This is a genomic window from Nocardioides sp. REDSEA-S30_B4 (assembly GCF_001627265.1).
Lineage (GTDB): Bacteria > Actinomycetota > Actinomycetes > Propionibacteriales > Nocardioidaceae > Nocardioides.
In genome coordinates this window covers 56862-113038 of sequence record NZ_LUPI01000001.1, presented here as the reverse complement: position 1 = coordinate 113038, position 56177 = coordinate 56862, and the positions used below count along the sequence as shown (strand labels likewise).

The 56177-nt window shown below is 72.5% G+C and carries 54 protein-coding genes (2 of these 54 cut by a window edge); 22 read left to right on the top strand and 32 right to left on the bottom strand.

The features are described from left to right. A protein-coding gene (locus A6R01_RS00540) for an SDR family oxidoreductase (RefSeq protein WP_292602284.1) crosses the window boundary here: on the bottom strand, window positions 1-197 show its 5' end (the start). The gene continues 547 nt to the left of window position 1, outside the view; 197 of the gene's 744 nt are visible here — the first part of the coding sequence; it begins with the start codon at window positions 195-197; its stop codon lies off the left edge, out of view. A gap of 2 nt (window positions 198-199) precedes the next feature. Further along, on the bottom strand, window positions 200-1771 hold the full coding sequence (locus A6R01_RS00535) for a molybdopterin-dependent oxidoreductase (protein ID WP_292602281.1): 1572 nt from the start codon (window positions 1769-1771) through the stop codon (window positions 200-202). An 89-nt stretch (window positions 1772-1860) separates the two neighbouring features. Here A6R01_RS00535 and ispF point away from each other — a divergent pair, with 89 nt between their 5' ends. Next, window positions 1861-2379: a 2-C-methyl-D-erythritol 2,4-cyclodiphosphate synthase gene (gene ispF, locus A6R01_RS00530; RefSeq protein WP_292602296.1), complete on the top strand. Its 519-nt coding sequence runs from the start codon at window positions 1861-1863 to the stop codon at window positions 2377-2379. Then, window positions 2376-3269: an alpha/beta fold hydrolase gene (locus tag A6R01_RS00525; RefSeq protein ID WP_292602278.1), complete on the top strand. Its 894-nt coding sequence runs from the start codon at window positions 2376-2378 to the stop codon at window positions 3267-3269. Before ispF ends, A6R01_RS00525 begins: the two co-directional genes overlap by 4 nt. 40 nt (window positions 3270-3309) lie before the next feature. On the opposite strand, the gene nirD is transcribed toward A6R01_RS00525, so the two are convergent. Beyond that, window positions 3310-3684 carry a nitrite reductase small subunit NirD gene (nirD, locus tag A6R01_RS00520; protein ID WP_292602276.1) on the bottom strand — a complete coding sequence of 125 codons (375 nt, stop codon included), beginning with the start codon at window positions 3682-3684 and terminating at the stop codon, window positions 3310-3312. A 153-nt stretch (window positions 3685-3837) separates the two neighbouring features. On the opposite strand from nirD, the gene A6R01_RS00515 reads away from it, so the two are divergent. Then, window positions 3838-4578 carry a 2-C-methyl-D-erythritol 4-phosphate cytidylyltransferase gene (locus tag A6R01_RS00515; RefSeq protein ID WP_292602272.1) on the top strand — a complete coding sequence of 247 codons (741 nt, stop codon included), beginning with the start codon at window positions 3838-3840 and terminating at the stop codon, window positions 4576-4578. Here A6R01_RS00515 and A6R01_RS00510 read toward each other — a convergent pair. Together A6R01_RS00510 and A6R01_RS00505 are read right to left on the bottom strand one after the other, a co-directional pair. Continuing rightward, window positions 4565-5128, bottom strand: a complete 564-nt coding sequence (locus A6R01_RS00510; protein WP_292602270.1) for a 2-C-methyl-D-erythritol 4-phosphate cytidylyltransferase — start codon at window positions 5126-5128, stop codon at window positions 4565-4567. The two genes, A6R01_RS00515 and A6R01_RS00510, sit on opposite strands and share 14 nt — an antisense overlap. A 209-nt stretch (window positions 5129-5337) precedes the next feature. Further along, window positions 5338-5823 carry a CarD family transcriptional regulator gene (locus A6R01_RS00505; RefSeq protein WP_179532102.1) on the bottom strand — a complete coding sequence of 162 codons (486 nt, stop codon included), beginning with the start codon at window positions 5821-5823 and terminating at the stop codon, window positions 5338-5340. Window positions 5824-6070: 247 nt separating this feature from the next. Between A6R01_RS00505 and A6R01_RS00500 the strand changes: the two genes are divergently transcribed. Genes A6R01_RS00500 through A6R01_RS00490 form a run of 3 tightly spaced genes read left to right on the top strand, consistent with a single transcriptional unit; the run spans window position 6071 to window position 8356 of the window. Beyond that, complete coding sequence (locus A6R01_RS00500; RefSeq protein ID WP_292602268.1) at window positions 6071-6955, top strand: UbiA family prenyltransferase; 885 nt, start codon at window positions 6071-6073, stop codon at window positions 6953-6955. A 52-nt stretch (window positions 6956-7007) separates the two neighbouring features. Next, window positions 7008-7610, top strand: a complete 603-nt coding sequence (locus A6R01_RS00495; protein WP_292602266.1) for a hypothetical protein — start codon at window positions 7008-7010, stop codon at window positions 7608-7610. A gap of 2 nt (window positions 7611-7612) precedes the next feature. Next, the gene (locus A6R01_RS00490) at window positions 7613-8356 is read left to right on the top strand and encodes a phosphoglyceromutase (protein ID WP_292602265.1); all 744 of its coding nucleotides are present in this window, start codon (window positions 7613-7615) and stop codon (window positions 8354-8356) included. 180 nt (window positions 8357-8536) lie between these two features. Here A6R01_RS00490 and phoU read toward each other — a convergent pair whose 3' ends face one another. Then, complete coding sequence (phoU, locus tag A6R01_RS00485) at window positions 8537-9199, bottom strand: phosphate signaling complex protein PhoU (RefSeq protein WP_292602263.1); 663 nt, start codon at window positions 9197-9199, stop codon at window positions 8537-8539. 121 nt (window positions 9200-9320) lie between these two features. Here phoU and A6R01_RS00480 point away from each other — a divergent pair, with 121 nt between their 5' ends. The 3 genes from A6R01_RS00480 (at window position 9321) to A6R01_RS00470 (ending at window position 12236) form a co-directional block, all read left to right on the top strand. Then, entirely contained in the window at window positions 9321-10469 is a 1149-nt protein-coding gene (locus A6R01_RS00480; RefSeq protein ID WP_292602260.1) for an ATP-binding protein, read from the top strand. Beyond that, window positions 10466-11143 carry a response regulator transcription factor gene (locus A6R01_RS00475; RefSeq protein ID WP_292602257.1) on the top strand — a complete coding sequence of 226 codons (678 nt, stop codon included), beginning with the start codon at window positions 10466-10468 and terminating at the stop codon, window positions 11141-11143. Before A6R01_RS00480 ends, A6R01_RS00475 begins: the two co-directional genes overlap by 4 nt. Window positions 11144-11288: 145 nt before the next feature. After that, a complete protein-coding gene (locus A6R01_RS00470; protein WP_292602254.1) occupies window positions 11289-12236 on the top strand; it encodes a DMT family transporter in 948 nt (315 codons plus the stop codon). 12 nt (window positions 12237-12248) lie between these two features. Here A6R01_RS00470 and A6R01_RS00465 read toward each other — a convergent pair whose 3' ends face one another. From A6R01_RS00465 to A6R01_RS00450, 4 genes are all read right to left on the bottom strand, one after another. Next, on the bottom strand, window positions 12249-12461 hold the full coding sequence (locus A6R01_RS00465; protein WP_292602251.1) for a hypothetical protein: 213 nt from the start codon (window positions 12459-12461) through the stop codon (window positions 12249-12251). A gap of 289 nt (window positions 12462-12750) precedes the next feature. Beyond that, window positions 12751-13302 (bottom strand): YbjN domain-containing protein, encoded by a 552-nt coding sequence (locus A6R01_RS00460; RefSeq protein ID WP_292602247.1) that lies wholly within the window; start codon window positions 13300-13302, stop codon window positions 12751-12753. Then, window positions 13299-14537 (bottom strand): D-inositol-3-phosphate glycosyltransferase, encoded by a 1239-nt coding sequence (gene mshA, locus A6R01_RS00455; protein WP_292602244.1) that lies wholly within the window; start codon window positions 14535-14537, stop codon window positions 13299-13301. The genes A6R01_RS00460 and mshA overlap by 4 nt, the downstream gene beginning before the upstream one ends. Before the next feature lie 187 nt (window positions 14538-14724). Next, window positions 14725-15150 (bottom strand): hypothetical protein, encoded by a 426-nt coding sequence (locus tag A6R01_RS00450; protein WP_292602241.1) that lies wholly within the window; start codon window positions 15148-15150, stop codon window positions 14725-14727. 180 nt (window positions 15151-15330) lie between these two features. Between A6R01_RS00450 and A6R01_RS00445 the strand changes: the two genes are divergently transcribed. After that, window positions 15331-16095, top strand: coding sequence for an SDR family NAD(P)-dependent oxidoreductase (locus tag A6R01_RS00445; protein WP_292602238.1), 765 nt, complete (start codon window positions 15331-15333; stop codon window positions 16093-16095). Between the two features lie 79 nt (window positions 16096-16174). Then, window positions 16175-16864 carry an aspartate/glutamate racemase family protein gene (locus A6R01_RS00440; RefSeq protein ID WP_292602235.1) on the top strand — a complete coding sequence of 230 codons (690 nt, stop codon included), beginning with the start codon at window positions 16175-16177 and terminating at the stop codon, window positions 16862-16864. A 132-nt stretch (window positions 16865-16996) separates the two neighbouring features. Here the strand turns inward: A6R01_RS00440 and A6R01_RS00435 are convergent, their stop codons facing one another. Continuing rightward, the gene (locus A6R01_RS00435; protein WP_292602232.1) at window positions 16997-17470 is read right to left on the bottom strand and encodes a PPOX class F420-dependent oxidoreductase; all 474 of its coding nucleotides are present in this window, start codon (window positions 17468-17470) and stop codon (window positions 16997-16999) included. A gap of 116 nt (window positions 17471-17586) precedes the next feature. Continuing rightward, entirely contained in the window at window positions 17587-19311 is a 1725-nt protein-coding gene (locus A6R01_RS00430) for a hypothetical protein (protein WP_292602229.1), read from the bottom strand. Between the two features lie 183 nt (window positions 19312-19494). Here A6R01_RS00430 and heR point away from each other — a divergent pair, with 183 nt between their 5' ends. Then, complete coding sequence (gene heR, locus A6R01_RS00425) at window positions 19495-20280, top strand: heliorhodopsin HeR (protein WP_292602226.1); 786 nt, start codon at window positions 19495-19497, stop codon at window positions 20278-20280. Window positions 20281-20362: 82 nt separating this feature from the next. Beyond that, window positions 20363-22258 (top strand): translational GTPase TypA, encoded by a 1896-nt coding sequence (typA, locus tag A6R01_RS00420; protein WP_292602223.1) that lies wholly within the window; start codon window positions 20363-20365, stop codon window positions 22256-22258. A 120-nt stretch (window positions 22259-22378) separates the two neighbouring features. Here typA and A6R01_RS00415 read toward each other — a convergent pair whose 3' ends face one another. Next, window positions 22379-23740: a TIGR00366 family protein gene (locus A6R01_RS00415; RefSeq protein ID WP_292602221.1), complete on the bottom strand. Its 1362-nt coding sequence runs from the start codon at window positions 23738-23740 to the stop codon at window positions 22379-22381. 88 nt (window positions 23741-23828) lie between these two features. Continuing rightward, on the bottom strand, window positions 23829-25412 hold the full coding sequence (locus tag A6R01_RS00410) for an AMP-binding protein (protein ID WP_292602217.1): 1584 nt from the start codon (window positions 25410-25412) through the stop codon (window positions 23829-23831). A 116-nt stretch (window positions 25413-25528) separates the two neighbouring features. On the opposite strand from A6R01_RS00410, the gene A6R01_RS00405 reads away from it, so the two are divergent. Beyond that, a complete protein-coding gene (locus tag A6R01_RS00405; protein WP_292602213.1) occupies window positions 25529-25888 on the top strand; it encodes a hypothetical protein in 360 nt (119 codons plus the stop codon). Between the two features lie 3 nt (window positions 25889-25891). Here the strand turns inward: A6R01_RS00405 and manA are convergent, their stop codons facing one another. Then, the gene (gene manA / locus A6R01_RS00400; RefSeq protein WP_292602210.1) at window positions 25892-27076 is read right to left on the bottom strand and encodes a mannose-6-phosphate isomerase, class I; all 1185 of its coding nucleotides are present in this window, start codon (window positions 27074-27076) and stop codon (window positions 25892-25894) included. Window positions 27077-27222: 146 nt separating this feature from the next. On the opposite strand from manA, the gene A6R01_RS00395 reads away from it, so the two are divergent. Beyond that, window positions 27223-28308: a sensor histidine kinase KdpD gene (locus A6R01_RS00395; RefSeq protein ID WP_292602207.1), complete on the top strand. Its 1086-nt coding sequence runs from the start codon at window positions 27223-27225 to the stop codon at window positions 28306-28308. 119 nt (window positions 28309-28427) lie between these two features. On the opposite strand, the gene A6R01_RS00390 is transcribed toward A6R01_RS00395, so the two are convergent. Then, window positions 28428-29915, bottom strand: coding sequence for an acetoacetate--CoA ligase (locus A6R01_RS00390; RefSeq protein ID WP_292602204.1), 1488 nt, complete (start codon window positions 29913-29915; stop codon window positions 28428-28430). Then, window positions 29905-30309 carry an acetyl-coenzyme A synthetase N-terminal domain-containing protein gene (locus A6R01_RS00385; RefSeq protein WP_292602202.1) on the bottom strand — a complete coding sequence of 135 codons (405 nt, stop codon included), beginning with the start codon at window positions 30307-30309 and terminating at the stop codon, window positions 29905-29907. Before A6R01_RS00385 ends, A6R01_RS00390 begins: the two co-directional genes overlap by 11 nt. A 64-nt stretch (window positions 30310-30373) precedes the next feature. Between A6R01_RS00385 and A6R01_RS00380 the strand changes: the two genes are divergently transcribed. Both A6R01_RS00380 and A6R01_RS00375 read left to right on the top strand, forming a co-directional pair. After that, window positions 30374-31855 carry an MFS transporter gene (locus tag A6R01_RS00380; protein ID WP_292602199.1) on the top strand — a complete coding sequence of 494 codons (1482 nt, stop codon included), beginning with the start codon at window positions 30374-30376 and terminating at the stop codon, window positions 31853-31855. 141 nt (window positions 31856-31996) lie between these two features. Beyond that, a complete protein-coding gene (locus tag A6R01_RS00375; protein ID WP_292602196.1) occupies window positions 31997-33136 on the top strand; it encodes a hypothetical protein in 1140 nt (379 codons plus the stop codon). A 58-nt stretch (window positions 33137-33194) separates the two neighbouring features. Here A6R01_RS00375 and A6R01_RS00370 read toward each other — a convergent pair whose 3' ends face one another. The 6 genes from A6R01_RS00370 to A6R01_RS00345 all read right to left on the bottom strand — a co-directional run bounded on the left by A6R01_RS00370 (window position 33195) and on the right by A6R01_RS00345 (window position 40363). After that, on the bottom strand, window positions 33195-34346 hold the full coding sequence (locus A6R01_RS00370) for a DUF3322 and DUF2220 domain-containing protein (RefSeq protein ID WP_292602193.1): 1152 nt from the start codon (window positions 34344-34346) through the stop codon (window positions 33195-33197). Further along, window positions 34339-37704 carry an ATP-binding protein gene (locus A6R01_RS00365; protein ID WP_292602190.1) on the bottom strand — a complete coding sequence of 1122 codons (3366 nt, stop codon included), beginning with the start codon at window positions 37702-37704 and terminating at the stop codon, window positions 34339-34341. The genes A6R01_RS00370 and A6R01_RS00365 overlap by 8 nt, the downstream gene beginning before the upstream one ends. Continuing rightward, window positions 37697-38278, bottom strand: coding sequence for a DUF4194 domain-containing protein (locus A6R01_RS00360; RefSeq protein WP_292602187.1), 582 nt, complete (start codon window positions 38276-38278; stop codon window positions 37697-37699). Before A6R01_RS00360 ends, A6R01_RS00365 begins: the two co-directional genes overlap by 8 nt. Before the next feature lie 7 nt (window positions 38279-38285). Continuing rightward, the gene (locus tag A6R01_RS00355) at window positions 38286-39716 is read right to left on the bottom strand and encodes a DUF3375 domain-containing protein (RefSeq protein WP_292602184.1); all 1431 of its coding nucleotides are present in this window, start codon (window positions 39714-39716) and stop codon (window positions 38286-38288) included. 93 nt (window positions 39717-39809) lie between these two features. Further along, window positions 39810-40217 carry a Fic family protein gene (locus A6R01_RS00350; RefSeq protein ID WP_292602181.1) on the bottom strand — a complete coding sequence of 136 codons (408 nt, stop codon included), beginning with the start codon at window positions 40215-40217 and terminating at the stop codon, window positions 39810-39812. Beyond that, window positions 40214-40363, bottom strand: coding sequence for a hypothetical protein (locus A6R01_RS00345; RefSeq protein ID WP_292602178.1), 150 nt, complete (start codon window positions 40361-40363; stop codon window positions 40214-40216). Before A6R01_RS00345 ends, A6R01_RS00350 begins: the two co-directional genes overlap by 4 nt. Window positions 40364-40521: 158 nt before the next feature. Between A6R01_RS00345 and A6R01_RS00340 the strand changes: the two genes are divergently transcribed. Next, window positions 40522-41925 (top strand): ethanolamine ammonia-lyase subunit EutB, encoded by a 1404-nt coding sequence (locus A6R01_RS00340; protein ID WP_292602175.1) that lies wholly within the window; start codon window positions 40522-40524, stop codon window positions 41923-41925. Further along, on the top strand, window positions 41922-42725 hold the full coding sequence (eutC, locus tag A6R01_RS00335; protein ID WP_292602172.1) for an ethanolamine ammonia-lyase subunit EutC: 804 nt from the start codon (window positions 41922-41924) through the stop codon (window positions 42723-42725). The genes A6R01_RS00340 and eutC overlap by 4 nt, the downstream gene beginning before the upstream one ends. An 87-nt stretch (window positions 42726-42812) precedes the next feature. Here eutC and A6R01_RS00330 read toward each other — a convergent pair whose 3' ends face one another. The 9 genes from A6R01_RS00330 to A6R01_RS00290 all read right to left on the bottom strand — a co-directional run bounded on the left by A6R01_RS00330 (window position 42813) and on the right by A6R01_RS00290 (window position 54175). Then, entirely contained in the window at window positions 42813-44621 is a 1809-nt protein-coding gene (locus tag A6R01_RS00330) for an ABC transporter substrate-binding protein (RefSeq protein ID WP_292602169.1), read from the bottom strand. A 113-nt stretch (window positions 44622-44734) separates the two neighbouring features. After that, window positions 44735-45742, bottom strand: coding sequence for an ABC transporter permease (locus tag A6R01_RS00325; protein ID WP_292602166.1), 1008 nt, complete (start codon window positions 45740-45742; stop codon window positions 44735-44737). Next, on the bottom strand, window positions 45726-47273 hold the full coding sequence (locus tag A6R01_RS00320) for a sugar ABC transporter ATP-binding protein (protein WP_292602163.1): 1548 nt from the start codon (window positions 47271-47273) through the stop codon (window positions 45726-45728). Before A6R01_RS00320 ends, A6R01_RS00325 begins: the two co-directional genes overlap by 17 nt. Before the next feature lie 130 nt (window positions 47274-47403). Continuing rightward, entirely contained in the window at window positions 47404-48444 is a 1041-nt protein-coding gene (locus tag A6R01_RS00315) for a sugar ABC transporter substrate-binding protein (protein WP_292602160.1), read from the bottom strand. Between the two features lie 142 nt (window positions 48445-48586). Continuing rightward, a complete protein-coding gene (locus A6R01_RS00310; protein WP_292602157.1) occupies window positions 48587-49426 on the bottom strand; it encodes a polysaccharide deacetylase in 840 nt (279 codons plus the stop codon). A gap of 62 nt (window positions 49427-49488) precedes the next feature. Further along, a complete protein-coding gene (locus A6R01_RS00305; protein WP_292602154.1) occupies window positions 49489-50361 on the bottom strand; it encodes a carbon-nitrogen hydrolase family protein in 873 nt (290 codons plus the stop codon). A 60-nt stretch (window positions 50362-50421) separates the two neighbouring features. Next, a complete protein-coding gene (locus A6R01_RS00300) occupies window positions 50422-51171 on the bottom strand; it encodes an SDR family oxidoreductase (protein ID WP_292602151.1) in 750 nt (249 codons plus the stop codon). Between the two features lie 58 nt (window positions 51172-51229). Next, entirely contained in the window at window positions 51230-51949 is a 720-nt protein-coding gene (locus A6R01_RS00295) for an SDR family NAD(P)-dependent oxidoreductase (protein WP_292602147.1), read from the bottom strand. A 249-nt stretch (window positions 51950-52198) separates the two neighbouring features. Beyond that, complete coding sequence (locus A6R01_RS00290) at window positions 52199-54175, bottom strand: M12 family metallo-peptidase (RefSeq protein ID WP_292602144.1); 1977 nt, start codon at window positions 54173-54175, stop codon at window positions 52199-52201. 118 nt (window positions 54176-54293) lie between these two features. Between A6R01_RS00290 and A6R01_RS00285 the strand changes: the two genes are divergently transcribed. The 3 genes in view from A6R01_RS00285 to A6R01_RS00275 are tightly spaced (at most 56 nt apart) and all read left to right on the top strand, a layout consistent with a single transcriptional unit that may run on beyond the window. Continuing rightward, window positions 54294-55055: a pyrimidine reductase family protein gene (locus tag A6R01_RS00285; RefSeq protein WP_292602293.1), complete on the top strand. Its 762-nt coding sequence runs from the start codon at window positions 54294-54296 to the stop codon at window positions 55053-55055. Next, entirely contained in the window at window positions 55052-55954 is a 903-nt protein-coding gene (locus A6R01_RS00280) for a dihydropteroate synthase (protein WP_292602142.1), read from the top strand. Before A6R01_RS00285 ends, A6R01_RS00280 begins: the two co-directional genes overlap by 4 nt. Before the next feature lie 56 nt (window positions 55955-56010). Then, on the top strand, window positions 56011-56177 hold the 5' end (the start) of the coding sequence (locus tag A6R01_RS00275; protein ID WP_292602139.1) for a hypothetical protein. It continues 352 nt past the right edge of the window; only the first 167 of its 519 coding nucleotides appear in the window; it begins with the start codon at window positions 56011-56013; the stop codon falls past the right edge of the window.

Below are 56177 nucleotides of genomic sequence, written 5' to 3'. Positions count from 1 at the left end.
CGCTCGGCCTGCGCGGCCGCGTCGGGCGAGCCGAGGTCGAGCCGGTGCGAGGACACGCCCCCGGCCGGCGTACGACGGTGGGTGACCGCGACCGTGGCGCCGCGCTCCGCGAGCATCGACGCGACCCGCGCGCCGATGCCGCCGTTGCCGCCGACGACCAGCGCCGCGCCCCGGCGTCCGGCGAAGTCCTGCTCCACGCTCAGGCCTCCTCGGCCGAGAAGTCGACCACGTCGTGGCCGGTGGCGCCGTCGGGGAGCACGTCGCGCTCGACCGGTGTCTGCACGACCCCGTCGGCGTCGGTGGCCCGGACCCGCATCAGGTGGTCACCGGGACCGACGTCGACGGTGCCGCCCCACTGCACCCAGGTGTCGGTGTTGGGCACCCGGCCCAGCTCCATCGGCTGCCACGGCCCGCCGTCGACGGACACCTCGACCGCGGAGATCCCGGTGTGCTGGTGCCAGGCGACGCCGCCGACCCGGACGGGACCGGCGGCGACCGTCGAGCCGGACCGCGGGACGTCGATGCGCGAGGCGGTCTTCACCGGCCCGCGCTCGCCCCAGCCGCGCTGGGTCCAGTAGGCGTCGACGTCGGCGAACCGGGTGACCTCCATGTCCACGACCCACTTGGTCGCCGACACGTAGCCGTAGAGACCGGGCACCACGGTGCGCACGGGGAACCCGTGCTCGATGGGCAGCGGGCTGCCGTTCATCGCCAGCGCGAGCATCGCGTCACGGTCGTCGGTGAGGGCCTCGATCGGCGTGGCGCAGTTCCAGCCGTCCTGCGAGGTCTGCAGCACCGCGTCGGCCCCGTCGAGCACCCCGGCCTCGGCGAGCAGGTCGGCGGTCCGCACGCCGCTCCACCAGGCGTTGCCGACCAGCGGGCCGCCGATCGGGTTGCTGACGCAGCACAGCGTCACCCAGGCGTCAGTCAGGCCGCGGTCGAGGAGGTCCTGGTAGCCCAGCACCACCTCCCGCTCGACCATCCCGTGGATGCGCAGCGACCAGTCGGCAGGCTCGATCGCGGGCACCACGATCGCGGTGTGGATCTTGTAGAACTCCTCGGTCGGCGTCTGCCAGGGGGCCAGCCCCGGCACGTCGGGGTGCGCGCCCGCGGGCACCCGCGGCGCGCGGACGTCGAGCCGCAGCAGTCGCCGGACCTCCTCGACCTGGCGGCGCCCGCTGCCGACGACGCGCCCGGCCACGCCGGCCGCCACCGCGGCCGCGCCGAGCAGGCCGGCGCGCACGAGGAACTGCCGCCTCCCCCGTGAGTACGCCGCCGCGCCGGTCGACCCGGGCTCGGGTCCCTCCCCGGCGACCGCGTCGGCCCGCCGCAGCGGCTCGGTGAGCAGCGAGAGCACGACCAGCCAGGTGACGTAGCCGACCGCCACGGGCAGCAGGTCGACCCCGGACCAGTCGGCCGAGAGCAGCACCGCGACGGCCGCGAGCGTGGCCATCAGTGAGTAGACGAGGACCGGCACCCACCACCGACGACGGGCCCAGGCACCGACGTACCAGAACAGGACGACGGTGAGCACCGCCATCACCGAGAGCAGCAGCGTCTTGTTCCACGCGCCGAGGAACTTCAGCGCGAAGGAGACGATCGGTCCCGGCGCCGAGCGCACCACGAGCTCGGCGATCGCCACGACGGGCGCCTCGCGGACGGTGAGCACCATCGCGGCGGCGTAGCTGGTGAGCATGCCTGCGGCGCCCGCCACGAGCCCGGCGAGCGGCCACACGAGGGCGCGCTGCTCGAGCGTGGGTCGGGGAGCCATGTGGCCATCATGACGCAGCGGTCTCCAGCGATCGGGACGGCAGGTGTGACGGTCCGGTGACGACTACCCTCCCCCGGGTGAGCGACCCCATCACCGGACTCCCCCGCGTCGGGGTCGGCACCGACGTGCACCGCCTCGTCGCCGGCGTCCCCCTCCACCTGGCCGGACTGGCCTGGCCCGAGGAGACCCACGGCCTGGAGGGCCACTCCGACGCCGACGTGGCCGCCCACGCCGCCTGCGACGCGCTGCTGTCCGCGGCGGGCCTGGGCGACCTGGGCTCGAACTTCGGCACCAGCGAGCCCGAGTGGGCCGGTGCCGCCGGCGCCGCGCTGCTCGCCGAGACCGCTCGCCGCGTCCGCGCGGCCGGGTTCGCGATCGGCAACGTCGCCGTGCAGGTGATCGGCAACCGCCCCAAGGTCGGGCCGCGTCGCGCGGAGGCCGAGGCGGCGCTGTCGGCCGCGGTCGACGCCCCGGTCACCGTCTCGGCGACCACCACCGACGGCCTCGGGCTGACCGGCCGCGGCGAGGGCGTCGCCGCGATCGCCACGGCCCTCGTCGTCCCGACCACCCCCGCACCCTCCGGACAGCCCGCAAGAGGAGCCCGATGACCGCGACCACCCACAGCCTGCTCGCCGACGACGGCGCCCGCCTGCACGTCACGACCTACGGCCGTGAGGACGCGCCCGTCACGCTGCTGCTCGCGCACTGCTGGACCGCCGACGAGCAGGACTGGCACTACCAGGTGCGGCACCTGCTCGCGACCTACGGGCCCGACCTGCGCCTGGTCACCTGGGACGCCCGCGGGCACGGCCGCTCGGAGGTCGCGCCGGAGCGCGACTGCACGGTCTCGCGGCTGGGCCGCGACCTCGGCCACGTCATCGACGCGTACGCCGGCGAGGCACCGATCGTCCTGGCCGGCCACTCGATCGGCGGCATGACGATCATGTCGCTGCCCGAGGAGCGGCCCGACCTGGTCGACCGGGTGGCGGGGCTGGTGTTCGTGGCGACCTCGTCGGGGGGCCTGGACACCGTGACGCTGGGGCTGCCGGAGATGGGGCCGTTCCTGCGGGCGCGACTGCCGCGGGTCCTCGCGACCCGGGCCCGGCTGCTCAGCCGCGCCGAGCGCCGGCGTACCCCCTCCATCGAGCGGTGGGTCGTCAACCGGTTCCTCATGGGCTCGCCGCTGCGACTGCGCGACGCCGGCCTGGTCGTCGACCAGATGGTCAGCTGCTCGCCGGCGACGATGTCGGGCTACTACAGCGACCTGATGCGCCACGAGCGCACCGCCGGCCTCAAGGCGTTCGACGGCGTCCCGACCACGGTCATGGTGGGCAGTGCCGACGTGCTGACCCCGCCCTCGCACGCGCGGCGGCTGGCGTCGGCCATCGAGGGGGCGCGGATGTTCGTGCTGCCCGGCGCCGGGCACTACCTGCCGCTGGAGCGCGACGAGGCCGTCTCGGCCGAGCTGGTGGCCGCCGTGGAGCGGGCCCGCCCCTGAGCGGACCGGGGCTCCGGCGGGGCTCCGGCTGGGCCACGGATCAGGCGGCGTCGCCCCGGCGCCGCCCGATGTGGACGACCCCGCCCTCGACCTTGACCTCGTAGGCCGGGACGGAGACGGCGAGATCCTCCAGGCAGCGGCCGGTGCGCAGGTCGAAGCCGTGCCGGTGCAGCGGCGAGGCCACGAACGGCACGTCGCCACGACGGCCCACGATGCCCTTGGCGAGCACCGACGCCTTGGCGAACGGGTCGTGGTTGCCCAGCGCGTAGACGGTCTCGTCGGACATCTTGAAGATCGCCACCGCCTGACCGTGCACGAGGGCCGTGGCGCCACGCTCGACCTCGAGCTGCTCGAGCCGGCACACGGCGTGCCACTCCCCGCTCTCCCGCTGCCGGTCGCGCTGCCTGGGGGTCATGCCCGGCCGCCCGGACTCCTCACGCCGACCACGCTGCTCTCGCGCATCGGACCTCCTTCGGCCTCCGAACGTAGGAGGCGCCGGGTACCACCGAGGTTTCTCCATGTAACAGCCGTGAAAACTCATCCCGGTCCGGCCCGCTAGCCTGCGCCGGTGACCTCCGCCCCCTCCTCCCCCGCGCCTGCTCCGCCGCGTCCCGGCGTGACGGTCGTGGTGCTCGGCGCCGGCGCGGGCAACCGGGTCGGCGCCGGGGTCAACAAGGTCCTCATCGAACTGGCCGGGAGGCCGCTGCTGGCCTGGTCGCTCACCCACGCGCTGGCCACGACCGGGGTCGACCGGGTGGTCGTGGTGGCCGCGCCCACCGAGCACGCCGAGGTCGCCGACGCGCTGTCGGCGTACCTGCCCCAGGACGGCCCGAGCGACGGCCCGGAGGTGGCGCTGGTGCCCGGCGGCACCTCCCGCCACGGGTCGGAGTGGGCGGCGCTCCAGGCCGTCGCGGGGCACGTCGAGGCCGGCCGCACCGACGTCGTCGCGATCCACGACGGGGCGCGCCCCCTGGCCTCGCCCGCGCTCTTCGACGCCGTGGTCGCCGCGGCCCGGCGCCACGGCGGCGCACTGCCGGCCGCGGCCACCCACGGGCTGGTGACCGCCGACCTGACGCCGGCACCGAGGTGGCTCGTGGGGGTCCAGACCCCGCAGGCCTTCCGCGCCCGCCCCCTGCTGGAGGCCTACCGCGCCGCCGCGCGCGACGGCTTCGAGGGCACCGACACCGCCGCCACCTTCGAGCGGTACGCCGGCCTGCCGGTCGTCGCGGTGCCGTCCACGCCGGCCAACCTCAAGGTCACCTGGCCCGAGGACCTCGCCCTGGCCGAGGAGCTGCTCAGCGCGCGGTGAGCGCCTCCAGGACGCGCACGTCGTCCTCGTCGCCGACCCGTCGGCCCTCGGCGGGCGCCTCGAGCGTCACGACCGGGAACCTCGCGGCCAGGTCGGCGGCGAGCTCGGCGAAGTCGGTGCTCGCCAGGCCCTCCAGGCCTGCCACCACCGACGCGGGCAGCACGATCGGCGAGGTCACCTGGCGCATCGCCTCGCGGTCCACGGTGTCCTGGACGACCCCGTCGGCGTCGACGGCCTTGAGCGTGTCGGTCACGGGGCGTACGCCGACGACGACCGCCTGGGTCGCCGCGCACCGCTCCACGCACGCGGCGATGAAGTCCGCGGGCGTCATCGGGCACAGCGGGTCGTGCAGCACCAGCGGCTCCCCGGCCTCGACCAGCGCCTCCCACGGAGTGCCCAGGTCGACCTGGGTGACCCCCGCCTCCCCGAGCGCCCACGCCGCGCAGGCGACCAGCGCCTCCCCGTGGCAGAGCGCGAAGGGCAGCGACCCGCGCCCGGACTCGACCACGACCCCCAGCGACCCGTCCTCGTCGTACAGCACGTCCCTCACGCTAGTCGCCCTCCGCCGGGAGCGGTGAGTCCTCAACCCCCCGCCAGTGCCAGACGGTTGACCATCCACCGCTCGCCGCGGGAGCGGTGGGTGGTCAACCGTTCCTGGCGCTTACACGGTTCAGGACTCACCGCTCGTCTGCCCCGGAACAGCACGAAGCCCCCGGGACGGTCCCGGGGGCCTCGAGTGCAGCTGAGTGAGTCAGTGACTCAGGAGGCGAGCACCTCGTCGAGGATGGCCTCGGCCTTGTCCTCGTTGGTGTGCTCGGCCAGGGCCAGCTCGGAGACGAGGATCTGGCGCGCCTTGGCCAGCATCCGCTTCTCGCCGGCCGACAGGCCACGGTCACGCTCGCGGCGCCACAGGTCGCGCACGACCTCGGCGACCTTCATGACGTCGCCGCTGTGCAGCTTCTCCAGGTTGGCCTTGTAGCGACGCGACCAGTTGGTCGGCTCCTCCACGTGCGCGGCACGCAGCACGTCGAAGACGCGGTCCAGACCCTCCTTGTCGACGACGTCGCGGACCCCCACGAGGTCCAGGTTGCAGGCGGGCACACGGACCACCAGGTCCTGCTGTGCGACGATCCTCAGAACGAGGTACTGCCGGTCCTCTCCCTTGATCTTCCGCATCTCGATGTCCTCGATGATCGCGGCCCCGTGATTCGGGTAGACAACCGTTTCGCCGACGGTGAAAGTCATATGTCAGGTTCCCCTTCCTAGGCCGCCATCTTAACACGGCTTCCCGGCGTGTCGGACAGCGTTTCTGCAGGTCAGAGCGCTAACAAGGGCTTGACAGATCCCGCGACGCCGTGCTGGCAGGGGGCTGTCACGAGCCGTCGCGCCCACCCATCACCACCCCCACGGGGGAGCCCGTCGACACCCCGGAACCCGCCCTGTGCTGGGGAAACGCACGATCCGGGCCCCATCTACGGACATACTGCGGGGCATGGCTCGACCACGGCTGCGACGACGCGACCGCCAGGCGGATCCCACGGGCTCCGCCGCCCGATCGACCCCCGAGGGCGGCGCCGAGGACGCCCGGGACGCCGACACCCCACCGGGTACGACGCTGACCGAGGTGGCCGACGACGTACCCCCTCCGCCGCCGGCCGTGCCCCGCCGTCGCGTGCTCGACGCCACCCCGCTGCTGCTCCTGCGCGCGGCGCACCCCCGCCAGGCCGTCGCCACGGCCGTGCTGATGGCCGTCGCCGCGGCCCTGGCCGACCGGCCCACCCGCGACCTCGGGCTGGTGCTCGGGACCGTGCTCGTGGGCCAGGCGCTGCTGGGCTGGCACAACGACCTGGTCGACCGGCGCCGCGACGCCCGGCACGGGCGCACCGACAAGCCGGTCGCCGACGGGCGCCTGGACCCGAGCACCGCGTGGTTCGCGCTGTCGTGCGCCGTGCTGCTGGTGATCCCGCTGGCCCTGTCCAACGGCATCACCGCCGGCCTGCTCTACCTCGTCTCGCTCGCCATCGGCGTGCTCGGCAACTACACGCTGCGCACCGGGTTCCTCAGCTGGGTGCCGTGGGCCGCGGCGTTCGCGCTCTACCCGGCCTTCCTGTCCTTCGGCGGCTGGGGCAACCACGACGGCGGCGCCGCACCGCAGCCGGCGATGACGGTGCTGGCGGCCCTGCTCGGCATCGGGGTGCACCTGCTGACCTCGCTGTGGGGCCTGGTCGCCGACCACGAGGACGGCTGGACCTACCTCCCGCTGCGGCTGGGCATGAAGGTCGGAGCGGCGCGGCTGCTGGCGCTGACCGCCACCTACCTCGCCCTCGTCACCGCGGGGATGATCATCACCGGAACCCTGGTCGGCCTGCACGCCTAGGCACCGCTAGGCTGTCGCCGCCGGATCCAGATCGACCCGAAGGCTTTCCGACATGCACCTGCGCCGCTCGCTCGTGGCCGCTGCCAGCGCCCTCGCCCTGGCCTCGACCCTGTCCTCCTGCGGGTTCGACTACGCCACCGACCGGGTCTACACCCCGGCCGCAGGCCCCATCGACCGTGACGCCACCGTCGACGTGCTCTCCGCCGTCATCGTGTCCAAGGCGCCCGGCTCCGGCACGTTCATCGCCGGCCTGTCGAACAACTCCGGCACCGAGGCGATCACCTTCGAGGCGATCCGCCCCGTCGGCGACACCAGCATCTCCTTCGAGGACTTCGAGGACCGCCGCATCCCGCGCCTGGGCTTCGAGAACCTCTCCGCCGAGGGCGACGGCATCGTCGTGACCGGCGACTTCGAGGCCGGCAACTTCGTCGGCGTCCAGCTCGCCTTCGACAACGGCGAGATCGTCGACATGCAGATCCCGGTCGTCACCGACTGCGACGAGTTCGACGGCTTCGACGTCAGCGAGTCCGAGGGCGAGGAGTACGACTGCGAGCCGCTCGAGCCCGTGGCCGACGGTCGCTACGAGAACTACCACCCCGAGGGCGAGCACTCCGACGAGGAGCACGCCGAGGGCTCTGAGGACGGGGAGCACTGAGCGTGACGTACACCCTGGTCCTGCTGCGGCACGGCGAGTCCGACTGGAACGCCAAGAACCTCTTCACGGGCTGGGTCGACGTACCCCTCACCGAGAAGGGTGAGGGCGAGGCCCGACGCGGCGGCGAGCAGCTGGTCGAGGCCGGCATCCTCCCCGACGTCGTGCACACCTCGCTGCTGCGCCGCGCGATCACGACCGCGGGCCTCGCGCTCGACGCCGCCGACCGGCACTGGATCCCGGTCAAGCGCTCCTGGCGCCTCAACGAGCGCCACTACGGCGCGCTGCAGGGCAAGGACAAGAAGCAGACGCTGGAGCAGTACGGCGAGGAGCAGTTCATGCTCTGGCGCCGCTCCTTCGACACTCCCCCGCCGCCGATCGAGACCGACGACGAGTTCTCCCAGGCCTCCGACGTCCGGTACGCCGACCTCGGCTCGGACCTGCCGGCCACCGAGTGCCTCAAGGACGTCATCGCCCGGATGGTCCCCTACTGGGAGTCCGACATCATCCCCGACCTGGCCGCCGGCAAGACCGTGCTCGTCGCCGCCCACGGCAACAGCCTGCGCGCGATCGTCAAGCACCTCGACGGCATCTCCGACGAGGACATCGCCGGCCTCAACATCCCCACTGGCATGCCGCTGGTCTACGAGCTCGACGAGTCCTTCTCGCCGGTCGAGAAGGGTGGCCGCTACCTCGACCCCGACGCCGCGGCCGCTGCTGCCGCCGCCGTGGCCAACCAGGGCAAGTAGGGCCTGCGCGCGGGAAGGTCGGACTGACGTCAGTCGAACCTTCCGACTCCCGCCCGCAAGGTTTGTCGGCCAGCCGAAGGACCCGGAAGCTGGACGACGTACCTTTGTCGTCCCACTTCCGGGTTTGTCGGCCAGCCGACAAACCCGGCCGACCCGCCGCCCCCCGCTGGACCCCCCGGCTCAGGCCTCGCTGGCCGCAGCCCGCGGGTCCTCACCGGTGACCACGAAGACCACGCGGTTGGCGATCGAGACCGCGTGGTCGGCGATGCGCTCGTAGTAGCGACCGAGCAGCGCGATGTCGACGGCCGCCTCGACGCCGTGGGTCCAGTCGTCGCCGAGCACCTGGGTGAAGCTGGCGCGGCGCAGCTGGTCCATGATCTCGTCGTCGCGGCCCAGCTCGATGGCGGCGGACACGTCGCGGTCGACGATGATCTGCTTCACGCGGGCCACCATGTCGCGGGCCACGTCGGCCATCCGGGAGACGGTCGGCTGGATCTCGGCCGGCACGGCGACGTCGGGGACGCGCATCCGGGCGATCTTGGCGACGTGGACCGAGAGGTCGCCCATCCGCTCGAGCTCGGTGACCATCCGCAGCGCGGCGACGACCACGCGCAGGTCGCCGGCGACGGGCTGCTGCAGGGAGAGCAGCTCGAAGCACTGCTCCTCGACCTCGACGCGGGCCCGGTCGATGTCGACGTCGGCGGAGATGACCTGCTCGGCGATCTCGACGTCGGCCTCGAGGAGGGACTTGGTCGCCTGGCACACCGCGGTCTCGACCTGACCGCAGATGGTGGCGAGGTCGCCGAAGACGGCGTCGAGCTGCTCGTGGAAGACGTCACGCATGGGCTCCACCTTAGGAGAGCCGGGTGACCATACGGGGTGTGGCCATGAACGCGGGGTGAACGTTCCCTACGTCGGCGTCCGGGGCTGAACCCCCGGTGAAACTCGTGCGTACGCTTCCCCCGTGGACCCGACGCTCCAGGCTGCCCTCGCAGCCCTCATCGGCGCCGTCGTCGCCGGCGGCGCGGTCCTGGCGTGGCACATCAGCGACCGCCAGCAGCGCACGATCCCGCCGTACGCCCAGCCGGTCGTCCCGGACGGGGTGGGCACCGTGCTGTCGGTGCTGCGGTCCAGCGCCGTGGTCGTGGACGACAACGACGAGGTCCTCAAGGCGTCTGCTCCGGCGTACGCGCTGGGGCTGGTGCGGGGCAGCAAGCTCGTCTCGGCCGACCTCGCCGACGTGGTCCGCAAGGTACGCCGGGACGGGCAGATCCGGGAGACCGAGCTGCTGATGGCGCGACCGGGGGTGCCCTCGCGCTACGTCACCGCCCGCGTCGCGCCGCTGGGCTCCCGGCTGGTGCTCGCGCTGGTCGAGGACCGCACCCGGGAGAAGCGCGTGGAGGAGGTCCGCCGCGACTTCGTCGCCAACGTCTCCCACGAGCTGAAGACCCCGGTGGGGGCGATCCGCCTGCTCTCGGACGCGATGCAGGACGCCGCCGACGATCCCGAGGCCGTGCGCCGCTTCGCGGACCGGATGTTCACCGAGTCCGAGCGGCTGGGCAAGCTGGTCCAGCAGATCATCGAGCTCTCTCGCCTGCAGGCCGACGACCCCCTCGACGCGCCGGTCGCGGTCCACCTCGACGACGTGATCGCCACCGCCGTGGACACCAGCCGGATGGACGCGGAGAACAAGAACATCCAGGTGATGGTCGGCGGCACCTCCGACCTGCAGGTCTTCGGCAACGAGCAGCAGGTGCTGGCCGCGGTCTCCAACCTCGTGAGCAACGCGGTGTCCTACTCCGAGAACGACTCGACCGTCCTGGTCACCACGCGCGTGGACGAGGGCTCGGTCGACATCTCCGTGGTCGACCAGGGCATCGGCATCCCCGCCGAGGAGCTCGACCGCATCTTCGAACGTTTCTACCGGGTCGACCCGGCCCGCCACCGCTCCACCGGCGGCACCGGGCTCGGCCTGTCCATCGTCAAGCACGTCGCCGCCACCCACGGCGGCGAGGTCCGGGTCTGGTCAGCAGAGGGTCAGGGCTCTACGTTCACCCTCACGCTGCCCCAGCACTTCGGAGCAGAGAGAAAGACACAGGAGGACAGCCCGTGACACGGGTACTGGTCGTCGAGGACGAGGAGAGCTACAGCGACGCCCTCGCGTACATGCTGCGCAAGGAGGGCTTCGAGGTGGCCATCGCCGCGGACGGGAACACCGCGCTGACGGAGTTCGACCGCAACGGGGCAGACATCGTGCTGCTGGACCTGATGCTGCCCGGCATCCCCGGCACCGAGGTGTGCCGGCAGATCCGGGCGACCTCCAGCGTCCCGGTCATCATGGTGAGCGCGAAGGACGACGAGGTCGACAAGGTGGTGGGCCTCGAGCTCGGCGCCGACGACTACGTCACCAAGCCGTACTCCCCCCGTGAGCTGGTCGCCCGCATCCGTGCGGTCCTGCGCCGCGGCACCGAGCCGGAGCTCTCGCCCTCCACGCTGGAGGCCGGGCCGGTCCGGATGGACGTCGAGCGGCACGTGGTGACCGTGGACGGCAACGAGCAGAAGCTGCCGCTCAAGGAGTTCGAGCTGCTCGAGATGTTCCTGCGCAACCCCGGTCGCGTGCTCACGCGCGGGCAGCTGATCGACCGCGTGTGGGGCTCGGACTACGTCGGCGACACCAAGACCCTCGACGTGCACGTCAAGCGGCTGCGCGCCAAGCTCGAGCCGGACCCGTCCGAGCCGAAGTACCTCGTGACGGTCCGCGGCCTGGGGTACAAACTCGACCTCTGAGGTCACCGACCACGACGTTCTGCAGGTTCTCGGGCCGATTTTCCTGCAGTACGTCGTGATCCGGCTGCCCCACGTCGCCGCGGGTCGCGCATCCGTGACCGAAACCCGCGCGACGGACGTCCATGGGCGTCCCTAGGCTTCACCCATGACATCGACCGCGACCCCGGCGTCCGCGCAGCCCGCCTCCTCCGGCGCCGGCGACGTCCCCAGCTGGCTGCCGCTGGCGGCCGTCGGGACGACTCTGCTGCTGTGGGCCAGCGCGTTCGTGGCGATCCGGCACCTGGGGCAGGACTTCTCGGCCGGCCCGCTCTCGTTGGGTCGCCTGCTGGTGGGGGCGGCGGTCCTGGGCGTGGTGGCGCTGAGCCGGGGGGTGCCGCACCCGACCCGGCGCGAGTGGGTCTCGCTCGTCAGCATCGGGGTGCTGTGGTTCGGCATCTACAACGTGGCGCTCAACGAGGGCGAGCAGCGGGTCGACGCCGGCACGGCGGCGATGCTGATCCAGCTCTCGCCGGTGCTGATCGCCCTGCTGGCGGCGGTGTTCCTGGACGAGCGCTTCACGGCGTACCTCGGGCTGGGCCTGGCGCTGGCCTTCGGCGGCGTCGCGCTGATCAGTGTCTCCACCCGCGAGTCGGCCGGGCACGACGTGGTCGGGGTGTTCCTGTGCCTGCTCTCGGCGGTGGTCTACTCGATCAGCCTGATCCTGCAGAAGCCGCTGGTCGCGCGGCTGCAGGCGGTCCACGTGACGTGGCTGGCGTGCACCGTCGGCGCCGTGGTGTGCCTGCCGTTCGCGCCGGGACTGCTCCGCGAGCTGGGCGAGGCGCCGGCCTCGAGCACCTGGTGGCTGGTCTACCTCGGGGTGTTCCCGACCGCGATCGCGTTCACGACCTACGCGTTCGCGCTCAAGCACATGTCCGCGTCCAACCTGGGCGTCACGACCTACCTCGTGCCGCCGATCACCATCGTGATGGGCTGGCTGGCGCTCGGCGAGACCCCGCCGACCATGGCGTACGCCGGTGGCGCGCTCGCCCTCGTCGGTGTCGCCGTCGCCCGCCGCAAGCCGCGGGTGCGGGCCGACGCCGCCGCACCTGCGTGAGTCAGGGGCGCCTCAGTCGCCCAGCACCTTACCGACGTCCACGATGCCGTCCACGTCGTCGATGGCGGCGGCCAGGCGGGTCACCTCGTCGTCGGTGAGGTCCAAGCCCGCGTCCGCGAAGCCATCGCGGAGCTCCTGCTCGACGGTCCGCTCCGGGGCGCCCTCCTGGTAGGAGCCCACACGGTCGACGACGCCCTGCACTGCCTGGATCTTCTCTGTCTGCATGTCGCGAGGGTGCCCCCGACGGCGGTCGCCACACTGCCCGACGGGGTGAGGAGGGGCGCTCCCGACCACAGCTCGCACCGACCCGCAGGCGCCGGCAGGCATCCTCGAAGCGCCGGACGGCCTCGGCGCAGAGGCAGCGGTGCTCGTGCGGCTCGGGGTCGGTGGGGCGGGTGGGCTGACAGGCCGGGATACGACGAATTCGATCTCACCCCTACTGCGCAGTAAGGGTGAGATCGAATGCGGAGTACCCCGCTGACGTGACCCCTGGGACCCGAGTGACCCCTGGGACTCAGCCCCCGCCGGCCCCGCCGGCGGCGTCCTCGGCCTCCAGCCAGCCCCGGAACGCCTCGAGGTTGCGGGTGGACTCCCCGCGCAGCTTGCGCCACTCCCACTCCTTGCGGATCGAGGAGGCGAAGCCGAGCTCGAGGATCGCGTTGAACGACTCGTCGGCGTAGCTCAGCACCGACCCGAGGAGCCGGTCTAACTCGTCGGGGGTGGCGACGTCCAGCGGCAGCCGGGCATCGAGGTAGATGTCGCCGTGGTGGTCGCAGGCGAACGCGACGGCGTACATCTTCAGGTTGCGCTCGAGCAGCCAGCGCCACACGCGCTCGTGGTTCTCGTCGGGGCGGCGGCACACGAAGGCGTGGATGCCCAGGGCGTGCGGGCCGACGTCGAGGCGCACGGGGGTCTGCAGCTTCTTCTCGCCGGGCAACGCGAAGGAGAACACCCCGTCGGCGACCTCGTCGGCCTCCAGCTCGTTGTCGGCGAGGTAGCCGCGCACGACCTCGATGACCTGCTCGCGACCCTCGTCCCGCCTCGACTCCAGCTCCTGCTCGATCACGCCGTGACCTCCGCCCTCATCAGCTGCCGGGCCCGCTCGTAGGTCTCCAGCATCGCGCCGGCCGTCGCGTCCCAGCTGAACTCCCGTGCCTGTGCCGCCGCGCCCGCCGCCAGCCGGTCGTGCAGGCCCGGCTCGGTCAGCACGCGTGCGAGCGCACGCGCCCAGTCGGTGTCGTCGTGGGTGTCGACGAGCAGCCCGCTCCGCTCATGGCGTACGACGGTGGGCAGCCCGCCCACGGCCGCGGCCACCACCGGCGTACCGCACGCGCCCGCCTCCGCCGCGACGAGCCCGAACGACTCGTTGTAGCTCGGCACGGCGACCAGTGTCGCGGCGGCGTACCACTGCGCCAGCTGCGACTGGGCCACGGGCGGGACGAACCGCACGACGTCGTCGAGCCCGAGGGTGACCGCGAGCTCGACGAGCGACTCCGGGTGCTCCAGGCCCGACCCGGAGGGGCCGCCGACGACCGGGACCACGAGCCGCGAGCGCAGCGCGGGCTGGCGCTCGAGCAGCACGGCGACCGCGCGCAGCAGCACGTCGGGCGCCTTGAGCGGCTGGATGCGGCCGGCGAACAGCACGACCTGCGCGTCGGCCGGCAGGCCCAGCGCGGCGCGAGCGGCGGCCTGCGAGCCGGGCCGGAAGACGTCGAGGTCAACTCCGGGGTGGACGACCTCGACGCGGCCGGGGTCGGCGTCGTAGAGGTTGATCAGCTGCTTGGCCTCGATGTCGGTGTTGGCGACGAGCACGTCCGCGGCCTCGACCACCTGCTGCTCGCCGATGACGCGGGCCTCGGGCTCGGGGGTGTCGCCCTCGGCGAGCGACTCGTTCTTGACCCGGGCCATCGTGTGCATGGTGTGCACCAGCGGCACGCCCCAGCGGTCGCGGGCGAGCGCGCCGACCTGGCCTGAGAGCCAGTAGTGGGAGTGCACGGCGTCGTAGTGGCCCCGCGGCTGCACCGCCTCGGTGCGCAGCACCTCGCGGGCGAACACGCACAGCTGGCCGGGCAGCGCGTCCTTGGCCAGGCCCTCGTAGGGACCGGCGTGGACGTGGCGCACCAGCACCCCGTCGGCGGCCTCGACGACCGGCGGCAGCGCGGAGGAGGTGGCGCGGGTGAACACGTCGACCTCGATGCCCTGCCGCGCCAGACGTCGGGCCAGCTCGATGACGTAGACGTTCATGCCGCCCGCATCACCGGTGCCCGGCTGGTCGAGCGGGGAGGTGTGCAGGCTGATCATCGCGAGACGGCGCACGGGCCGGGCGACATCAGGGCTCACAGGCTCCCTCACGGGTGATCGACGGGTCAGCGATGGTGGACGACGGTCGGGTCGGGCTCAACACCAGTGAACACCCGACCACCCCGGGGCATTCCCACCCCATGGGTGGTGGGCCGGTACGCCGGCGGGCACCGCCCGCCCGTCGGGCTCAGCGCGCGTGGCTGCCGGGACGCTTCTCAGCCGAGCGCTTCTCAGCCGCGCGCCTCGCGGCGGTCCGCCCGGCCCGCGCGGGCTCCGCGGAGGACCCGGTCGCCCGCCTCGGCCCGACCGGGCGTACCCGCTCCCAGCCCACCGGCACGAGCACCACGAGCACCAGCCCGACGACCCCGGCGCGGACCGGGTCGCCGTCGAGACCGGCGACGGCGCCGAGCGACCAGCACAGCAGCGCCAGGCAGACGCCGACGACCGCGCGCAGCGGGACGGGCTTGACCATCCCCGCACCCGCGGCGACGGCGACGACGGTGAGCAGCGCGGCGCCCACCCACAGCAGCGGGTCGAGGTCGGTGGCCCAGCGTGCGACCCACGCCCCGGCCCCGAGCACCCCGATGCCGCTGACGACGGTCCCGACCTGCACGCGCACCCCACCCTCCCGACGCTCCCCGGAGGACCTGTCCGGCCCCACTGCGCCGCCCCACGACGGCCGCACCCGACCCGGCTCGAGCGCTGCCCCATCGTGCACCACCGGGCACCGCGGGACCAGAGCCGTCCCACCCGCCTGTGGGTCCCCTCGCGGACCGGGTGGTTCGATGGCGCTATGACGTCCCACACCGAGTCCGACACCCGTCGTACCGCCGTCGTGACCGGCGCCAGCAGCGGCATCGGCGCCGCCACCGCCCGTGCCCTGGCCGCGGAGGGGTTCCACGTCTACTGCGCGGCCCGGCGCACCGAGCGGGTCGTCGAGCTGGCCGAGGAGATCGGCGGCACCCCCGTGACCGTCGACGTCACCTCCGAGGACTCCGTCGCCGCGCTCGCCTCGACCGTCGGCGACCGGCTCGACGTGCTGGTCAACAACGCCGGCGGCGCGTTCGGCTCGGCCCCGGTGGCGGAGGCCGACGCCGAGCAGTGGCGCGCGATGTACGAGGTCAACGTCATCGGGCTGATGCTCGTCACCCGCGCCCTGCTGCCGGCACTGAAGGCCTCGGGCGCCGGTGTGATCTGCAACGTCGGCTCGACCGCGGGCCGGATCGCCTACGAGGGCGGGGCGGGCTACACGGCCGCGAAGCACGGCACCCAGGTCGTCACCGAGACGCTGCGCCTGGAGCTCTTCGACCAGCCCGTGCGGGTCTGCGAGGTCGCGCCCGGCATGGTCAAGACCGACGAGTTCTCGCTCGTCCGCTTCGGCGGCGACCAGGACAAGGCGGACGCCGTGTACGCCGGGGTCCGCGAGCCGCTGGTCGCCGAGGACGTCGCCGACGCGATCTCCTGGGTCGTCACCCGGCCCCCGCACGTCAACATCGACGAGCTCGTCATCCGGCCGCGTGCCCAGGCCGCCCAGCACAAGGTCCACCGGGAGCCCTGAGCGAAGCGAACGGCGACTGACGCGGCCGGGTCACGGACAGGTGGCTCGCCGGCGCACGGCGCGTGGAAGACTGCGGGCCGTGCAGACGATCGGACTCATCGGCGGGATGAGCTGGGAGAGCAGCGCCGCCTACTACGAACTCCTCAACACCGGTGTCGAGAAGCGGGTCGGCGACCTGTCGTCGGCGAAGACGATCATGTCGTCGGTCGACTTCGCCGAGGTCACGCGCCTGCAGGAGGCCGAGGACTGGGACGGCGTCGCGCGCATCCTGGTCGAGGCCGCGCAGGGCGTGGAGCGCGCAGGCGCCGACTTCCTGCTGCTGTGCACCACGACCTTCCACCGGGTCTTCGACCAGGTCGAGGCGGCGGTGGACATCCCGGTGGTGCACCTGGCCGACGTGGTCGCCGAGGCGTGCAAGGCCGCGGGGCTCTCCCAGGTCGGCTTCCTCGGGACGACCTTCGCGATGGAGCGGTCCTTCTTCACCGACCGGCTCGCCTCGCACGGCCTGACCGTCCACGTGCCGCCCACCGACCACCACGACACGGTCAACACGATCATCTACGACGAGCTCGTGCACGGCCGCGTGGTCACCAAGTCGCGGCGTACCGTCGTCAGCCTCATCGACGACCTCTGGGACGCCGGCGCGGGCGGGGTCATCCTCGGTTGCACCGAGCTCGAGCTGCTCGTCCGCCAGGCCGACGCCGACATCCCCGTCTTCCCCTGCACCAGCCTGCACGTCGAGGCTGCTCTGGACCGCGCGCTGGCCTGAGGGGCGCCGGGATACGACGAATTCGATCTCACCCTTACTGCGCAGTAAGGGTGAAAAAGAATGCGGAGTAACCCCGCCGTGTGACCCCTGTGACGCCTGAGACCCCTGAGGTCGCGCTGGACCGAGCCGGGCTCAGCCCTGCGGCGCGCGGTCCGGCGGGAAGCCACCGGTGGCGATCGGGCCCCACGAGGTGGGGGTGATCCGGAGCAGCGACTTGCCCTGACGGCGCATGGCGGCGCGGTACTCCTCCCAGTCCGGGTGCTCCCCGGAGATGCAGCGGAAGTACTCCACCAGCCCGTCCTCGGCGGCCTGCGACGGCATGTCGAGCACGGCCGCCTCGCCGTCGACCTGCACGTAGGCGTCGTCCCACCCCTGCCCGTGCACCAGCACCGAGCAGCGCGGGTCGCGCCGCAGGTTCACCGCCTTCGCGCGGTCGGGGTAGGTCGAGATCACGATCTTTCCGTCGGCGTCGACTCCCCCGGTGACCGGCGACATCTGGGGGCGTCCGTCGCGCCGGAAGGTCACCAGCGTCATGTGGTGCAGCGGCCGCACGAAGTGCAGCAGCTCGTTGAGGTCGACGCGTCGGGCTGTCGCGAGGTTCGCCATGGCCTCGACAGTACGTCGCCGACGACCCACCCCTCAGGGCCGTCGCGCGCCGAACCGGCGCATCAACACGCCGGCTCGACCCACCACGCCCACCAGCCCAGGCAGCCGTACGCCGGTCAGCGACGCTTCACGCGCACCCAGTCGCTCGCGTTGCCGGCCCGGTCGAGCACGCGGACCCAGTCCAGCAACCGGTCGTCGCGCGTGTACCCGACGGCCCGGCCGTCCACCACGCGCAAGGTCCCGGCCGACCCGTTGCGCCGCCCCGCGTGCAGGACGGTGTGCGGCCCGCTGACCCCCGAGCGACCGGCCGCGCCGGCCGTGCCCGCGGGGCCGGCCCGGTCCACCGCACGCACCCGGAGCTCCCACCGCTGCTCGCGCCGCACCCAGCGCGCCGACACCGCCTTCACGCGCGGGGCCCTGGTGTCGAGCCCGATCCGGTCGGCCAGCACCTCGCCGTCGCGAGCACCGCCGTCGATGCGCACCTGCACGCCCCTGTCCCCGGCCGCGAGGAGCCAGTCGTAGTCGCAGTCCTCCCGCAGCCCCACCGACACCGGCTCTCCGGCCTCAGCAGTCCCACCAGGCTCCGACGACCCACCGCCCAGCGCGGCGAACGTCAGCCCGGTGGCGTCCGCGGGCGCGACGACCCGCACCGTCACCTGCGGGGTGCGTGTCCAGGACTCCCCGGCGTTGACCCGCACCGACACCGGCCCGGCGCACGGCTCGGGCTCGGCGGCCAGCGGCTCGACGTCGGGCGCCCTCACTGTCCGGGCGAACCACGTGTAGGTGCCGGAGTCGAAGCGCTGCACCCGACGGTTGCCGGTGTCGGCGATCCAGAGGTTCCCCGCCAGGCCGCTGCCGTCCTGGGCGAACTGCGCCAGCGCCGCGGCGCCCCGCAGCCGGCCCACGCCCGAGCCGCCTCGACCCGGCACGCCCCGGGTCCGGTAGAGCGAGAGCTCGTTGTCCCCGTCGAGGAACTGCAGCACCTGGTTGGCCGCGTCGACCACGACCACCTGGCCGAACCGGTCGGCCACGACGCCGCTGGGCTGCGGCCGCCTCCCGCCGCCGACACGACGCACCTTGCGGACCTGCAGCGGCCGGGCGCCGTCACCGAGGCGGGCCGCGTCGAAGACCAGCAGCCGCGCGCGGTCCGGCACCGTCACCAGCAGCCGGTCGGGTCGCCCCTGGCCGGCGCGGAGGAAGGCCAGGCCGCCCGCCGGCGTCCCTCCCGGCAGCACGACGGTCGCGCGCAGCACGCCGGTGCGGGAGTACTCCGCGACCGTCCCGCGGCAGCGGTCCGCGACGTAGACCGCTCCAGGGCCGAGCGCGAGGTCGCCGTACCTCCGCGCGTCACCGCCGTCGACGGGGCAGCTCAGCACCGGCCGGTGCGCGAAGGTCCGCACCAGCCGTCCGCGCCGGTCCAACAGCGAGACGCGCTCGCCGTCGTCGACCCACAGCTGGTCGCGCCCGTCGACCGCGAGCCCGGTGACCGGCAACCCGCCGGGCACCGGCAGCGCCCTGCGCCGCGTGCCGTCGGCGCCCAGACGCACCACCCCGCGCCCGTGCTCGAACCCGACGTACGACGTCCCGCGGCTGTTCACCGCCACGGCGATGGGCCCGAGCGTGCTCGGCCCCGCCGCGTCCGGCTCGGCCGACTCCTGCTCGGCCGACTCCTGCTCGGCCGACTCCGGCTCGACCGTCGCCGCGGGCGGGTCGTCGGCCACCGCGGGCACCGCCGCACCGACGGTCGTCGAGGCGACCCCGGAGGTCACCAGCAGAGCGCCGGCCACCGCCGACGCGAGTCGTCCTCGCGCGTGATCGCGCGGCCCCCCAGCCAACGTCACCCGCCCGAGCGTAGGGAGCCGGCACCCGCCCGGGAAGGGCCCAACGACCCGCGTTACCGAAGTTCGACCGAGCTGTGGATCTCCCGGGCACCCCCGCTCCCGCGGGACGGATGACGTCCCGAGGGACCAAGGGGGTGAAGCGGCCACCTGCACGAAGGAGCCGCGAGTGGGTACCGGAGGAGCATGAGCACCTCGACCACCGCACCTCCCCGGGCGAGCGGCACCGACGACGCCGCCCTGGCCTCCCTGCGCCGCTGGAACCTCGGCCTCACGATCCTGCACGCCGCCCAGGCGGTGCTCGTGCTGGTGCTGGCCGGTGACTTCGCGATCAGCGTCGTCGAGACCTTCCCCGAGGGCCCTCCGGGCACCACGCCGCCGCAGGCCGAGGCGCTCTTCGACGTCCGGATCGGGTACGCCGTGGCGGCGTTCCTCCTGCTGGCGGCACTCGACCACGGGATGACCGCGACGGTGGCGCGCGGGGTCTACGAGCGCGACCTGCGGGCCGGGATCAACCGGTTCCGCTGGATGGAGTACTCCGTCAGCGCCACGCTGATGATCCTGCTCATCGCCTCCTACAACGGCATCACGGAGGTCTCCGCGGTGATCGCGATCGCCGGCGCCAACGTCGCGATGATCCTCTTCGGCTGGGTCCAGGAGGCCGTGAACCCGCCCGGGGAGCCGACCCGCACGATGCTGCCGTTCTGGGCGGGCACCGTCGCCGGGCTGGCGCCGTGGGTGGCGATCGTGGTCAGCACCGTGGGCGCGCCGGAGGTGCCGGGCTTCGTCTACGGGATCGTCGTGAGCCTGTTCGTGTTCTTCTCCAGCTTCGGGCTCAACCAGTGGCTGCAGTACCGCGGGGTGGGGCCGTGGGCGAGCTACGGCTTCGGCGAGAAGGCGTACCTGGTGCTGAGCCTGGTCGCCAAGAGCGCCCTGGCCTGGCAGATCTTCGGCGGGTCGCTGGCCGGCTGACGCGGGGATGAGGCGGGGCTGAGGCGGGGGCCGCTCGGCAAGGAATCGGCGTATCCGCGCGGCGGACCTAGACTCGTGGCCCGTGCCAGAGACCCGTTCCGCCCAGCTTCGCAACGTCGCCATCGTCGCCCACGTCGACCACGGGAAGACCACCCTCGTCGACGCGATGCTCCACCAGGCCGGCGCGTTCAGCGCCCACGAGGCCGAGGGCGTCGCCGAGCGCGTCATGGACTCCGGTGACCTCGAGCGCGAGAAGGGCATCACGATCCTCGCGAAGAACACCGCGGTGAAGTACGTCGGCCCCTCGGCGCCCGACGGCATGACCATCAACATCATCGACACCCCCGGCCACGCCGACTTCGGTGGCGAGGTCGAGCGCGGCCTGTCGATGGTCGACGGCATCGTGCTGCTGGTCGACGCCTCCGAGGGTCCGCTGCCGCAGACCCGCTTCGTGCTGCGCAAGGCGCTCAACGCCGACATGCCGGTGATCCTGGTCGTCAACAAGACCGACCGGTCCGACGCCCGGATCTCCGAGGTCGTCGACGAGACCTACGAGCTGTTCATGGACCTGCTCGACGAGTCGCACTCCCAGGACGCCCTGGACTTCCCGGTCGTGTACGCCTCCGGCAAGGCCGGCGTCGCGAGCCTCGAGCAGCCCGAGGACGGCACCCTGCCCGGTGACTCCCAGGACCTCGAGCCGCTGTTCCGCACGATCATCGAGACCATCCCCGCCCCGAAGTACGTCGAGGGCGCGCCCCTGCAGGCACACGTCACCAACCTCGACTCCAGCCCGTTCCTGGGTCGCCTGGCGCTGCTGCGCATCCACCAGGGCGAGCTGAAGAAGGGCCAGACCGTGGCCTGGATGCAGCGCAGCGGCGAGGTCAAGAACGTCCGCATCTCCGAGCTCCTCATCACCGAGGGCCTGGAGCGCAAGCCCGGCGAGGTCGCCTACCCCGGTGACATCGTCGCCATCGCGGGCATCCCCGACATCACCATCGGTGAGACCCTGGCCGACCCGGAGAACCCGGTCGCCCTGCCGCTGATCCACGTCGACGACCCGGCCATCTCGATGACCATCGGCACCAACACCTCCCCGCTCGTGGGCAAGGTCAAGGGCTCGAAGGTCACCGCCCGCCTGGTCAAGGACCGCCTGGACTCCGAGCTCATCGGCAACGTCTCGCTCAAGATCCTCCCGACCGACCGCCCCGACGCGTGGGAGGTCCAGGGCCGCGGCGAGCTGGCGCTGGCGATCCTCGTGGAGCAGATGCGCCGCGAGGGCTACGAGCTGACCGTCGGCAAGCCGCAGGTGGTCACCAAGGAGGTCGACGGCAAGGTCCACGAGCCGATGGAGCGCCTCACGATCGACGCCCCCGAGGAGTACCTCGGCGCGATCACCGAGCTGCTGGCCACCCGCAAGGGCCGCATGGAGCAGATGACCAACCACGGCACCGGCTGGGTGCGCATGGAGTTCGTCGTCCCCGCGCGCGGCCTGATCGGCTTCCGCACCGAGTTCCTCACCGAGACCCGCGGCACCGGCATCGCCCACCACATCTCCGAGGGCTACGAGCCGTGGGCCGGCGAGATCCGCTCGCGCAACTCCGGCTCGCTGGTCGCGGACCGCAAGGGTGCGGCGACGGCGTACGCGATGACCTCGCTCCAGGAGCGCGGCACGATGTTCGTCGAGCCGACCACCGAGGTCTACGAGGGCATGATCGTCGGCGAGAACTCCCGCGCCGACGACATGGACGTCAACATCACCAAGGAGAAGCAGCAGACCAACATCCGGTCCGCCACCTCCGACAACTTCGAGAAGCTCATCCCGCCGCGCAAGCTCAGCCTCGAGCAGTGCCTGGAGTTCTGCCGCGAGGACGAGTGCGTCGAGGTCACCCCCGACAGCGTCCGCATCCGCAAGGTCATCCTCGACCAGAACGAGCGGGCGAAGATCGCGAGCCGCGCGCGCAAGGCCGCCCGCGGCTGACCGCGGCTGACCGGGGCTTCACCCGCACACCGAGCAGCACGAAGGCGCCGGGGCCGTCCGCGAGGACGGCCCCGGCGCCTTTCTGCGTCCGGCCCCGGAGAGGTCCCGGGCAGGAGCGGCTCAGCCGGCCCCGACGATCATCAGCGTCCCGGCGAAGACGATCCCGGAGAGCACCAGCGTCACGAAGGTGTAGCCCAGGATGTCGCGCACCCGCAGGCCCGCGACCGCCAGCAGCGGCACCGCCCAGAACGGCTGGATCATGTTGGTCCACTGGTCGCCGTACGCGATCGCCATGATCACCACCGACTGGTCGACGCCCTGCGCGTCGGCGGCCCCGGCGAACAGCGGCGCCATCAGCGCGAACTGGCCCCCGCCGGAGGGCACGAACATGTTGAGCAGCCCCGCGGAGAGGAAGGCCAGCACGCCCAGCGTGCCCGGGCTGGAGACGTCGATGAAGAACTCGCTGATGATCTCGACCAGCCCGGTCGCGCCCATCATCCCGATGATGCCAGCGTAGAGCGGGTACTGCAGCAGCACCTCGCCGACGGTCCGGCCGCCGCGGGCGATCAGCTCGGCGAGCTCCTTGGCGTTGCCCACGAGGAGCAGGATCAGCGCCAGGAAGGTCCAGTTGACCAGGTCGAGGTTGAGGGTGAACCCGTTGTCGTAGAAGAACAGCACCAGGTACGTCGACATGAAGACTCCGGCCAGCAGCGTGACGCCGCGGAAGGTGTCGATGCGGTCCGCCGGCGAGGGCCGGGTCTCGTGGTCGACCGACGTCGCCGCCGGGGCCTCGGCCGCCTCGTCGTACACCGCGTCGGGGGCGGCGACCACGTCCTTCTCGTCCGAGGGGGCGAGCGCCATCATCGCGACGGTGATGACCGCCAGCGTGACCAGCGTGGCGATGATGTTCCAGGACGAGAAGGTCGTCTCCGCGACGGGGACCAGCCCGCCGGGCAGGTCGGTGTAGGCACCGCCCTCGGTGGCGGCGTTCAGCGGGCCCGAGCCGGAGTAGCCCATGTGCCACACCACGAAGCCGGAGTAGCCGGCCGCGACCAGCAGCGGGTAGTGCAGCGGCCGGCCGCGGTCGCGGAAGACCCGCGAGACCTCGACCGCCATGACGCCCGCGACGATCAGCCCGAGGCCGAAGCTGACCAGCGAGGCCAGGCCGCCGACCAGCGCGAGGTACCCGTAGGCCTGGCGGGGGCTGCGCGGTAGCTGCGCGACCTTCACCAGGAGCTTGTGCGCGGGGCCGACGTTGGCCAGCGAGTAGCCCAGCAGCAGCACCAGCGCCACCTGGGTCATGAAGGCGAGCAGGCCGGTGAGGCCGTCGCCCCAGGCCAGCACGACCTCGTCGGCGGAGGCGTCGGTCATGGTCAGCGCCATCACCGCCACGACGGCGGTGAGCAGGACCGCCAGCGCCAGCGGGCCGGGTATCCACCGCTCCACGAAGCGGCTCAGGGGTCGGGACAGGGAGGAGAGCATGGGCAGCCTTCCAAGAGAGGGGTGGGTCGAGGGTCCGAGAGGTCCGAGAGGGGGTGGGCGGGGGTGGGGCGGGGCGGAAGCCCGAGCGTCAGGTGCCTCGCAACACGCGGCGCTGGATCTTGCCGGTGGCGGTGGTGGGCAGCGCGTCGGTGAGGACCACCCGCCGCGGCACCTTGTACGCCGCCAGCCGCTCGCGTGCGAAGGCGACCAGCTCCTCGGGGCCGACCTGGGCGCCCGGCACGAGCACGACGTGCGCCACGACCGCCTCGCCGCGGTAGTCGTCGGGCTCCCCCACCACCGCGACCTGGTGCACCGCGTCGTGCCGGGTGAGGACGTCCTCGACCTCGCGCGGCCACACCTTGTAGCCGGAGGTGTTGATCTGGTCCTTGAGCCGGTCGACGATGTAGACCCAGCCGTCCTCGTCGACCATCGCGCCGTCACCGGTGCGCAGCCGACCGCCGGGCATGGTGCGAGCCGTCGCCTCCTCGTTGCGCCAGTAGCCGGGCACGATGCTCGGGCCGGTGATCTCCAGCTCGCCGTGCTCACGCGGGCCGAGCGGCTCGCCGGCGGGGTCCAGCACCCGCACCTCGACGCCGGGGTAGGGCTTGCCGATGGCCAGGGAGCCGGTGACCGGGTCGACGGGGGCCCGCTCCCCCAGCGGGACGGCGATGCAGGCCGAGGTGGTCTCGGTCATGCCGAAGATGTTGTGGATGTAGAGGCCGAAGGAGTCGGCGAAGCGGTCCACGGTCGCCGGCGGCACCGGCGCGCCGCCGGACCACAGGTGCCGGATGCTCGCGAAGGTGCCGCGGTCGGCGCCCTCGGCCTGGGCGAGGCCGTGGTAGACGGTGATCGAGCCGGTCGTGGTCGTGACGCCGTGGCGGCGGCAGGCCTCGACGATCTTCTCCGAGGAGGTCCGCCCGACGAGCACGACGGCGGAGCCGGCCAGCAGCGGGGCGGCCGTGGTGATGACCGCGCCGGTGATGTGGAAGACCGGGGCCACGCACAGCACGCGGTCCTCGGCCCCCAGGCCCATCTGCTCGCGGACGCCCGCCGCCACGGCGAGGACGTTGGCGTGGGTGTTCATCGCGCCCTTGGGCGGGCCGGTCGTGCCGGAGGTGTAGGTCAGCAGGGCGACGTCGTCGGGCTCGGTCGTGACCGTGCTCGGGGTGCTGCCGGCGTGCTCGGCGACGACGTCGTCGAGGGCGGTCACCCCCGCCGGGACCACGGGACGGTCGGCGGTGCCGGTGTCGGTGGTGGCCCAGACGGTCTCGACGTCGGTGCCAGTCGCCGCCTCGGCCAGGCGGGCGCACAGCGAGGAGTCGGTGACGACGAGCCGGGCGCCGGAGTCGCGCAGCAGGTGCCGCAGCTCCTCACCGGCGTACATCGGGTTGAGCAGGGCCACGATCGCCCCGCGCCGCCAGGCGGCGAGCAGCGTCGTGAGCGCGTCGGGGACGTTCTGGAGCAGCAGCCCCACCCGGTCGCCGCTGCCGATGCCGGCGCGCTCGAGGCCCACGGCCATCGCGTCCACGCGTGCGTCGAGCTCCTCCGCGGACCACGCCGCGTCCTCGTGCAGCACGGCGACGCCGCGCGGTGCCGCGGCCACCCGTGCGCGCCACGCTGCGTCCAGACCTGCGTCCAGACCGGCGTCCAGACTCCCCTGTGCGGACTGCATCTCCCGAGCCTCCTGTCCCTCCCGAGACCGAGCGATCGCTCGGTCGGACAGGGAGACTGTGCCAAGGCTCACACCGCACGTCAAGACCGTCGACGCCTGGTGGCAGGGTGAGGCCCATGGTTCTCGGGATGCCGGTGGAGTACTTCGTCCACGAGGTCGCGCGCGTGCTGGTGTACGCCGCCCTCGCGATCGTCTGCGTGGAGCGCTGGCGCGACGGCGCCTGGGCCCGCACGGGGGCCGTCGCAGGTGCGCTGGGCGCGCTGCTGGCGGCGTACTACCTGGGCAGCTACCTGATGTTCGTCAACGGGCACACGGCGCTGATGGACCTGCGCGAGAGCCTCTCGCTGGACCGGTTCCTCACCTGGGCCGACCTGCTGGTGCTCGGCGGGCTGTGCGCCGCGGTGGTGCTGGGTCGCAGCCGCCCGCCGCGGTCGACCGAGCAGCCCGCGGGGACCGTGGGGTCCTCCGCGGAGTAGCCCTCAGACCAGGTCGAGCATCTTGCGGCGCCGGCCCTCCTGGGCGGGGTGGTAGGCCTGGGCGACCTCGCCGGTGCCCCGGACGCGGAGGGCGCCGTCCTCGGGGCCGGCGTACATCACCGACCCGCGCGTGAGGCGCAGCGTCTCCCCGTGGGCGTTGGTCAGCTCGACCTCGCCACCGGTGCAGACCAGGATGCGGGCGTCGATCTCGGGCAGCTCCACGCCGTCGCGGTCGGCCTGGGAGGTCTGGCACACCGCCAGCCCGAACTCCCCCTCCCCGGGCTCGAAGACGTCGGTGCTGGTGCCGACCAGCTCGGGGCTGACCCGCGCCAGGCGCGACATCTCGGCGTCGATGCTGGCGACCACCCCGGCGGGGTCGAGGTGCTTGGGGGTCAACCCGGCGCGCAGCACGTTGTCGGAGTTGACCATCACCTCCACGCACATGCCGCTCATGTGGGCGTGGATGATGCCGGCGCCGAGGTAGGCGGCCTCCCCGGGCTGGAGCGTGAGCCGGTTGAGCAGCATCGACACGATCACCCCGACGTCACCGGGGTAGTGCGGCGCGATCTCCACGACCGAGGCGTAGGCGCGCTTGATGTCCAGGCCCAGGCCCAGCCGCGCGTGGCAGAGCGCCACGACCTGGTGCACCTCGTGCACCGACGGCGGCTCCATCAGCAACCGCTCCAGCATCCGCACGATGCCGTGGAAGCCGGGGGTGCGGGTCAGCTGGTCGACCATCCGCTGCGCGACCGGGTGGTCCAGCGGCGAGAGGATCCGCAGGATCTCCGCCGTCGGCCGGAACCCGACCAGGGTGTCGAACGGCGTCAGCGCGTAGACCATCTCCGGCTTGGGGTTGGCGTCCTTGTAGAGCCGGTGCGGCGCGTCCAGCGGGACCCCGGCGGCCTCCTCGGCCTCGAAGCCCTTGCGCGCCAGCTCGGCGTTGGGGTGCACCTGGATCGACAGCGGGCGGGCCGCGGAGAGGATCTTCATCATGAACGGCAGCTCGCCGGCGACGTCGGAGAGCGGCACCTTGCCGTGCGCGCCGTCGACCATCGCCGGGCCCAGCGGGTGGGTGCCCATCCACACCTCGGCCACCGGCGCGCCGGTCGAGGGCCGCGCCAGGAAGAACGGGATGTCCTGGGCCGTCCCCCAGGCGTAGTCCTGCGTCGGGCAGTCGAGGAGGTGCATGGGCACGACCCTAAGGTCCGCGCGGATCCCGCGGATGACGATGGGGTCAAAAGTGAAGGCCGCCCCGATCACGGGACGAGCCGGGTGCCCCCCTTTACGATCCTGGAGGGCACGCCCGTGCCCGCGGGCGAGCGAGGGGGAGCGGGATGAGCGTCGAGCAGACCGACCGTGCCTTCCAGCGCGCCCTGCGCGAGCAGCTGGCGCGCAACGAGCTGACCTTCGCCCACGCCCCGATCGGGCAGGCCATCGTCGAGCTCGACGGCTCGTGGCGGCAGGTCAACAGCGCCCTGCTGCAGATGCTGGAGTACGACGAGGCCGACCTGCTGGCGATGACCTTCCAGGACATCACCCACCCCGAGGACCTCGACCTCGACCTCGGGCTGCTCCAGCAGACGCTGGACGGCGAGATCACGTCGTACCAGATGGAGAAGCGCTACTTCACCCGCACCGGCCGCACCGTGTGGGCGCTGCTGTCGGTGGCGCTGGTGCGCGACGAGGACGACCAGCCGCTCTACTTCATCTCCCAGATCCTCGACATCACCGCGCACAAGAAGCAGGTGCAGGCGCTCCAGGACTTCACCGCGATGCTCGCCCACGACCTGCGCACCCCGGCGGCGGTCATCGCGGGGTTCGCGCAGCTGCTGTCGACCGGGCCGTACGACGACGAGGTCACCTCGATCGCGCGGCGCATCGAGCGCGCCTCCACGACGATCGTGGACCTGCTGGAGAACGCCCTGACCACCGAGTCGATCGACTCCGGCCGGCTGACCGCGCGGCCCACGGCCGTCGACGTGCGCGACGCGGTCACCACCGCGGTGCAGGCGGCACTGAGCGCGGCGGAGATGAACGAGCAGCAGCTGGAGGTGGACACCTCCGGACTCGTCCCCGCCGTCGCCTGGGTGGACCCGGTGCACCTCGAGCAGGTGATGACCAACGTGATCGGCAACGCTCGGAAGTACGGCGGCTCGCACGTCCGCGTCAGCACCCGGGTCGCCGACCGGCGCGTGGAGATCCTCGTCGAGGACGACGGCCCCGGGGTGCCCGTGCGCTTCGTGCCGCAGCTCTTCGAGCGCTACAGCCGGTCCCAGGAGGCCCGCACGAGCAAGCAGCGCGGGTCGGGCCTGGGGCTCTACATCGTCCGGGACCTGCTCACCGCCAACGACGCCACCATCGACTACGAGGAGTCGGCCCTCGGGGGTGCTGGGTTCCGGGTGACCCTGCCGGCTGCGTGAGGCCGGCCCGGGCCGGGATACGACGAATTCGATCTCACCCTTACTGCGCAGTAAGGGTGAAATGGAATGCGGAGTAACCCCGCTGTGCGACCCCTGTGACGCCAGTGACGCCTGAGGCGTCAGCCCCGCGAGGCTGCGTACGCCGCGATGTCAGCCAGCGCGGAGGGGTCGTCGAGCGCTCCAGCGGCGACGACGTCCTCGGGCGGGGCACCACGGAGGATCTTCTTGACCGGCACCTCGAGCTTCTTGCCCGACAGCGTGCGCGGCAGCGCCCGGACGACCTGGAGGGTGTCGGGGACGTGGCGCGGCGACAGTCGGCTGCGCAGCACGCCGGCGATCCTGCGCGGCAGGTCCTCGGACGCCGCCACACCAGGCGCGAGCGACACGAAGAGCACCAGCTCCCCTGCCCCGCCGGCGGGGTCCTCGAGGTGCACGACGAGCGAGTCCTTCACCTCGGGCAGCTCCTCGACGACGCGGTAGAACTCCGAGGTGCCGAGCCGCACTCCCCCGCGGTTGAGCGTGGCGTCCGAGCGCCCGGTGATGACCAGCGAGCCGCGCGAGGTGACGGTCACCCAGTCGCCGTGCCGCCACACGCCGGGGATCTCCTCGAAGTACGCCGAGTGGTACCGCGACCCGTCCTCGTCGCCCCAGAAGCCGACCGGCATCGACGGCATCGGGCGGGTGATCACGAGCTCGCCGACCTCGTCGACCACCGGCGACCAGTCGCCGGCCCCGAGCGTCGACTCGGCGTAGGCCTCGACCCCGATCCCGGGCAGCCGGGCGGAGATCTCCCCCTCCCACACCGGGGTCAGCGGGGTGACGCCCACGAAGGCGTTGCACACGTCGGTGCCACCGGACATCGAGCCGATCTGGGCCGTGGACGACACCGCCTCGTGCACCCAGCGGAACCCCTCGGCCGGCAGCGGCGCACCGGTCGAGCCGACCCCCCGCAGCCGCGAGAGGTCGACCGCGGAGCCGGGCGAGAGCCCCTCCTTGCGGCAGGTCATCAGGAACGGCGCCGAGGTGCCGTAGTAGGTCAGCTCCGCGTCGGCGGCGAGCTCCCACTGCGACAGCAACGACGGGTGCGCGGGGTTGCCGTCGAAGAGGACGACGGTCGAGCCGACCAGCAGCCCGGACACGAGGTAGTTCCACATCATCCAGCCGGTCGTGGAGAACCACGAGAACCGGTCCTCGGGCCCGAGGTCGGTGAACAGCGCGAGCGCCGCCGCGTGCCCGAGGGTGATGCCGCCGTGGCCGTGCAGGATGGCCTTCGGCAGCCCGGTGGTCCCGCTGGAGAACAACACGTAGAGCGGGTGGTCGAAGGGCACCGGCTCGAAGGCCACGACCTCGCGCAGGTCGGGGTGCAGGTCGGCCCACAGCACGGTGTGGCGGGAGTCGGTGCCGGCGGGGCCGGTCGAGGCGGCGTCGAGGTAGGGCAGGTGGATCACGCCGGTCACCGTCGGCAGCGCGGCCAGCACCTCGGCGACCTCCGCCTCGCGCGAGACCGGCTTGGCGCCGTACTGGTAGCCGTCGACGACCATCAGCACCCTCGGCTCGATCTGCCCGAGCCGGTCGACGACCGACTGGGTGCCGAACTCAGGGGCCACCGAGCAGAACACCGCCCCCAGCGAGGCGGTCGCGAGCAGCAGGACCAGCGGGCCCTTCCAGCGGCGGCGCGAGCATCGCCTCGGCGTAGTTGGTGGTGACCTCGGGGAACCACACGGCCCCCGGCAGCCGCTCGTCGGCCAGCGCCACCGTCGGCTCGGGCGAGGCCGGCAGCCGCAGCTCGCGCCAGACCTCGAGCCAGAAGGTGTCGAGGTGCTCCAGGCTCCACCGGCGCAGCGCCTCGTAGTCACGCCCGAGGTCGACGCCGTAGTCGGCCTCCAGCCGCAGCGCGAAGCGGCCCAGCCGGGAGTCCTCCCACGCGGCGGGCTCCCACAGCACGGGAGGCACGGTCTGGGCCGAGGCCGGAGGGACGGTCCGAGATGTGTCCTCGCTCACCGGACCACCCTAGAACGAGGCGTGGACACCGGGTCAGCCCGCCTCAGCACCTACCGTGGTTGACGTGGACAACCGGGGGACCGCGTCGGCCGCACCCGGTGGTCGAGCAGCGAGGAGCGCCAGCGACGAGCGGGCGTCGAGACCACACCCCTCAGCGCCCCGCCCCCTCCTCCTCACCACCCTCGCCCTGCTGACCACGATCACCGCGATCACCAGCAGCCTCGGGGCGCCGCTGGTGCCGAGCGTGGTCGACGCCTTCGACGTCCGCCTCACGACCGCGCAGTGGAGCCTGACGGCCGCTCTGCTCGCGGGGGCGGTGAGCACGCCGGTGGTGGGCCGCTTCGCGGCGGGGAGGGTACGCCGCCCGACCATCCTCGCGGGCCTGGCGACGGTCCTGGCCGGCACCGTCCTGGCCGCGGTGTCGGTGCCGCTGGGCGTGTTCGGTGTCCTCGTGGCGGCCCGGGCGCTGCAGGGCATCGGGATGTCGCTGGTGCCGCTGGCGATGGCGGTGGCCAGGGACGAGACGACCGGCGAGCGGACCTCCCGCGCGATCGCGCTGCTGAGCGTGACGATGGTGGCGGGCGCGGGCCTGGGGTACCCCCTCACCGCGCTGATGGCCGAGCTCGGCGGGCTCGTCGCGGCCTACCTGCTCGGCGCGGTGCTGACCGGCATCAGCCTGCTGATGGCGTGGCGCTTCGTGCCACCGGCCCCGGGCGACGAGCGCGGCCGCGTCGACTGGGTCGGGGCGGCGGGGCTGACGGTCGCGATGCTGGCGACGCTGCTGGCGATCTCCGAGGGCGAGGTGTGGGGCTGGACCAGCGCCCGGACGATCGGCCTGGGGACGCTCGGGGTGCTCGGCCTGGCCGGCTGGACGACGTACACGCTGCGCAGCAGGTTCCCCCTCGTCGACCTCCGCTTGGCGGTGCGCCCCGGCATCGCGGCGCCCAACCTGGTGGCGATCGTCGCCGGCCTGGGGATGTACTCCCTGCTCACCCTGGTCGTCGTCCTGGTCCGCGCCGACTCCCCGGGCTTCGGCCTCGGGGAGAGCGTGCTCGCGGCCGGCATGGTGCTCGTGCCGTACTCCCTCATGTCGGTCCTCGGCAACCAGCTCGCCCGCCTCGTGCTCGCGCGCGTGGGCCATCGCGTCCTGCTGCCCGCCGGGAGCCTGATGTTCATGAGCGCCACGCTGGCGCTGGCGGTGTGGCACGACCACCTGTGGCAGGCGCTCGCGGTGATGGCGCTCGGCGGCCTCGGCTCCGGCTTCACCTTCTCCAGCCTCGCGGTCCTGATGGTCCCCCACGTCCCCGCCGCCGAGACCGGCTCGGCGATGGCGTTCAACCAGGTCCTGCGCTACCTCGGCTTCACCGCCGGCTCGGCGGTCTCGGTCGCCCTGATGGCGGCGTACGGCGGTGGCGACACCGGCTTCGAGCGGGCCCTGCTCACGCTCTCGGGCGTGTGGCTGGTCGCGATCGGCGGCGCGGTCCTGCTCGATCGGCGGACCGTCGCGGGATACGACGAATCAGATCTCACCCTTACTGCGCAGTAAGGGTGAGAACTAATTCGTCGTATCCCGACGCTGCCGCCGCCGAACCCGCCAGCCGTCCACAGCCCCCACGACCAGCGGCCGCATCCACAGGCTCCCTCCACTCGCCCCGGAAGGCCCCGCTGATCGCCGACGCTCGGGAGCATGACCCGACGCCCGTACCGTTCCATCACCAGCCAGCTCACCGACGACCATCTCGCCGCGTATGCCCGCGCGCACGAGGCGGAGCTCCGAGGCGACTGGGAGACCGCCGCCAGCCAGCACCTCTCGGTCCCGTTCTTCCAACGGTCGACGCACGGCCAACGCTTGAGGATCCTGGCCGGCCTCGGCGACGCCGCGCCAGGCTGGATGGTCGCAAGACACCTCACCGAGGTGGCGCGTCGACTCCCGCGTCGCGAGGACCACGCGATCCCTACGGCGATCGAGCTCGGCGTCGTCGTGGGTCACCCCGGTGGCGTCGACGTCTCCCGGATCGGGTGCGAGCACCCGGAGCAGGTCCCCGCCTACCTCTTCGCGCGCGACTGGGTGACACGCCAGGCAGACGTCCACGAGGGCGACGCGCTCGCCGACCTGCTGGTCGCCGCCGCTCCCGAGCTCGTCGACCGCTCCGGCGTACGACGCTGGGCCGGCGCCCCGATGGGCGGCTTCCGCGTCGGGGAGACCCGGGGCGAGTCCCTGGCCCTGGTCGATGCTGAGTCCGGGGAGGAGCACGAGGTGCTCGACCTCGGCCTGACCGAGCAGGTCCCGCCGGGCAGCCACGTGCTCGGTCGGCTGGTCCCGGTCGAAGCAGGCCCGGGCACGGCCCTCGACTGGCGCCCGCTCCCCATCGACGAGGTCACGGCCAGGGCCGTGGCCCGGAGCCCGCACCACTGGATCGAGATCCTGGCGACCCGGTGCCGCGCCGGCCGCATCCCGACGGGTTTCTCCTACCTCTCGGAGTCCTCGACCACCAGCGACCTGCCGCACCAGTCCTGGACCTCCCTGCTCGGCCTCGGGCACGACCACGACCTCGGGCGTGACCGTCAGGGGCCCGACCGCGTCATCGGCCAAGCCGTCGACGCGGCGCTGCGGCTCGCCGACCGAGGACGCGAGCACGTACGGACGCACAGGCACACCATCGCCGACCTGATGCTCGACCCGCACCTGACGCCGGAGCGGCTGGCCCGGCACGCCACACCGGCCAAGCGAGACCGGTGGCGAGTGCTCGCCGAGTGCCTGCCGCCGCACGCCGCCGCCCGAGCCGCAGAGATGCTGCTGTGGTGCGAGGTCCCGTCCGCCGGCTGAAGGGCGGCTGCGTACGGCCGGGGCGCGAGACGAAGCCGATCACTCGACCGACCATGGCTCAGGCCTCGACCGGCCACCGATCACTCACCCAGGCCCAGTCGACGCGCTCCTGCTCGAGACGCACCCGATCGCCGTAGCGGTCGGTCACCAGGTCCTCGTAGACCCCCCGCTCAGCCGCGGTCAGTCGCGTCAGGTCCGCCGTGGTCGGCGACGGCTCCGCGACCCAACGCTCGCGGTGCTGCAGCAGTGTCTGCTCGTCCATCAGGAACGACCTCGTCTGCGGCAACCACGCGCGCAGCTGGTCGAGGATCGCGAACCCGTGGGTGTCGAGGTCACCCCAATAGTGCACGGGCACCTTCGCCAGCCAGGGCAGCCGCCCGGCACGGGACACCCGGAAGCCCTCCCCGAAGATCGTCACCCCTCGTCGCGGGACCGGGACCGTGAGGAACGTGGTCTCGTTCTCCACGATCACAGCCGAGGCCACGTCGAGGTCGAGCGCCGCCCACTCCTCCACCGGGGCGGTGACGTCGCGCAGCGGCCCCTCCCCCACCTCGGCGCCGAGCCGCAGGCGCAACCGAGCGGGCGGCCCGACCAGCCCCAACCCGGCCAGGAACCCGTCCGTCGACGCCGACACCCCGAGCACCCCGGCCAGCAGACCTCGATGCCGTTCGACGCACTTGGTGTCGACGCCGGGCGCGGTGATCTCGCGCAACCGGCGACCGCTCCCCCGCTCAGCACGCAACCATCCCAGAGCGGACAGCACGAGCATCCACTCCTCCTCGGGCACCGCCAGCGCGGCGTGCGGATGACCCAGCACCCACGTCAGCACCTCGGCGTCGGCTCGCACGAGCTCCACCCTCGAGCGCCAGGCCTGCACGTCGCCCTCGACAGCGAGCGTGCGCCACGCCTGCTCCCAGTCCGTGACCACGACGGCTACGGGGAGCTCCGATGCGCCCACCGTCCGCGCTCCCAGTGAGCGTCGCTCGATCTCGAACCGGCCGGGCGCCTCGCGCTCCCACGCACGGCTCCAGGACCGCACGGCCTCCAGGTCCTCACCGAGCTCACGGGCCGACGGACCGCGCAACCGCACCCGGACGGGCTCGAAGGCCTCCCCGCGGGCGTACGCCGCCAGCAGCGCCCCCGACCGCCACCGTGGCCGGAGCCGAGCGGCGACGACGTCGGGAGTCGACCACGTCGCGCGGTCAGCCATGACCGTCGCGACGCCGGCGGTAGTCCTCCACGGTCAGCGTCTGCACGCGCGAGTCGCGACCGTCGCGATTCTCCACGAACCCGATGGCCGACACGTACGGCTCGATCACGTGGACCTTCTGCAACGGGGTGACGATGAGCAGCTGGAGCCCGAGCCGTCCGAAGAGGGACAGCGCGTAGCGCGTCGAGAGGTCCGACCCGCGTCCGAAGGCCTCGTCGATGACCGCGAACCGGAAGTCGCGCGACGCCGTGGTGCCCCATTGCAGCTTGAACTGGTAGGCCAGCGACGCCGCCAGGATGGTGTAGGCGAGCTTCTCCTTCTGTCCGCCCGACTTGCCGTCGGAGTCGCGATAGTGCTCGTGCTCGACCCCTGTGTCGCGCTCCAGCTCGGCGGCCGAGAACGTGAACCACGTGCGAACGTCGGTGACGCGCCGGGTCCATGTCTTGTCGCTGTCGGCGTGGCCGTCCCGCCCGCGGAACCGGTCCACGATGCGCTTGACGTCGAGGAAGCGCTGCTCTGAGTACTGGTCGCTGTCGCCGTCGAGCGCACCGCGGGTCACCGCCCGGAGGTCCTCGCGGAACTGACGCACCTCGGTGTTCACCGTCGGCTCCACGAGGAGCTTGATGAAGCGGCCCGGGGAGTAGTCGATGGCGTGGAGCGACTCGTTGATGAGCTCGACGCGATCACGGATGTCGTCGGCCTCGCGCCGCAACCAGGTGGCCAGCCCGGCCAGGTCACGGATGGCGTTGGTGTTGAGCTGGCGCTTGAACTCGGCCTCGAACTTCGGCAGGTCGTCACGGCGGACCCGATCGCGGAACGCTCGGTACTCCCCGGCCGCCGCGATGGAGGCGTCCATCTCGGTCGTGAGAGCCGGCCACTGCGCCTTGATCGCCGTCATCTGCGTCTGCGCCGACGTGGCGAGGCCGTTCATCTGCAGCTGCAGCCGCTCCATGTCGGCGGTGAGCGACCGCGCCACGTCGCCCGCCCGCCGGTCGCACTCGCCGGGCTCGGTGACGTCCACCGCGCGCGGGGCCAGGGTGGGGTACTCCGCGCGAGCCAGCGCCACGACCTCCTCGCCCGCTGCGGCCACGAGGTCGCCGGCGACGGCCAGGTCACGGGCGCTGCGGTCGCGATCGGACTCAGCGACGCGAAGACGTCCGTCGACGTCGGTGCGTCGCTCGTCGAGGTTCGCGATCTCCTCCTCGACGGCCGACAGGGCACGGTCCACCTCGGCCAGTCGCGACGAGCCGGCCAACAGGCGCCGGCGCTCCGCCTCGGCTGCCTCGGCCTGGTCGATCGGAGTGGCGACGTCGACCTCTGTCCAGGACCCGAACTGCGCGACGTTGCTCAACGTCTCGGCCCGCTGACGCACCGCGTCCCTGTCCGCCTCGACGGACTCGACCTCGGCCTCGGCAGCCGTCAGCGCCTCCTGCAACCGGTGCAGCTCCTCTGTCAGGGCCTCGATCTTGCGAGCGTTCGACCGACCGAGGACCCACGAGCGTGGGTCGTCGACCCGTCGCCGGTCGTCCTTCTCGTGGCGGGCGCCGGCACGGACCTGGCCCTGCCGCGTGACCGCGCGCTCGGCCTCGGCCAGCTCCGCCACCGAGTCCACACACCGGTGGTCGGCACGGCGTCGCAGCTCTCCGGCCAGGAAGGTCTCGAACGGCCCCGGCTCCAGGAGCAACGTGTCGACGAGGCGCAGGTGCATGCCGTCCGCATCGGGCTGCACGCGCACCTGACGCTCGGGGACCCGGTGGTAGACCAGGCGCGCACCCAGGTGGTGGCTGTCGACCCAGTCGGCGACCTGCCGGTAATGACGCTGCGGCACCAACAGCGACAGTCCGAACCCCCGGAGCACGCGCTCGGCGGCACCCCGCCACGAGGAGTGCTCCTCGGCGACCTCGAGAAGCTCTCCGACGAAGGGCACCTCGTCCTCGGCGAGCCCCAGTTCTGCGCACAGCCGCTCGCGCAGGCGAAGGCTCTCCCGGGGCAGGTTGGTCGGTCGTCCGGCCAGGCTGTCCAGGTCGGCCCGCACGTCGGCGACCTGCTCGCGGACTCCGGCGCGACGACCCATCGCCTCGGCGAGTCCGGCGTCCAACGCACGCAGCTGCGGGGCGGCCTCGTCGTACGCGGCCCGCGCCTCCACCGACCGTTCGTGGAAGGACTGGCCGTCGACGACCTGGTCCAGCCCCGCGTCCTCCAGCAGCCGCGCGTACTTCTCCGACCGTGCCCTGCGTTGCTCGGCCAGCTCGCGCAGCTCCTTGACCGTCTGCTCGAGGTCGGCGACCCGGTCACCGCCTGCTGCAGCACGCTCGCCGATCAATCTGGCCTGCCGCGTTCGCGCCTGCTCCAGACGTGAGGTGATGCCCACACGTTCGGTCGCGAGGGCGTCCAGGGTCTTCCCCAGGGAGGTCTGCCTCTGCTCGAGCAGGCCGATCTTGTGCTCGGTGAAGAACAGCGCCACGGCATCGCGGCGGCGACCCGTCGCAGCCCGCTCCTCGGCGAGGGCATCGTGCTTGTCGCAGGTGATCAGCAGGGGGTCCAGGGCCGCCAGCTGGTCCTGGGCACGGCGCACCGCGTCGTGGGCACGCGTGAGGTCCTCGACGTGGGCGACCACCTGGGCGATCCGCTCGGTCGGGTCCGAGGGCTCCAGCATGTGCGTGCGCACGAAGTCGTTGAGGTTGCCCACCGACTTCATCGAGACGGTCTGGTGGAAGAGCTCCAGCGCCTGCTCCGAGGCGATGCCGAGGAGGCGCCTCATCCGTTGGCCGTACGCCGGGAAGTCCTTGTCGACGCTGGCGCCGGCCTCGCGCAGGCGCCGTCGCAGCGCGTTCAGGTCGGTGCCGAAGCCCGCGAAGTCCCGTTCCACGGCCAGGTCGCGCTCGGCGGTGACGAAGAACCGGTCCGGTTGTCCGGCCCGATCACGCTGGGTGAAGACCTGGGCCAGGGTGACCGGCTCCGGGGCGTCGTCGTTGGCGAAGACACCGAGGATGACCGAGTAGGAGCGGTGGTCGCGCAGCCCCACCGGTCGCGAGGTGCCCGTGCTCTCGATGCGCTCGGACTTGTAGTGCCCCTCGACGTAGGACCTCAAGGAGCGCTCGCGCGACTCGGCGCCGGCGGCCTTGTTGTAGGAGATGCGGTGCGCCGGGAGCAGCAGGGTGGTCACGGCATCGACGAGGGTGGACTTGCCGCTGCCGATGTCGCCGGTCAGCAGGGTGTTCTCACCGTCGAGGTGCAACGCCCAGACACGTCCGTCGAAGGTCCCCCAGTTGAGCACCTCGATCCGGTGCAGCCGCCACCCCACGCGCGCCGCCGACGGCCCGTCCAGCTCCAGGGCCGAAAAGAGACCGTCACTCATCCCGCGCACCTCCGGCGGCGCCGCGGTAGTCCTCGAGACGGGCCGCGAAGTCGGCGAGCGTCTGCGCGTCGACGTACGCCTTGAGGACGCGGCGGACCTCGAAGGTGTCGCGCTGCCCACGCAGCCGGCGCAGGAAGCCGAGGTCGACCACCTTCCCGATCGTGGTGTCCACCTGATCGACCTGGCGCGCCTGGTTGGGGGTGTCGGCGAGGAAGAGCGACACCATCTCCGCGATCTGGTCTCGGGTCAGGATCAGCCGTGGCTCCTGGGACGTGGACTCCCACTCGACCATCCGCTTGCGCAGCAGGACCAGCATCAGGCTGACGGGGTAGGAGAGGCTGCGACGCTTGACCAGGCGGGGCAGACCGTCCTCCTCGTCACGGGCACGGAGGTAGGCGTAGCCCTCGGTCTCGTCGACGACGACATCGACTCCGATCATGTCGAAGTGGTCGCGCACGGGCGCCCCGTGGCGCAGCAGGGTCTGCCACACCTGCTCCTGGGCTTCGCGGTAGACGACTCCGCGCATCAAGGTGATGACCGCGACGGAGGCTGCGGTCTCCTGCTCGGTCCTCATCGTGGCCTCACGATCTCACCACGGTGGCCTGCGGCATGCGCACGGTCCGCGTGCCGACCCGGTCGTCGTGCCACGAGACGGTGATCGTGCGGCTCTCGTCGAGCTCGACGCGCAGGTCCTCGTCGGTCAGGGCGAGGTAGCCGAGGAGCTCCGCGAGTCCGTCGCGCAGGGGGTAGAGCTCGATGACCTCGTGGAGCAGCGCCGAGCTGCGGGAGGGTACGACGGCGCGCAGCTGCTCGGCGAGCCGGGCGGTGTCCACGAACGTCTGGTCGAACAGCCCGGCTGTGTCGATCTCCTCCACCTCCCCCGTGGGGATCCTCGAGTCCACCTGGCTCGCGGGACGGACGTCGTAGAGCGGCCGCTCGAACGGCAGGCTGAGCTTCACCTCGGTTTCGTCGACCTCGAGCCCGACCGCCGGGGGTGCCGCCCGCAGCGCCAGCGCGGAGGCCTCGATCTGCCGGACCAGCTCGAGGACCCGTCGGTTCTCCAGCCACACCTGGTCGTCGAGGAAGCGCCGCAGCTGCTCGGAGAGCGAGCGGACGACCGCCTGGGTGCGCTCGGCCGCGTCGTACCAGTCGTGGTGCGCACGGCGGGCCCGCGGGTCGACGTCGATCTCCTCGAGGGCTTGGACCTGCTCCAGCAGGTCGGCGAGCTCGTCCTGGCGCTCCTGGCTGAGCAGGAAGTCGTAGAACGCCTGGAAGCTCCGTCCCTGGTCGGAGCTGGCGATGTCGGCGCGGTCGGCCACGAGCGTGGCGAGCAGGTCGCCCTTGCCGCCGTCCCAGGTGGCGATGCGTTCACGGGCAGCCCGGTCCAGCGACCGGAAGTTCTCCTCGACCTCGCGGAAGTCGGCCAACAGCTCGCGTGCCGTGCTGGCGAAGAACTGATAGCGCTCGCGCAGGGCCGCTCCCTCCATCACCCGCACGCGCCCGGCCTCGACCTCCTCGATCTCGGCGTCGATCTCCGCGCGACGGCGGCGGAGCTCCTCGAGACGGGTCTCCGGGTCGGCTTGCGCCCCATGGACGATCTGGCGCAGCAGGTCGACCAGGGTGTGCAGCCGTGACTCGGTGCCGATGCTGGGACGCGCTCGGAGGGACCCGACCCAGGCGTAGGCCTTCTCCAGTGCGGGGGTGGCGTCGTAGTGCGCCTCGTCGCCGTCGGGCGGGTAGAAGCGCCGCAACCAGCCGGCACCGGGCGCCGACCAATCGTCGAGGTAGGTGGCCGGCGACCCGGTGTACCTCTCGCCTTCCGCCAGCTGCTGGTTGGCCGCCCACAGGAAGTCGTCGAGCGCCTCGGTCAACGCAGCCTGCGGGCGAGCACCCTCGTTCTGCTCGACGAAGAGGCGACCGAGGAACGCCAGCACCAGCGGCGCGTTGCGAGCACGGAGCAGACGCCAGGCCGGGCTGGTGTCGGCGAGCATCCGGATCTCGTCGAGCTCCATGCCACCTCCCGCTGCCGCATTCCCAGGGCTCCTGTGCTGCGGTCGAGGGTAGGGCGTGGCGGCGACAGTCCGCCGGCCACCCGCTGCGCGACGTCAGGAAGGCCGCGCACGCCCCAGCTCGTAGGTCACCTCGAACCACTCTGCCACGTCCGCGATCTCGAGCGAGTGGTCGAGGCCCACAGCCCGGACGAACATGTTGGCGTGCACGGTCGGCACGTACCCGAGGTCGATGCCGTTGAAGTCCAGGAACGCCACGGCGGCCGCCCAGGCTGTGCGCTTGTTGCCGTTCTCGAAGACCTGACGAGCGGCCATTCCGTGCAGCAGCGCCGCGGCCTTGTCGAACATCGACGGGAACGCCTCGAAGTCGCCGTATCCGGACCAGGGGCGTTCCAGCGCGGCAGCCAGCCCCACAGCGTCCAGGAGCGCGTGGTTCTCGCCGGTGTCGGCGCAGAGGACCTCGTTGTACGCCGAGACAAGAGCGACAGTGAGTCGGCGGGTCACCGCGCCAGACGCTTCAGCAGCTCAGCGTCACGCTTCATCACCTTCGCCAAGGCAGCCATCGCCGTAGCGTCGTCGACGTCCACGACCTCCTCGCGCTCCTCACGCTCCTGGTCGCGGATCTCGTCGTCGCTGGCCCGGTGGCTCATGTCCTCCACGGTACGCCGCACGTCCGACGACGACACCCGGCTTTCCACAGCCCCGGCCCCACACCGCCAGCCGCCGTACGTCGTTCGACGGATGCCACGGGCGCCGCGCCGGCCCTAGGGTCGACCCGTCGCCCAGCCCCAGGAGCCCAGGAGGACGCATGCGGTACCGCCAGGCCCTCGCCGGCCGCACGTTCGAGTTCGACGGGCTGGTCGACCTGCTCGGCAGGGCGAGCCCGGCCCGGTCCGGGGACCGCCTGGCGGGGTGCGGGGCCCAGAGCGACGTGGAGCGCGCAGCGGCGAGACACGCGCTGGCCGACGTGCCGCTCACCCGCTTCCTCGACGAGCACGTCGTCCCGCCGGAGACCGACGACGTCTCGCGGCTGATCCTCGACCGGCACGACACGGACGCCTTCGCGCCGATCCGCTCGATGACCGTCGGCGAGCTGCGCGACCACCTGCTCACGGTCGCCGTCGCGCCCGACGCCGCGACCACGCTCGCCCGGCTGGGCCCGGGGCTGCTGCCCGAGATGGTCGCCGCGGTCTCCAAGCTGATGCGCAACCAGGACCTCGTGACCGTCGGGGCGGCGTGCCGCGTCACCACCGCGTTCCGTACGACGCTGGGCCTGCCGGGCCGCCTCTCGACCCGTCTCCAGCCCAACCACCCCACCGACGACCCGGCCGGGGTGGCGACCTCGGTCCTCGACGGGCTGCTGCTGGGCTCGGGCGACGCGGTGATCGGCATCAACCCGGCCTCCGACAGCCCGGAGACGGTCACCCGACTGCTGCGGCTGCTCGACGAGGTGCGCGAGCGCTACGAGATCCCGACCCAGTCGTGCGTCCTCACTCACGTCACGACCACGATCGACCTGATGGAGGCGGGCGAGCCGGTCGACCTGGTGTTCCAGTCGATCGCCGGCACCCAGGGCGCCAACAACGGCTTCGGGGTCACGATCGCCCAGCTCGCCGAGGCGCACGCCGCGGTGCAGGAGCTGGGGCGCGGCACGGTCGGCACGCAGGCGATGTACTTCGAGACCGGGCAGGGCTCCGCGCTCTCCGCCGACGCCCACCACGGCACCGGCGGTCGGCCCGTCGACCAGCAGACGCTCGAGGCCCGCGCCTACGGCCTGGCCCGCGCCTTCGACCCGTTCCTGGTCAACACCGTGGTCGGGTTCATCGGCCCGGAGTACCTCTACGACGGCAAGCAGATCGTCCGCGCCGGCCTGGAGGACCACTTCTGCGGCAAGCTGCTCGGCCTGCCGATGGGCGTCGACGTCTGCTACACCAACCACGCCGAGGCCGACGACGACGACATGGACACCCTGCTCACGCTCCTGGGTGTCGCCGGGTGCACCTTCGTGATCGCGGTGCCGGGCGCCGACGACGTGATGCTCGGCTACCAGTCGACCTCCTTCCACGACGCGCTCTACGTGCGCCGGGTGCTCGGCAAGCGGCCGGCGCCGGAGTTCGAGGCGTGGCTGCAGGGCGTCGGCCTCGCGGCGCCGGACGGACGCATCCTCGACGTCGACCCGAGCCGCAGCCTGCTCAAGGAGCTGGTCCGGTGACCGAGCAGACCGACCAGCCGACCGACCGGCCGAGCGGACAGCCGAGCCCCGACTTCTGGGCGGCGCTCCGACCCACCACCACCGCCCGCGTGGGCTTGGGTCGCGCCGGCGACTCCGTGCCCACCCGCCGGCTGCTCGAGCTGCAGGCCGCCCACGCCGTCGCGCGCGATGCCGTCCACGCCTCCCTCGACGTCGAGGCGATGACCGCCGCGCTCGCCGGGCTCGGCCTCGGTGACCCGGTGCCGTTGACCAGTGCGGCCCCCGATCGCGCGACCTACCTTGCGCGCCCCGACCTGGGACGTACGCCGGCTGCGCCCCTCTCCCCCGCCGACCCGATCCCCGCCGACCCGATCCTCGCCGACCGCCCAGGCCGTCCCGACCTCGCGGTCGTGGTGGCCGACGGCCTGTCCGCGCTGGCCGTGCACCGGCACGCGGTGCCCCTGCTCGAGGCGCTGCTCCCCCTCGTCCCGCAGCTGGAGGTGGCGCCCCCGTGGTTGGCGGTCCAGGCCCGGGTGGCGATGGGCGACCACGTGGGCGCCCATCTCGGCGCGGCGATGACGCTGGTGCTGGTCGGCGAGCGGCCGGGCCTGTCCAGCAGCGACAGCCTCGGGGCCTACCTCACCTGGGGCGCCCGCCCCGGCACCCCCGACTCCGCCCGCAACTGTGTCAGCAACATCCGCCCGCCCCACGGACTCGACCACGCCACCGCCGCCCGCACCCTCGCCTCGCTGATGGAGGGGGCCCGGCGGCTCGGGGCCACCGGCGTACGCCTCAAGGACCGGCCGGACGCCCTGACCTGACCGGCCCCGGCCCGACCAGCCCCGACCAGCCCAGCCCCGAACAACCCCGCACAACCCCGCTCCGACCCCGACCCGCGGCGAGTGAGATCAGCCCGGCCACCAGGCCGGGGTCCGCAGCCGCGCCTCGGTGTAGGGCGAGGGGTGCACGATCCGCTGCCGGTTGTCCTGGATCTGGAACACCAGGTGCGCCATGGAGATCGACGGGTCCGGCGTCGCCAGCGGGTAGGCGAGCGCGGCCTGCCCGGCCCCGGCGAAACTGTAGGCGCCGTTGACGCCGCGGTGCACCCCGTGGCGCAGGCTCTCCGAGACCGACCCGAAGTCGCGCGGCGAGTCGGCGGCGGCCCAGGCCTGCGCGAGCAGGCGCACCCGGTCGTAGGCGATGCCGGCGTGCGAGCGGCCGGGCGGGACGGCCCACTCGCGGCGGTAGGAGTCGATGAAGCGCCGCGCGACCCCGTCGGAGTAGGTGCCGGTGGTGGTGGCCCACAGCAGCCCCTCGGCCGCCGGCCCCATCTCGACCCGGAACCGCGGGATGGACGGGGCGTAGAGCGCGTACAGCAGCGTCGGGGACGGGTCGGCCTGGAAGGACCGCACGAAGGTGCTGGTCTCGTGGGTGAAGTAGCTGCCGATCATGACGGCCGCCGGCGCGAGCTCGGCGACCCGGCGCCCCTGCTCGGCCCACGCCTCCTCGCCGCTCACGTCGTCGACGACGTAGTCGAGCTCCCACCCGGCACGCTCGGCCATCCGCACGGCGCGGTCGATCCCGAGGTCGCCGAGCTTCCAGCGGCCCCGGACGATCGCCAGCGAGCGCGAGGTCGTCTCGAGCTGGCCGCTGTCGCGCAGCTCGGTGAGCGCGTGCACGAAGCCCGGCCCGTAGTTCGTGTCGCTGGGACAGATCTGGAAGATGTGGCCGTAGCGCCCGGGGTTGTCCTCGACCAGGCGCACCATCGACTCCAGCGTCGCTGCGTGGAGGTACGGCGCACCGTGCTCGGCCGCGATCTCGTGCGCGACCTGCTGGTCGCCGAGGTACCCGGACACGAGGGCGTCGACGTCGCGCCCGGCGAGCTCGGAGAACGCCTGCTCGATGGAGCCGGGGTCCTTGATGTCGAGGTCGACGTTGACCAGCTCGACGTGCCGCCCGCCGATGCCGCCGCGGGCGTTGAGCTGGCTGATGGCCAGCTGGCTGGCCCGGATCATCTCCTCGCCGTCCTCGGCGATCTCCCCGGTGACGGGGAAGGCGCTGCCGAGCAGGATCGGGCGGCGTACCGAGCGGCGCCGGCTCGGGACGGTCGGGGCCGTGGGTGTCCCCGGACGCACCAGCCCGCCGACGATCGGCGGTGGGGTGGGCTCCTCGTCCTCCGTGCTGAGGATCCCCAGCAGCAGCCGCTCGAAGCCGGCTGCGCCGCCCGGCACCGGCAGCAGGAGCAGGCTCTCCTCGACGGCCACGGCGGCCGCGGCGGCGCGCGTGCGCACCTCGAGCTTGGTCAGCAGCCGCTCGACGTGGGTGGTGACCGTCCGGACGCTGGCCCACAGCCGCTCGGCGACCTCCGCGTTCGACAGGCCGCCCGCCAGCAGGGTGAGGACCTCCAGCTCGCGCTGGGTGATGCCGTACGGCGGCGTGGAGTCCTCCAGCCAGGTCAGCGAGGTCCGCGCACCGGCCCCGCCGCTGCGGATCGTGGCGAAGGCCAGGCTCCGGTCGGCCGCCCGCCAGTAGAAGGAGATCTCGTGGTGACCCTCGAGCCGCCCGGCCCGGCGGGCCAGGGCCACCAGGTCCTCCCACGACCGGGTCTGCGCCCCGGCGACGTCGAGGCCCCGCACCGTGGTCAGCTCCCCGTGGGCGTCGAGCACCACCTCGTGGGCGGCGGCGCGGTCATGGGGCGTTCGGGCGTCGGCGAGCACAGGTCCTCCCATCCTGGGCGTCGGGGCCCGAGCCCCGGACCAGGCTAGGCCGCCGGTCCGGGGCGTGGGGCCGCTGTGGTCTCCCGAGTCCGAAAAGTGAGCCGCCCGTGACCTCAGGACCGTCGCTGGCGCGACCAGGAGTCCAGCGCCACGGCGAGCAGGACGATGGTGCCCTTGGCGATGAGCTGCCAGTTCTGGGAGAGGTTGAGGCTGTAGAAGAGGTTGGTCAGCGTCGCGAAGATCAGCAGGCCCACCGCCGAGCGCCACACGGCCCCCTCGCCGCCGCGCAGCGAGGTGCCGCCGACGATGACGATCGCGATCGCGTCCAGGGCGATGTTGGCCCCCACGTCGGCCTGCCCGACCCCCAGGCGCGAGGCGTCGATCGTGCCGGCGAAGGCCGCCAGGGCCCCGGTCATCACGTAGACGCTGGCGGTCAGGTCGGTCACCCGGAGCCCCGAGAGCCAGCCGGCCTCGTGGTTGCCGCCGATCGCGTAGATGTTGCGGCCGTAGCGGGTGGAGGCGAGCAGCACGCCGCCGATGACGAAGGTGACCGCCAGGATCAGGATCGGGGTGGGGATGCCGGCGACGCTGGAGCGTGCCAGCACCTTGAACTGCGGGTCCGAGACGATGAACGGCGCCGAGCCGGAGTAGAGGTAGGCCACGCCCGAGATCACCGAGGCGCTGCCGAGCGTCGCGACGAACGGGTTGATGCCGATCCGTGCCACCAGCAGGCCGTTGACCAGGCCGCACACCAGGCCGGCCCCGAGGGCGGCCAGGATGCCGAGGGCGGGTGAGCCCGTGGAGATGGCGACGCCGGCCGAGACCGTCGCGCCCAGGGCGTACGTCGCCCCCACCGACAGGTCGAAGCCGCCGGAGATGATCACGAACGTCATGCCGAGGGCGACGATGCCGACGGCGGTGTTCTGCAGCAGCAGGTCGCGCAGGTTCTCCGGCGAGACGAAGCCCGGGTAGAGCGCGGTCGCGAGGACGACCAGCCCGAGCAGCGCCAGGATCATGGCGTAGCGCTGCAGCAGCACCGCGGCCGAGAGCCGCTGGGTCGGGCTCGGGGCCGGGCCCCCGGCCACGGCCGGGGCGGGGTCGAGGTCAGTGGACTGGTTCATGGTTCTCTCCTGAGCTGAAGCCGTGGTGGACGACGGCGTCGACGGTGAACTCGGGGTCGTCGGCGGGGATCTCGCGGACGACGCGGCCGTGGGCGAAGACCAGCAGCCGGTGGGCGATGGCCAGGACCTCCTCGAGCTCGGAGGACGTCACCACGACCGCGGCGCCCTCCTCCGCGAGCCGGACCAGCGAGGTCAGCACCTCGGCCTTGGCGCCGATGTCGATCCCGCGGGTGGGCTCGTCGATGAGGAAGACGTCGGGGCGGTGGCCGGCCCACTTGGCCAGCAGCACCTTCTGCTGGTTGCCACCGGACAGGTTGCGCACCGGCTCGCCGACCCGCGCGCGGTTGAACGCGAAGAACTCACCGGTCTCGCCGGTCTCGGCGGCCTCCGCGTCACGGTCCAGGAACGGCTTCCGACCGGCCGCGGACCGGCCCAGCCAGTAGTTGCTGGTGGCGTCCATGCCGAGGACCAGCGCCTGCTTGCGCGACTCGGGGACCAGGACGACCCCGGCGTCGACGCTGCTGCGCACCCGGCGCGGCCAGTCGCGGTCCTGCCCGTGCAGGCGCATCCGCCCGGTGGAGGACGGCTCGGCCCCGGCCAGCGAGCGCAGGAACGTCGTCCGCCCGGAGCCGACCAGGCCCCACAGGCCGACGACCTCGCCGGCCCTCACCGTCATCGCGATGTCCTCCAGGACGCCCGGGAGGCAGACCTCCTCGACGTGGAGCACCTCGTCGCCGATCGGGTGCGTGCCGCGGTCGGCGAGCTTGTCGACGCTGCGGCCGACCATGTGCTCGATGAGGGTGGGCCGGGTCCACTCCGCTCGCGGCGCGCTGCGCACGACGGCGCCGTCGCGCAGCACGGTGATGGTGTCGCTGAGGTCGAGGACCTCCTCGAGGTTGTGGCTGACGAAGACGATGGTGGTGCCGCGCGCGACCAGCGTCCGCAGCACCCGGTAGAGCGTCTCGCGCTCGTGCTCGGCCAGGGCCGCGGTCGGCTCGTCGAGCACCACGATCCGGGCGTCGCTCTGGACGCCGCGCATGATCTCCAGCATCTGCTGCTGGGAGACCGACAGGTCGCGTACGACGGTGCCCGGGGGCACGTGGACGTCCAGCTCCTCGCACAGCTCGAGGTAGCGCCGGCGCATCCATCGGCGGTCCAGCAGGCCGCGACGGCTGCGGGTCTGCCCGAGGAAGACGTTCGCCTCGGCCGAGAGGCCGGGGATCATCGTGAGCTCCTGGTAGACGGTGACCAGGCCGAGCTCACGGCTCTCCCGCGGGTCGCCGCCGCTGAGCCGGCGGCCGAAGACCTCGACGGTGCCGTCGTCGGCCGCGAGCCGGCCGCTGATCATGCCGAGGAGCGTGGACTTCCCGGCTCCGTTCTCCCCGACGAGGGCGTGCACCTCGCCGGGACGGACCGTGACGTCGGCGCCCTGCACGGCGACGGCTCCGCTGAAGACCTTGCGTGCGCCCCGGCAGCGGATCGCCGGTGCGTGGGTGACCGCGTCGGGCGCGGTCGTGGTCGCGACGGGCATCGGACCTCCTGGAGGTGGGCTGGGTCAGGTCGCTGGTTCGGGTCGCCGGACCGGGCTCGGTCCGGTGGAGGGCCGTGCCGGTCACCGGGGACGGCGTCCGGTGACCGGCACGGCCGGCGTGGGGCGCGGCTCAGTACTCCGCGGAGAACTGGTCGACGTTGTCCGGGGTCGCGAACGGCGTACCGGGCAGCGAGTCGGACTCGGCGAGGTTGATGAACACCGGGACGTCCTCGCCGGAGACGTAGTCGGCGACGGCCTCGATGGCCTCGCGGGTCTCCTGACGCGGCAGCATCATCACCGAGCTCTCCAGCCCGCCGGACTCCAGCTGGGACAGGGCCCACTCGTCGCCGCCGAAGTCGTAGATCTCGACGTCCTTGCCGCCGACGGCCTCGACGACGCCGCGGGTCATGCCGGAGAAGTTCGACATGATGATGTCGATGTCGGGGTTGGCCTGGACGATCGTCTGGGCCGCGTCGAACGCCTTGGGGGTGGTGTAGTCGGTGGTCTGCTGCGCCACGACCTCGAAGCCCTCGGCGTCCTCGAAGGCCTGCGCGGCCTCGAAGAAGCAGATGGTGTTGGCGTTGAGGTCCGGGCCGGAGACCAGCCCGATCTTGGCGCCGTCGGGGTGGGAGTCGATGACGTCCTGCACCCAGTCCTGGTAGACGTCGAGGGTCTGTCCGCCGACGTAGGTGATGGTGCCGGGCTGGTAGGTCTCCTCGCCCAGGCTCGTGGCGCGGCCGCAGATGGGCAGGTTGAAGACGGAGACCAGCACGTCCTTCTCGGGCGCCTCGGTGGTGAGGATGTCGCACACGAGGTTGCCGTCGTTGGGCTCGACGACGAAGGCGTTGTACTTGCCGCTGGTGAGCGCCTGCTGCATCTGGTCGTACTGCGTCTGCGCGTTGAACTCGCCGTCGAAGACGTCGAGGTCGGCACCGAGCTCGTCGGCCACGGTGTTGGCCTCGTCGATGGCGGCCTGCAGGTAGGAGTTGCTGCTGCCGGCGGAGAAGTAGGCGATCTTCAGGTCGGCGGGGTCGTCGACGGGAGCGGCGATGATCTCCGCGTCGGTGTCCCCACCGGTCGCGGTGTCGGTGACGCCGCTGGAGCAGGCCGCCATCGACAGGCAGGTGGTCACGGCCAGGGCCGCGACGCGAAGGGTGCGGTGGGTCTTCATGGTGTCCTCACTGGGTTGCCGGGTGCTCCGGCGCTGGGGTGGTGGATCCGAGAAGGTGGCGGCGACGCTGCCGTCGGGGGGTCTGAGGGTTCTGAGGGGTTCAGAGCGGTTCTGGGGCGGCTGGGTGCGCTGGTCGCTGGCGTCAGTCGGTCCAGCAGTCGTAGATCTCGCTGAGCGAGGCGAACCAGACGCCGTCGTGGCCGGCCATGTGGGTCAGCAGCCGCTCCATGCCGAGCAGGTGGTGGGCGCGGCCGATGGTCTGCGGGTGGACGGTGATCGCCAGGACCGGGTTGGTCTCGCGCTCGTAGGCGAAGTCGAAGTGGTCCTGGAAGCGCTGGAACATCACCTCGGCGGAGCCGAGGCCCTGGTTCACACCGGGGATGTACTCGCCGACAGGGAAGTCGTCGAGGTACCACGAGACGGGGAACTCCAGGATCGGGCTCTCCGGCCCGCGCACCGAGCCCTCCTCCCAGCGCACCTCGACCGGGCGCGGGTGGTAGGGCTGGAAGTCGCGGCCCATCAGCGAGGAGTCCCACTCGAAGCCGGTCTTCTCCAGCAGGGCCAGGGTGTGCTCGGTGAAGTCCCACGCCGGCGAGCGGTAGCCCCGAGGGCGCTTGCCGACGTGCTTGAGGTGGCCCTCGATGGTCTGTTCCATCAGCCGGACCTCGGTCTCCTCGTCCAGCGAGGGCACCGACTCGTGGAAGCAGCCGTGGGCGGCGATCTCCTGGTCGGCCTCGAGGATGGTGGCGAAGGCCTCGGGGAAGGTCTCCATGGAGTGCACCGGGGTGCACCAGGTGCCGGTGATGTCGAAGCGGTCGAAGAGGTCCAGCACCCGGGGGACGCCGACCTCGGCGCCGAACTCGCCGCGGGAGAGGTAGCTGGGGCTGGTCTTGCCGAAGGTGCCCATCCAGACGGAGTGGGCGTCGAAGTCGCAGCCGATGTTGACGGCGATCTTCTTGCCGGCGGGCAGGGTGAGAGGCATCGCGGGTCCTTTCGCAGGGCGCAGCAGGTGGTGGCGCGGGTCGTGGGGCGAGCGGGCGTCGGTCAGAGCGAGACGTGGGCGTACGACGCGTAGAGCTCGCGCCGCCGGCCGCGGTCCTTGTGGGTGGTGGCCGCACCGGTGCGGCGGTTCTCGTGGAGCAGGTCGAGGTCGAGCTCGTAGCCCACGACGTCCTCGACGTTGGTGGCGGACTCGGCGAGCACGCCGTCGGCGGGGAAGACGAGGTCGCACGGCGAGAGCACCGACGCGCGGGCCCAGCCCGGCGAGAGCGGGGCCTCGAGGTGGGAGACGGTCGGGCAGTGCACGACGTACACCTGGTCCTCGATGGCCCGGGCCGCGGCGCAGTGACGCACGCGCCAGAAGCCGGCCTCGGTGAAGGTGTAGGACGGCACGAGGAGCACCTCGGCGCCCATCGCGGTGAGCGTGGTGGCGACCTCGGGGATCTCGGCCTCGTAGCAGATGGCGATGCCGACGGTGACGCCGTCGACGTCGAAGACGGCCAGCTGGTCGCCCTCGGCGGTGTCCCAGTCGGCCTCGGCCGGGAAGATGTGGGTCTTGGAGTGCCGGTGCTCCTGGCCGTCGGGTCCGAAGAGGAAGGCGACGTTCTCGTGGCCGCGCTCGGTGGCCACGAGGTGGCTGCCGGCGAGGATCCACTGGTCGCGTCGTGCGGCCTCGCCGGCGAACAGCTCCCGGTAGGCCTCGGTGTGGTCGGCGATGCGGGTGAGCCGCTCGATGCCGTGCGAGCGCCACTCGGGGTCGAGGGTGAACAGTGCCTCGGTGAACAGCTCGGGCAACACGACCAGCCGGGCGTCGGCGACCTTGTCCAGGAGCGAGCGGGCCTGGTCGGCGAAGGCGTCGAAGGACGAGACCTCGCGCATCTCGAACTGGGCCGCGGCGACGCGGAGGGTGCGGGTCATGGGTGTCTCCTGACGGGGTGGTGGGTGGGCGGTCACCGGTGGGCGGTCACCGGTGGGCGGTCACCGGGCGAGCAGGCCGCCGTCGATGACCAGCTCGCTGCCGGTCACGTAGCGGGACTCGTCGCTGGCGAGGTAGACGCAGCCCCAGGCGATGTCGTCGGGGTCGCCGCCGAAGCCGAGGGGCGTCAGGCCGATGACCTCGGCGTTCTTCTCCTCGGCCTGGCGCTCGGCGAGGGGGGTGCGGATCCAGCCGGGGATGACGGTGTTGGCGCGGACGCCGTCGCGGGCGTAGGTGACGGCGGTGTTGCGGGTCAGGCCACGGACCCCGCCCTTGGCGGCCTGGTAGGCGGCCACGCCCTCGGAGCCGACGACCCCCCAGGCCGAGGAGAGGTTGATGATCGACCCGGACCGCTGGGCCAGCATCGGCTTCAGCGCTGCGCGGGTGCCGAGGAAGACGCCGGTCTGGTCGACGGCCACGACGCGGGCCCAGGCCTCGGCGGTGACGTCGGCGATCCCGGCGTAGTCGATGACGCCGGCGTTGTTGACCAGGATGTCGAGGCGCTCGTCGCGCTCGAGGATGTCGTCGACGGCCTCGGCCCACGCCACCTCGTCGGTGACGTCCAGGTCGACGTAGGTGATCTCCTCGGCGCCCTCGACCGACAGCTCGCCGGGGGCGGGCTTCTCGACGTCGGCGATGTAGGTGAACGCGCCCTCGGCCGCGAAGCGGCGGGCGGTGGCCAGGCCGATGCCCATGGCACCGCCCGTGACGAGGGCGACCTTGCCGCGGAGACGGCCGGTGCGCTGGTTCATGGGGATCCTCTCGAGGGGAACGGTCGGGTCAGCAGGGGTCATCGGGGGGCAGCGGCGATCAGCGGGCGAGGTAGCCGCCGTCGACGGGGAGGTCGACGCCGGTGATGAAGCGGGCCTGGTCGGAGACGAGGAAGCACACGGCGGCGGCGACGTCCTCGGGGTCTCCGCCGACGCCCATGGGGGTCGCGTCGAGGAAGGCGCCGTTGAGCTCGTCGGTCTGGCCGAGCGTGAGCGGGGTGCGGATCCACCCCGGCAGCACCGCGTTGGCGCGGATGCCCTCGCGGGCGTAGGACACCGCGGCGTTCTTGGTCATCGTCAGGACCGCGTGCTTCGACGCGTGGTAGGCCGCGACGCCGGGCACGGACGTGGCGCCGCAGATGGAGGAGATGTTCACGATCGCGCCGGAGCGGGCGGGTCGCATCAGCCGCAGCGCGTGCTGCATGCCGAGCAGGACGCCGGTCTGGTTGATCCCGATGATCCGGTTCCACTCCTCCAGCGACAGCTCGTGGAGCTGGTCGTAGCCGGAGACGCCGGCGTTGTTGACCAGGATGTCGAGGCGTCCGTGGTCGGCCTCGATCTCGGCGACGACGGCCGCCCAGCGCTCGGCGTCGGTGACGTCGTGGGAGCGGGTCCGGATGTGGTCGCCGAGGTCGGACTGGTCACGGACGTCCGTGGCCACCACGGTGGCGCCGGCCTCGGCGAGCGCGGTGGCGACGGCGTGGCCGATGCCCTGGGCGGCACCGGTCACCAGCGCGACGCGCCCGGTCAGGTCGTGCATGGGGAGCTCCTTCGGACTCGCGGGCCGATCGGTGACCGGCGTGTCCGAGGACGGTAGGAATCCGCGGGCACCCGCGGCGTCCGTCGATCTACGTATCCCGACCGGGTGATGTGCCCCCCACCGCCGGTCGGGCAGGCGAGCGCCAGCGAGCCGTGGTCGAGACCCGGTGACCCGACCGCTGCACCCTCAGGTGGTCGAGCAGCGAGGAGCGCCAGCGACGAGCGGGCGTCGAGACCCCGACCGAAGTGCCTACCGCAACCGCAACGTGGCCGACTTGGCCCACTTGCTCCTGCCGCCCTCACCGACGGCCCGCACCTTGAACCGCACGGTCCGGTCCTTGCGCTTGACCTTCACCTTCGTCGAGGACGTCCTGAAGCCGATCTTCTTGAACTTCCCCTTGCCCCGCTTCACCGCCACCTCGAACCGAACGCCCGGCGGGCTCGGGTCGCCGCTGGCCCACCAGAGCACGACCTTCTTCTTCGAGTGCTGCCACAGCTGCGGGTTGGTGGGGCGGCCGGGCTTGGCCAGGGTGCCGCCGTCGACGGTCCAGGTGCCGGTGGTCGAGCGGCCGGCGAGGTCGGTGGTGGTGACGGCGAGGGTCGTGTCGCCGTACGGCAGCTCGAGGTCGAAGACCGCCGACCCGTCCGGTGCGCTGAACCCGACGTAGTCGACCGGGCTCAGCGAGCCCAGCGCGTCGCCGTAGGTGCCGGGCGGGTCGATCTCCGCGCGCGCGACCTCGACGCCGTCCGCGGTCACGACGACCCGCGAGGTCCACAGCGGCCCCGCCGGCAGCGCGAAGGGCAGCGACACGCGCGAGCTCCCGTCGGGGTCGGCGACCCGGCAGGACCCGCCGGTCGCGGTGGGCGCGTAGCCGGTCATCTCGTCGGCCGCGCACGGGTCGAACGCCACCACGGGCCCCACCTCGGGGCGGGTGATGGTCACGACGGCGCCGTCGTCGTCCTGCGCGCCGAAGGCGACGGTGATGCCGCCGGGCAGCCACACCGAGGTGCCGGGGGCGTGCCCGGTGCGGTACCCCTCCACGTCCCCGTTCTCCCGCGCGACGCCGATGCTCGGCACGAGCACCGAGCCGACGTCGTACGCCGGCAGCCGGGCGTCGTGGGCGTCGACCGGGGTCGCCAGCGCCCGCACCTGCACGCCGCGTCCGCCGCCGAAGTAGAGCTCGGGGTGGCCGGGCGTCCCGCTCCCCTCGACGGCCCACTCCTCGTCCCAGCGCAGCGGCCAGTCGTCACCGGTCGCGGGGCGGTACTCCAGCGCGAACGCCCGCCGCTCGTTCAGCGGCACCACCGCCATCCGGGTGCCGGCGCCGACCACGTCGATCGGCCGCAGCGTCAGCGTCGTGGTCTCGCCGACGACGGCGAGGTCGTCGGGCCCGAGCAGTCCGAGCATGTCGCGCTCGTACGCCGAGAAGCGCATCGTCCGGGAGTTGTTGCCCATGACGGCCGAGGTGTCGCCGTACGTCACGACGTCCCACCGCGACGCGGCGAGCGGGTCGTCGGTGTGGTCGGGGAGCAGGTTGGCGGCGTGCTCGAGCCCGAGGTTGTGCCCGACCTCGTGGGCGAAGACCTCGATGTCGAGGTGCTTGCTGCCGGACACGTTCTCCGGCTCGACGGGCGCGCTGCCCGGCGACCAGGAGCCGTTCATGTGGATGCCGGAGCCGCCGAGCGAGGCCTGCCCGGCGTAGGTGCACTTGGTGCGCGTCGTCACGACCACCCAGGTCGCGTACGCCGACGCGCCCTCGAGAGCCGCCTGGATCTGCTCGGAGTAGCGCCCGCCGACGGTGAACACCCCGCAGGGCTCGTCGTCGGCGGCCGGCAGCTCGACGTAGTCGTGCATCCGGAAGCGGTAGCGCCCGCCCGTCTCCCGGTCGTACTCCTCGTCGAGCCGCTCGATCATCCGTCGCGACTCCTCCTCGTCGGTCCCGTGCGGCCCGGCGGCGGTGTCGAGTGCGAGCACGGCGACGTCGTAGGTCTTCTCCGGCGAGACCTTCTCGCCGTCGACCCACAGCGACGTGATCCGATCGCCCTCCGGGCGGGTGGCGTCGAAGGTGTAGCGGACGTTGTCGGACGTGCCGAGCTGCAGGTAGGCACGGCTGGGCACGGCACCGGCGGCGGTGCGCTGCCACTGCTGCTCGAACCGACACACCCACCGCAACCCCAGGTGGTCGAGCAGCGAGGAGCGCCAGCGACGAGCGAGCGTCGAGACCACCGACGCTGGTCGAGCAGGCGAGCGCCAGCGAGCCGTCGTCGAGACCCCGCGACCCGACCACCGCCCCCGACCACCCCCGAGGACCTGGGTGAACCCCAGTAGGTTCACCAGCGTGCGCATGCTCCACGGCCCCACGCCCGGACCGGTCGATGACGACGACCTCGCCGATGCCTACCCCTGGCCCGACACGACCGAGCGCCCCTACATCCGCGCGATGATGGTCAGCACCCTCGACGGCGCGGCGGCGGGTGACGACGGGCTCAGCGGCTCGGTGTCGGGTGGGGCGGACCGCGCGGTCCTGCGCGCCGTACGCCGCTTCGCAGATGTCGTCCTGGTCGGCGGCGGCACCATGAAGGCCGAGGGGTACGGCCCCCTCAAGGCACGCGACGAGGACGCCGCGCGGCGCGAGCAGCAGGGCCAGGCGAAGGCGCCGGTGCTCGCGGTCGTCTCGGGCAGCCTCGACCTGCCGCTGGGCGAGGGGTCGTTCGCGGACTCCGACGTCACGCCGATCGTGTTCACGACCGAGAAGGCCGACCCGACGAAGGTCGACGACGCCCGCCAGCGGGTGGAGGTCGTGCAGCTGCCGGGCGAGCACGTGGACGCCGCGACCGTGATCGACCAGCTCCACAAGAAGGGGCTGGGCCGGATCGTGTGCGAGGGCGGGCCGGGCCTGCTCAACCAGGTGACGGACGCGGGCCTGCTCGACGAAGCCGACATCACCATCTCCCCGATGCTGGTGGGCACCGAGAAGACCCCCGACACCACGATGCTCCACAACCCGGCGAAGTTCGAGTTGCAGCACGTCCTGACGGCGGAGGAGTTCCTGATGCTGCGCTACACGAAGGCCGACCAGAGCAAGCAGCAGGGAGACGACCAGTGATCGACCTGCGCCGCCTGGCCAGGCTGGTCGAGGAACACGGCGACCTGCTCGACGCACCGGTCGCGCCGTTCCGGCTGTCCACGCCTTCGAGCAGCCGCGAGGTCGACACCGACGTCGAGCCGGCGATCATGGGCGTGGTCAACCTGTCCAAGGACAGCTGGTACCGCGAGTCCGTCGCCATCGGCACCGACGCCGCCCTGCGCCTCGGCCGCCTGCAGGTCGCGCAGGGCGCGCACTTCATCGACGTGGGCGCGGAGTCGATCCAGGACTACGCCGAGGACGTCGCCGCCGAGCAGCAGGTCGAGCAGCTCGTCCCCGTCATCGAGGGGCTTACCGGCGACGGCATCGTCGTCTCGGTCGAGGCCTACCACCCGAGCGTCGTGAAGGCCTCCTTCGAGGCCGGGGCCCGCGTCCTCAACCTCACCGGGTCCGGGCACGACGAGGAGATGTTCGCCCTGGCAGCGCAGTACGACGCCAGCGTGATCCTCTGCCACGTCGGCGGCACCCACCCCCGCGACCTCGACCCCGACGCCGACCCGGGCGCCGACCCGATCGCCCACATGACCCCGCAGTTCGAGGCCCGCATTGCGGCCGCCCGCGCCGCCGGCGTCACCAGCCTCTCCCTCGACCCGGGCATCGGCTTCGGCTTCCGCTGGGCCCCGACCATGGACGCCCGGGTGGCCTACCAGTCCCACGTCCTGCTGGAGACCTTCCGCCTGCGCGCCCTCGGCCTCCCGCTGTGCCACGCCCTTCCCGCCGCCCGCCACCTGTGGGGCGAGGAGGTCCGCTCGGCCGAGCACTTCTTTGCCGTCCTCGCCCACCTCGGCCGCACCGGCATCTACCGCGTCCACGAGGTCCCCCGCGTCGCCGCCGCCCTCAGGACCCTCCACACCCTCTAGAGACCTTCTAACGGTCGGAGATCAAGGAGTCCGTTGGGCAATCGGCTCTACGGACAGTGGGCGACGTGTTTCCAACCACGAACGGATTCAGACGTTGCCGCCATTCTGCCTCGTATGCCCGGCGCGCGATCCCGGCACTGGAGATGGTGTCGCTGACGATCGAGGGTGACTCGTGGGCCAAGGGTGGGCCGGGCGCGCTCGATGGCACCCGGTTCTGGGACCG

Excerpts from the sequence above, each read along its gene's own strand:
- A6R01_RS00315 (WP_292602160.1), bottom strand. The coding sequence starts at position 48,444 with ATGAAGACCCACCGCACCCTTCGCGTCGCGGCCCTGGCCGTGACCACC.
- A6R01_RS00525 (WP_292602278.1), top strand. The coding sequence starts at position 2,376 with ATGACCGCGACCACCCACAGCCTGCTCGCCGACGACGGCGCCCGCCTG.
- A6R01_RS00395 (WP_292602207.1), top strand. The coding sequence starts at position 27,223 with ATGAGCGTCGAGCAGACCGACCGTGCCTTCCAGCGCGCCCTGCGCGAG.
- A6R01_RS00435 (WP_292602232.1), bottom strand. The coding sequence starts at position 17,470 with ATGGCGAACCTCGCGACAGCCCGACGCGTCGACCTCAACGAGCTGCTG.
- A6R01_RS00360 (WP_292602187.1), bottom strand. The coding sequence starts at position 38,278 with ATGAGGACCGAGCAGGAGACCGCAGCCTCCGTCGCGGTCATCACCTTG.
- heR (WP_292602226.1), top strand. The coding sequence starts at position 19,495 with ATGAGCACCTCGACCACCGCACCTCCCCGGGCGAGCGGCACCGACGAC.
- A6R01_RS00405 (WP_292602213.1), top strand. The coding sequence starts at position 25,529 with ATGGTTCTCGGGATGCCGGTGGAGTACTTCGTCCACGAGGTCGCGCGC.
- A6R01_RS00340 (WP_292602175.1), top strand. The coding sequence starts at position 40,522 with ATGCGGTACCGCCAGGCCCTCGCCGGCCGCACGTTCGAGTTCGACGGG.
- phoU (WP_292602263.1), bottom strand. The coding sequence starts at position 9,199 with ATGCGTGACGTCTTCCACGAGCAGCTCGACGCCGTCTTCGGCGACCTC.
- nirD (WP_292602276.1), bottom strand. The coding sequence starts at position 3,684 with ATGACCCCCAGGCAGCGCGACCGGCAGCGGGAGAGCGGGGAGTGGCAC.
- A6R01_RS00310 (WP_292602157.1), bottom strand. The coding sequence starts at position 49,426 with ATGCCTCTCACCCTGCCCGCCGGCAAGAAGATCGCCGTCAACATCGGC.
- A6R01_RS00410 (WP_292602217.1), bottom strand. The coding sequence starts at position 25,412 with ATGCAGTCCGCACAGGGGAGTCTGGACGCCGGTCTGGACGCAGGTCTG.
- A6R01_RS00470 (WP_292602254.1), top strand. The coding sequence starts at position 11,289 with ATGACATCGACCGCGACCCCGGCGTCCGCGCAGCCCGCCTCCTCCGGC.
- A6R01_RS00445 (WP_292602238.1), top strand. The coding sequence starts at position 15,331 with ATGACGTCCCACACCGAGTCCGACACCCGTCGTACCGCCGTCGTGACC.
- A6R01_RS00285 (WP_292602293.1), top strand. The coding sequence starts at position 54,294 with ATGCTCCACGGCCCCACGCCCGGACCGGTCGATGACGACGACCTCGCC.
- A6R01_RS00325 (WP_292602166.1), bottom strand. The coding sequence starts at position 45,742 with ATGAACCAGTCCACTGACCTCGACCCCGCCCCGGCCGTGGCCGGGGGC.
- A6R01_RS00345 (WP_292602178.1), bottom strand. The coding sequence starts at position 40,363 with ATGAGCCACCGGGCCAGCGACGACGAGATCCGCGACCAGGAGCGTGAG.
- A6R01_RS00535 (WP_292602281.1), bottom strand. The coding sequence starts at position 1,771 with ATGGCTCCCCGACCCACGCTCGAGCAGCGCGCCCTCGTGTGGCCGCTC.
- A6R01_RS00305 (WP_292602154.1), bottom strand. The coding sequence starts at position 50,361 with ATGACCCGCACCCTCCGCGTCGCCGCGGCCCAGTTCGAGATGCGCGAG.
- A6R01_RS00375 (WP_292602196.1), top strand. The coding sequence starts at position 31,997 with ATGACCCGACGCCCGTACCGTTCCATCACCAGCCAGCTCACCGACGAC.
- A6R01_RS00300 (WP_292602151.1), bottom strand. The coding sequence starts at position 51,171 with ATGAACCAGCGCACCGGCCGTCTCCGCGGCAAGGTCGCCCTCGTCACG.
- A6R01_RS00465 (WP_292602251.1), bottom strand. The coding sequence starts at position 12,461 with ATGCAGACAGAGAAGATCCAGGCAGTGCAGGGCGTCGTCGACCGTGTG.
- A6R01_RS00500 (WP_292602268.1), top strand. The coding sequence starts at position 6,071 with ATGGCTCGACCACGGCTGCGACGACGCGACCGCCAGGCGGATCCCACG.
- A6R01_RS00370 (WP_292602193.1), bottom strand. The coding sequence starts at position 34,346 with ATGGCTGACCGCGCGACGTGGTCGACTCCCGACGTCGTCGCCGCTCGG.
- A6R01_RS00415 (WP_292602221.1), bottom strand. The coding sequence starts at position 23,740 with ATGCTCTCCTCCCTGTCCCGACCCCTGAGCCGCTTCGTGGAGCGGTGG.
- A6R01_RS00320 (WP_292602163.1), bottom strand. The coding sequence starts at position 47,273 with ATGCCCGTCGCGACCACGACCGCGCCCGACGCGGTCACCCACGCACCG.
- A6R01_RS00365 (WP_292602190.1), bottom strand. The coding sequence starts at position 37,704 with ATGAGTGACGGTCTCTTTTCGGCCCTGGAGCTGGACGGGCCGTCGGCG.
- A6R01_RS00495 (WP_292602266.1), top strand. The coding sequence starts at position 7,008 with ATGCACCTGCGCCGCTCGCTCGTGGCCGCTGCCAGCGCCCTCGCCCTG.
- manA (WP_292602210.1), bottom strand. The coding sequence starts at position 27,076 with ATGCACCTCCTCGACTGCCCGACGCAGGACTACGCCTGGGGGACGGCC.
- A6R01_RS00505 (WP_179532102.1), bottom strand. The coding sequence starts at position 5,823 with ATGACTTTCACCGTCGGCGAAACGGTTGTCTACCCGAATCACGGGGCC.
- mshA (WP_292602244.1), bottom strand. The coding sequence starts at position 14,537 with ATGATCAGCCTGCACACCTCCCCGCTCGACCAGCCGGGCACCGGTGAT.
- A6R01_RS00295 (WP_292602147.1), bottom strand. The coding sequence starts at position 51,949 with ATGCACGACCTGACCGGGCGCGTCGCGCTGGTGACCGGTGCCGCCCAG.
- A6R01_RS00355 (WP_292602184.1), bottom strand. The coding sequence starts at position 39,716 with ATGGAGCTCGACGAGATCCGGATGCTCGCCGACACCAGCCCGGCCTGG.